Source organism: Erythrobacter sp. LQ02-29, from assembly GCF_022576075.2.
Taxonomy (GTDB): Bacteria; Pseudomonadota; Alphaproteobacteria; order Sphingomonadales; family Sphingomonadaceae; genus Alteriqipengyuania.
The window spans coordinates 2,820,492-2,868,620 of the sequence record NZ_JANCNT010000001.1; the positions used below are offsets into that span (position 1 = coordinate 2,820,492).

45 protein-coding genes and 1 pseudogene (1 of these 46 cut by a window edge) are annotated in these 48,129 nt (G+C 65.1%); 30 read left to right on the plus strand and 16 right to left on the minus strand.

Annotated elements, in window-relative coordinates:
* Positions 1-561 carry the 5' portion of a restriction endonuclease gene (locus MKP08_RS13760; RefSeq protein WP_241554317.1) on the minus strand. Its footprint begins 462 nt before the window's first position, so only the first 561 of its 1,023 coding nucleotides appear in the window; its start codon is at positions 559-561; the stop codon falls past the left edge of the window.
* 8 nt (positions 562-569) lie between these two features.
* The gene (cas1, locus tag MKP08_RS13765; protein WP_241554318.1) at positions 570-1,373 is read right to left on the minus strand and encodes a CRISPR-associated endonuclease Cas1; all 804 of its coding nucleotides are present in this window, start codon (positions 1,371-1,373) and stop codon (positions 570-572) included.
* A 7-nt stretch (positions 1,374-1,380) separates the two neighbouring features.
* On the opposite strand from cas1, the gene MKP08_RS13770 reads away from it, so the two are divergent.
* Complete coding sequence (locus MKP08_RS13770) at positions 1,381-2,868, plus strand: hypothetical protein (RefSeq protein WP_241554319.1); 1,488 nt, start codon at positions 1,381-1,383, stop codon at positions 2,866-2,868.
* Here the strand turns inward: MKP08_RS13770 and MKP08_RS14450 are convergent.
* Positions 2,842-3,081 carry a helix-turn-helix transcriptional regulator gene (locus MKP08_RS14450; RefSeq protein WP_373418092.1) on the minus strand — a complete coding sequence of 80 codons (240 nt, stop codon included), beginning with the start codon at positions 3,079-3,081 and terminating at the stop codon, positions 2,842-2,844. The two genes, MKP08_RS13770 and MKP08_RS14450, sit on opposite strands and share 27 nt — an antisense overlap.
* Positions 3,082-3,162: 81 nt before the next feature.
* Between MKP08_RS14450 and MKP08_RS13775 the strand changes: the two genes are divergently transcribed.
* The 5 genes from MKP08_RS13775 to MKP08_RS13795 all read left to right on the plus strand — a co-directional run bounded on the left by MKP08_RS13775 (position 3,163) and on the right by MKP08_RS13795 (position 8,134).
* Positions 3,163-4,287 carry a DNA cytosine methyltransferase gene (locus MKP08_RS13775; protein ID WP_241554320.1) on the plus strand — a complete coding sequence of 375 codons (1,125 nt, stop codon included), beginning with the start codon at positions 3,163-3,165 and terminating at the stop codon, positions 4,285-4,287.
* The gene (locus MKP08_RS13780; protein ID WP_241554321.1) at positions 4,284-5,429 is read left to right on the plus strand and encodes a DNA cytosine methyltransferase; all 1,146 of its coding nucleotides are present in this window, start codon (positions 4,284-4,286) and stop codon (positions 5,427-5,429) included. The genes MKP08_RS13775 and MKP08_RS13780 overlap by 4 nt, the downstream gene beginning before the upstream one ends.
* The gene (locus tag MKP08_RS13785; protein WP_241554322.1) at positions 5,426-6,580 is read left to right on the plus strand and encodes a hypothetical protein; all 1,155 of its coding nucleotides are present in this window, start codon (positions 5,426-5,428) and stop codon (positions 6,578-6,580) included. The genes MKP08_RS13780 and MKP08_RS13785 overlap by 4 nt, the downstream gene beginning before the upstream one ends.
* 559 nt (positions 6,581-7,139) lie before the next feature.
* Positions 7,140-7,439, plus strand: coding sequence for a GIY-YIG nuclease family protein (locus MKP08_RS13790; RefSeq protein ID WP_241554323.1), 300 nt, complete (start codon positions 7,140-7,142; stop codon positions 7,437-7,439).
* Between the two features lie 191 nt (positions 7,440-7,630).
* Entirely contained in the window at positions 7,631-8,134 is a 504-nt protein-coding gene (locus tag MKP08_RS13795) for a hypothetical protein (protein WP_241554324.1), read from the plus strand.
* A gap of 36 nt (positions 8,135-8,170) precedes the next feature.
* Here MKP08_RS13795 and uvrC read toward each other — a convergent pair whose 3' ends face one another.
* A complete protein-coding gene (gene uvrC, locus MKP08_RS13800; RefSeq protein WP_241554325.1) occupies positions 8,171-10,207 on the minus strand; it encodes an excinuclease ABC subunit UvrC in 2,037 nt (678 codons plus the stop codon).
* 63 nt (positions 10,208-10,270) lie between these two features.
* Positions 10,271-12,586 (minus strand): TonB-dependent siderophore receptor, encoded by a 2,316-nt coding sequence (locus MKP08_RS13805; protein ID WP_241555616.1) that lies wholly within the window; start codon positions 12,584-12,586, stop codon positions 10,271-10,273.
* Between the two features lie 206 nt (positions 12,587-12,792).
* On the opposite strand from MKP08_RS13805, the gene infA reads away from it, so the two are divergent.
* Genes infA through MKP08_RS13830 form a run of 5 tightly spaced genes read left to right on the plus strand, consistent with a single transcriptional unit; the run spans position 12,793 to position 16,194 of the window.
* The gene (infA, locus tag MKP08_RS13810) at positions 12,793-13,038 is read left to right on the plus strand and encodes a translation initiation factor IF-1 (protein ID WP_057883479.1); all 246 of its coding nucleotides are present in this window, start codon (positions 12,793-12,795) and stop codon (positions 13,036-13,038) included.
* 3 nt (positions 13,039-13,041) lie between these two features.
* Positions 13,042-13,620 carry a nucleoside triphosphate pyrophosphatase gene (locus MKP08_RS13815; RefSeq protein WP_241554326.1) on the plus strand — a complete coding sequence of 193 codons (579 nt, stop codon included), beginning with the start codon at positions 13,042-13,044 and terminating at the stop codon, positions 13,618-13,620.
* Positions 13,613-14,581, plus strand: a complete 969-nt coding sequence (locus MKP08_RS13820) for a ribonuclease (protein WP_241554327.1) — start codon at positions 13,613-13,615, stop codon at positions 14,579-14,581. The genes MKP08_RS13815 and MKP08_RS13820 overlap by 8 nt, the downstream gene beginning before the upstream one ends.
* Positions 14,578-14,766, plus strand: coding sequence for a DNA gyrase inhibitor YacG (locus tag MKP08_RS13825; RefSeq protein WP_241554328.1), 189 nt, complete (start codon positions 14,578-14,580; stop codon positions 14,764-14,766). Before MKP08_RS13820 ends, MKP08_RS13825 begins: the two co-directional genes overlap by 4 nt.
* A 42-nt stretch (positions 14,767-14,808) precedes the next feature.
* A complete protein-coding gene (locus MKP08_RS13830; RefSeq protein ID WP_241554329.1) occupies positions 14,809-16,194 on the plus strand; it encodes an MATE family efflux transporter in 1,386 nt (461 codons plus the stop codon).
* A 3-nt stretch (positions 16,195-16,197) separates the two neighbouring features.
* Here MKP08_RS13830 and MKP08_RS13835 read toward each other — a convergent pair whose 3' ends face one another.
* Positions 16,198-17,088: a CoA ester lyase gene (locus MKP08_RS13835; protein WP_241554330.1), complete on the minus strand. Its 891-nt coding sequence runs from the start codon at positions 17,086-17,088 to the stop codon at positions 16,198-16,200.
* A 122-nt stretch (positions 17,089-17,210) separates the two neighbouring features.
* Here MKP08_RS13835 and MKP08_RS13840 point away from each other — a divergent pair, with 122 nt between their 5' ends.
* From MKP08_RS13840 to MKP08_RS13855, 4 genes are read left to right on the plus strand one after another with little or no spacing between them, the layout of a single operon-like run.
* Entirely contained in the window at positions 17,211-17,831 is a 621-nt protein-coding gene (locus tag MKP08_RS13840; protein WP_241554331.1) for a CerR family C-terminal domain-containing protein, read from the plus strand.
* Complete coding sequence (locus MKP08_RS13845) at positions 17,828-19,000, plus strand: HlyD family secretion protein (RefSeq protein ID WP_241554332.1); 1,173 nt, start codon at positions 17,828-17,830, stop codon at positions 18,998-19,000. The genes MKP08_RS13840 and MKP08_RS13845 overlap by 4 nt, the downstream gene beginning before the upstream one ends.
* 3 nt (positions 19,001-19,003) lie before the next feature.
* The gene (locus tag MKP08_RS13850) at positions 19,004-20,593 is read left to right on the plus strand and encodes a DHA2 family efflux MFS transporter permease subunit (RefSeq protein WP_241554333.1); all 1,590 of its coding nucleotides are present in this window, start codon (positions 19,004-19,006) and stop codon (positions 20,591-20,593) included.
* Positions 20,593-22,143, plus strand: coding sequence for an efflux transporter outer membrane subunit (locus tag MKP08_RS13855; protein ID WP_241554334.1), 1,551 nt, complete (start codon positions 20,593-20,595; stop codon positions 22,141-22,143). The genes MKP08_RS13850 and MKP08_RS13855 overlap by 1 nt, the downstream gene beginning before the upstream one ends.
* Here MKP08_RS13855 and MKP08_RS13860 read toward each other — a convergent pair.
* From MKP08_RS13860 to MKP08_RS13880, 5 genes are all read right to left on the minus strand, one after another.
* Positions 22,140-23,387: a geranylgeranyl diphosphate reductase gene (locus MKP08_RS13860; RefSeq protein ID WP_241554335.1), complete on the minus strand. Its 1,248-nt coding sequence runs from the start codon at positions 23,385-23,387 to the stop codon at positions 22,140-22,142. The two genes, MKP08_RS13855 and MKP08_RS13860, sit on opposite strands and share 4 nt — an antisense overlap.
* Complete coding sequence (locus MKP08_RS13865; protein WP_241554336.1) at positions 23,380-24,678, minus strand: BCD family MFS transporter; 1,299 nt, start codon at positions 24,676-24,678, stop codon at positions 23,380-23,382. The genes MKP08_RS13860 and MKP08_RS13865 overlap by 8 nt, the downstream gene beginning before the upstream one ends.
* Positions 24,675-25,598 (minus strand): chlorophyll synthase ChlG, encoded by a 924-nt coding sequence (gene chlG, locus MKP08_RS13870; protein ID WP_241554337.1) that lies wholly within the window; start codon positions 25,596-25,598, stop codon positions 24,675-24,677. The genes MKP08_RS13865 and chlG overlap by 4 nt, the downstream gene beginning before the upstream one ends.
* An 80-nt stretch (positions 25,599-25,678) precedes the next feature.
* Complete coding sequence (locus tag MKP08_RS13875; protein ID WP_241554338.1) at positions 25,679-27,076, minus strand: helix-turn-helix domain-containing protein; 1,398 nt, start codon at positions 27,074-27,076, stop codon at positions 25,679-25,681.
* 3 nt (positions 27,077-27,079) lie between these two features.
* Complete coding sequence (locus tag MKP08_RS13880; protein WP_241554339.1) at positions 27,080-27,871, minus strand: cobalamin B12-binding domain-containing protein; 792 nt, start codon at positions 27,869-27,871, stop codon at positions 27,080-27,082.
* Positions 27,872-28,121: 250 nt separating this feature from the next.
* Here MKP08_RS13880 and bchF point away from each other — a divergent pair, with 250 nt between their 5' ends.
* The 15 genes and pseudogenes from bchF (at position 28,122) to MKP08_RS13955 (ending at position 44,294) form a co-directional block, all read left to right on the plus strand.
* Positions 28,122-28,586, plus strand: coding sequence for a 2-vinyl bacteriochlorophyllide hydratase (gene bchF / locus MKP08_RS13885; protein ID WP_241554340.1), 465 nt, complete (start codon positions 28,122-28,124; stop codon positions 28,584-28,586).
* A complete protein-coding gene (locus MKP08_RS13890; RefSeq protein WP_241554341.1) occupies positions 28,583-29,854 on the plus strand; it encodes a ferredoxin:protochlorophyllide reductase (ATP-dependent) subunit N in 1,272 nt (423 codons plus the stop codon). Before bchF ends, MKP08_RS13890 begins: the two co-directional genes overlap by 4 nt.
* Positions 29,854-31,386 (plus strand): ferredoxin:protochlorophyllide reductase (ATP-dependent) subunit B, encoded by a 1,533-nt coding sequence (gene bchB, locus MKP08_RS13895; RefSeq protein WP_241554342.1) that lies wholly within the window; start codon positions 29,854-29,856, stop codon positions 31,384-31,386. Before MKP08_RS13890 ends, bchB begins: the two co-directional genes overlap by 1 nt.
* Positions 31,376-34,906 (plus strand): cobaltochelatase subunit CobN, encoded by a 3,531-nt coding sequence (locus MKP08_RS13900; RefSeq protein ID WP_241554343.1) that lies wholly within the window; start codon positions 31,376-31,378, stop codon positions 34,904-34,906. Before bchB ends, MKP08_RS13900 begins: the two co-directional genes overlap by 11 nt.
* Positions 34,903-35,811 (plus strand): ferredoxin:protochlorophyllide reductase (ATP-dependent) iron-sulfur ATP-binding protein, encoded by a 909-nt coding sequence (gene bchL / locus MKP08_RS13905; protein ID WP_241554344.1) that lies wholly within the window; start codon positions 34,903-34,905, stop codon positions 35,809-35,811. The genes MKP08_RS13900 and bchL overlap by 4 nt, the downstream gene beginning before the upstream one ends.
* 13 nt (positions 35,812-35,824) lie before the next feature.
* Positions 35,825-36,541 carry a magnesium protoporphyrin IX methyltransferase gene (gene bchM, locus MKP08_RS13910; RefSeq protein WP_241554345.1) on the plus strand — a complete coding sequence of 239 codons (717 nt, stop codon included), beginning with the start codon at positions 35,825-35,827 and terminating at the stop codon, positions 36,539-36,541.
* Positions 36,538-37,935, plus strand: a complete 1,398-nt coding sequence (locus tag MKP08_RS13915; protein WP_241554346.1) for a BCD family MFS transporter — start codon at positions 36,538-36,540, stop codon at positions 37,933-37,935. The genes bchM and MKP08_RS13915 overlap by 4 nt, the downstream gene beginning before the upstream one ends.
* Before the next feature lie 28 nt (positions 37,936-37,963).
* The gene (puhA, locus tag MKP08_RS13920) at positions 37,964-39,052 is read left to right on the plus strand and encodes a photosynthetic reaction center subunit H (protein WP_241554347.1); all 1,089 of its coding nucleotides are present in this window, start codon (positions 37,964-37,966) and stop codon (positions 39,050-39,052) included.
* A gap of 14 nt (positions 39,053-39,066) precedes the next feature.
* On the plus strand, positions 39,067-39,759 hold the full coding sequence (gene puhB / locus MKP08_RS13925) for a photosynthetic complex putative assembly protein PuhB (protein WP_241554348.1): 693 nt from the start codon (positions 39,067-39,069) through the stop codon (positions 39,757-39,759).
* Positions 39,756-40,280, plus strand: a complete 525-nt coding sequence (gene puhC, locus MKP08_RS13930) for a photosynthetic complex assembly protein PuhC (protein ID WP_241554349.1) — start codon at positions 39,756-39,758, stop codon at positions 40,278-40,280. The genes puhB and puhC overlap by 4 nt, the downstream gene beginning before the upstream one ends.
* Positions 40,277-40,558, plus strand: a complete 282-nt coding sequence (locus MKP08_RS13935) for a hypothetical protein (protein WP_241554350.1) — start codon at positions 40,277-40,279, stop codon at positions 40,556-40,558. The genes puhC and MKP08_RS13935 overlap by 4 nt, the downstream gene beginning before the upstream one ends.
* Positions 40,555-41,634: a magnesium-protoporphyrin IX monomethyl ester (oxidative) cyclase gene (gene acsF / locus MKP08_RS13940; protein WP_241554351.1), complete on the plus strand. Its 1,080-nt coding sequence runs from the start codon at positions 40,555-40,557 to the stop codon at positions 41,632-41,634. Before MKP08_RS13935 ends, acsF begins: the two co-directional genes overlap by 4 nt.
* A 19-nt stretch (positions 41,635-41,653) precedes the next feature.
* A pseudogene (puhE, locus tag MKP08_RS13945) lies at positions 41,654-42,400 on the plus strand (putative photosynthetic complex assembly protein PuhE); the annotation flags it as partial.
* Positions 42,401-42,589: 189 nt separating this feature from the next.
* Positions 42,590-43,813: a 5-aminolevulinate synthase gene (gene hemA, locus MKP08_RS13950; RefSeq protein ID WP_241555617.1), complete on the plus strand. Its 1,224-nt coding sequence runs from the start codon at positions 42,590-42,592 to the stop codon at positions 43,811-43,813.
* 10 nt (positions 43,814-43,823) lie between these two features.
* Positions 43,824-44,294, plus strand: a complete 471-nt coding sequence (locus tag MKP08_RS13955; RefSeq protein ID WP_241554352.1) for a phosphate-starvation-inducible protein PsiE — start codon at positions 43,824-43,826, stop codon at positions 44,292-44,294.
* Positions 44,295-44,321: 27 nt separating this feature from the next.
* Here MKP08_RS13955 and MKP08_RS13960 read toward each other — a convergent pair whose 3' ends face one another.
* The 5 genes from MKP08_RS13960 to pufA all read right to left on the minus strand — a co-directional run bounded on the left by MKP08_RS13960 (position 44,322) and on the right by pufA (position 48,028).
* Positions 44,322-44,513, minus strand: a complete 192-nt coding sequence (locus MKP08_RS13960; RefSeq protein ID WP_241554353.1) for a hypothetical protein — start codon at positions 44,511-44,513, stop codon at positions 44,322-44,324.
* Between the two features lie 84 nt (positions 44,514-44,597).
* A complete protein-coding gene (pufC, locus tag MKP08_RS13965; protein WP_241554354.1) occupies positions 44,598-45,722 on the minus strand; it encodes a photosynthetic reaction center cytochrome PufC in 1,125 nt (374 codons plus the stop codon).
* A complete protein-coding gene (gene pufM / locus MKP08_RS13970; protein ID WP_241554355.1) occupies positions 45,719-46,729 on the minus strand; it encodes a photosynthetic reaction center subunit M in 1,011 nt (336 codons plus the stop codon). Before pufM ends, pufC begins: the two co-directional genes overlap by 4 nt.
* Before the next feature lie 10 nt (positions 46,730-46,739).
* A complete protein-coding gene (gene pufL / locus MKP08_RS13975; protein ID WP_241554356.1) occupies positions 46,740-47,582 on the minus strand; it encodes a photosynthetic reaction center subunit L in 843 nt (280 codons plus the stop codon).
* A gap of 134 nt (positions 47,583-47,716) precedes the next feature.
* Positions 47,717-48,028, minus strand: a complete 312-nt coding sequence (gene pufA / locus MKP08_RS13980) for a light-harvesting antenna LH1, alpha subunit (protein ID WP_255750286.1) — start codon at positions 48,026-48,028, stop codon at positions 47,717-47,719.
* Between the last annotated feature and the right edge of the window lie 101 nt (positions 48,029-48,129).

The window sequence follows — 48,129 nt, forward strand, 5'->3', positions numbered from 1 at the left end:
AACTGCCAGCTGCGATGCATTCTGAGTGGCAAGATCGTCCGGAAGCGCTTCGTCAGCCGCCGCATCCTCGGTATTAGTCTTTCCCCCAGGTTCCAGCTTGTTTTCAAATTGCTGACCGTGCTCCCGTACGCGAAACAGCGTGATAAACGAGCCGATCTCGTTAAGCGCGGTTTGACTGAAATCACTTCGTGGAAACTGATCGATCCAGTTTACACCAATGAAATTGGGATAATCCTCACCAGCGTTCGTGTTCCCAGGCCGATGCCACTTCTTACCGGTCGCTCGGCCAAGATTGACCATACGATTATGTTTTGAGGGATAGACTATAAGGTCGCCTTCTTGAACCTCGTGAGCAAACCGGAAAAGTGTCCCAGCATCCACCGGGATCGCGCCAGGCTTTTTCTCCGGATAAGCATTTTGTATGGCGGTTTTGTACGCTTCGCGATCAGCAGGGAATTCGAAGATATTTCCAACCTTTGCCCAACCTAAGCAGGCGTAGTTCCCTTCGATAGGATCATCACCGACCCATTCTGGCATGTGAATGCCCCATACCTTACCCATTGATCACCCTACGTCTGCATATTTGTTGCGATAGTTCGTGCCAGCTGAGGCGACAATCGGCAAACCCCATCCTTACGCAGAACGAAATCGGCTGCTGTGAAAGTCGTATCGCGCACGAATTGCAGAACCTTCGCATCCACACCGGACCGCTCAAGTTCTATCATATCTAACACCCATGCCGGACTACCTCGCTTGCTGTTGTGCATTATGCCAAGCGTAGGATCGTAGCCCTGAGCAATAGCATCGATTTTCAACTGTGCGAGCTTCACCGCATAAGCGTAATTGAGTATCGCGTTGACGGGATGCGAGGCATTGCGATTTTCTGGCTTTACCCCCGTCGCGCGTGAGCTGCGCCAGTTATAGGCGTGCCATTCTGTCGGAATGGGCCTGCGGTTCAGTCCTTTCCAACGCACTGGAAGCCCATGCCAGGCTCGGAAGTAGGACGATGCGCATTCGCCTTCGATTGCGAAAACAGTGTTGAGGTCGTCGAAGGTCTCGCGCGAGAGCCGTGCAATGCCCTCTGCAGCCTTCGCCAGCGCCATGTCGCGTGATCGGGACGCGGGGATATGATCAGCCAGCGTCGGAACGCTCGTTTCGATCTTACGTCGGATTAAGTCCGCCGAGAATGCCAAGCGTTTCGCAGCGTCGGCCTTAGTTGCCCGCTGCCAGTCCACCTTTTCGCTGTCAGCACAAAAGCCGGTGCCACTCGTGACGGTGACTATCTTGCCCGACGACCCGATGCGAGCGAGCGCGACGCCCTGATCTGCAAGCCATGATAGCACCTCGAATGAGAGCGTACCGCTCCCGTCCAAAAGGAGGATGCGTGTCGGCAGGTCAAGATCGCGAGGAAAGAAGCGACGGTTTGAGGCGACAATCTTTGGCCATGATGGTGAGCCCTTCGAGCGAGAGAGCGACAAGGCCGAAAAGCCGGGCGAGTATTTTCATCCGCTTCTCGGATCGCTCATTACCGGTGCAGCGCGCCTTATGTTGGCCATCACGGAAAGGCTGATCGCAGAGAAAGGCTTAGAATGGGCATTCTGCGATACGGATAGCATGGCGATTGCCAAGCCCCAGGGCATGGCCAACGATGACTTCAGCCGCTGGGTCCACGAAATCACAGACTGGTTTGCCGCACTCAATCCTTATGAGTTTTCCGGCTCGATCCTGAAAATCGAAGGCGAGAACTTTGGGCTGGAAACGGGTGAGCTTGAGCCGCTCTTTTGCTGGGCAGTGTCATCGAAGCGATATGCGCTTTTCAATCTTGCGAGCGATGGCAACCCGGTTTTGCGGAAGGTATCGGCGCACGGGCTGGGCCACCTTTTGCCGCCTTACCCGGCTGACAATTATCCTACCAACATTCCCGCGCCTCATGAAAGCGTGTTGCGAAGTGGCGTTGAACGCTGGCATTGCGATTTGTGGTTCGAGATTGTCAGAGCGGGGCTTGGGGCAAAGCCGGATATGCCCCGAATTGATTTCCACCCGGCGATGAATGCCCCGGCAGTCAGCCGTTACGGGGCCACAGCGCCGGAGCTGCTGCGCTGGTTCAATGGCCATAATGCGAACCGCTCCTATCGCGATCAGGTCAAGCCGTTCGGTTTCTTGCTAGCCCTCCGCGCCAAGCGGAATTGGCAATCGGGCGAGGCGGTGCTCTTTCAACCCCGGCAAGGCCGTCCGCCAAAGGTGGAGCTGCCCAAACCTGTTGCATTGTTCGACCGGGATTTGGCCAAGGTGGCAGCGACCGCCTTTGACCGTGCGAGCGGCAAGCCTGTTTCTGCCGATGCCTTGCAATCCTATGTGGAGGTCGTGGCTCAGTATCACTTACACCCGGAATCCAAATTCTTGGGCGGGGGTTTTGTCGACCGGGGGACGACGCGGCGACGGCACAACCGCGCCACTGGCATTCATCATATTGGCAAGGAAGCCAACGAGCTGGACAAGCAGCAAATGCTCGGGGTCGATAGTGAGCTAAACCCCGATTACGGTCTGGCTGCCGATGGCATTAAACAGCTCAAGTCTGACTTGGCGGAGCTTTCGAAAATTCTCGGTAACTCCGGGGCCGCGAAGGCCTTGCGGCTTACTCCTAGGCGGCTTCGCGCCATTCAATCTGGCGACGTAATTCTCAATGACGCGACCGTGCGGAGCCTCTTCAGGCGCATCCACACCGCTAAGCCAAAAGCGGAACTGGTCTGTGCTGATCGGCAGCGGGAGTTGCTCTGCCTCAGTCAAATGGTCAGAAGATTGGGATTGCGAGGAGCGGCGCGTGAGCTAGGAGTTGACGCATCAAATCTCCGGAGGAAGCTGAGTTGAGCCCCCCTTATCGCTAAGCTCAAGGCGACTCAAAGTTGCGGCAATTTTTTTCGCCGCAGTGCGCGATGAGCGCACCCCCCTTTCAACACGGCTAACTGTGGTTTGCGAAACTTCAGCTTCAAACGCCAATTCCTCTTGGCTCAGGTTCAGATGATTGCGTTTCGCACGGAGCTGGCTGCCCAAGCCATTTTCCACATTTCGCCATTGTTTCACGTTTGTTCTCAGCAGAAAAAATGCCCTATCACCTCTAGCCGAATCTGTCAGAGTTTGAAGAGAGTTGGCCAATTGAAACCAATGTGCATCGACCTTTTTGCAGGGGCAGGGGGACTTTCCGCTGGGTTTCAACGTAGGGGATTCGAGGTTGCGGCTGCCCTCGAGTCAGTTAGTCGATTCGCCCAGACGCATGAGCAGAATTTCCCTCAATGCAAAACCATAACGGCAGATGCTAGCGAGCTACCGCCCGACGTATTCGCAGAAAGGGTATCCTTGCCTCGCCGGCCAGAGGTGATCATTGGCGGTCCACCATGTCAGACATTTTCGACGATCGGTCGAGCCAAAATCCGGCATGTGAGAGGTTGTGACAAGAGCGACCCGAGAAACTACATGTTTCAAAGGTATCTGGATTACGTTAAATATTTCGAACCCGAAATATTCGTAATGGAGAATGTCCCGCAACTCAAATCTCGATTTGGGGGCGTGTTATTCGATAGGCTTATCGACCTTTCGTCGTCTTTTGGATACCAAGTCCAGTTTTCTGTCTTGAATGCGGCGGATTACGGGGTCCCTCAGAATCGTAAAAGGCTTTTTATTGTAGGTCATAAGGCTGGCGTAAAGTTTAGCTTTCCGAAGCCATTTGTTCAGGGAGGGCAGCTAGTTCCTTCCCAATACGATGACTCAAAAGTAAGGACTGTCGGGGAGGCACTGGAGGATCTTCCACTTATCTATGATGGATGTCGATTAGGTGAGTTGCCCTACAGCAAGGAGGCTCGAACTGAGTTTCAGTTTCAGGTCCGCTCGGATCGGGGAGTCGTGGGAAACAACGTTTGTCGAGTTTCAAATGACCGGGCGAAAAGAGTTTTCAAGCACATGCGACAAGGCGACCGATATATGGATCTTGATCCAGAAGTGCGGAAAATCCTGCCTTTCAGAGAGGACATATTTCAGGATAGATTGAAGCGCCTGAGGGAAGATGAGCCATCATGGACTGTGCTAGCTCACATAGGAATGGATGGATATATGTACATCCATCCTTGGGAAGATCGGACCCTTTCGGTGCGGGAGGCGGCGCGATTGCAGAGCTTTCATGACGACTTCACCTTCGTCGGGAATATGCGTGAGCAATATGTTCAGGTAGGCAATGCTGTGCCCCCCCTCCTGGCATCGGAGATCGCTGGAAGCGTGATGGCGGCTATCCAATGAGCCCGCTTGCAGTATCGGACGTCTTTTCAGGTTGTGGTGGCTTTTTCCTCGGTTTCGATCAGGAGGAGGGCTTTGAGGTTCGGACCGCTATCGACTCGTGGGATAAAGCGCTCGAAACTATCAGGCTGAACCGGCCATCCATTGGGGCAATCCAATCGGATCTATCCGACCCTGAAGGGTTGGATAGAATAGTAGATGAATTAAAAAGCAGCGACATTCTAATTGGCGGGCCGCCCTGCCAAGGCTTCAGTACACTGGGGAAGCGACGGGATGGCGATACACGAAGTTCGTTGGTCGAGGTATTTGCGGAAATCGTAACCCGCGCGAGGCCTAAAATTGCAATTGTTGAGAATGTTCGGGGTATACAGAGTAAAAAACACCCTGTGTATGGCACTTATGCCAACGCTCTGAAGCAGTGTCTCGAAACCGAAAATGGCGGCGGATACACTACGACATCTAGGATGCTCAACGCGTTGGAATTCGGAGCGCCCCAAAATCGAGTGCGATGGTTTATGGTCGCAGTTCGATCTGATCTGATGACGGATCCCCAAGCGATTGAGAGGTTTTGGGCATATTTAAGCAGAGCTTTCATCGGAAAGCCTAAGACGCTCAGAATGGCAATTGGTGACCTCCCCAAGCTTGGCAATGGCGAGGAATGCAGTACCGACGCTCGCGGGCTGCCCCTATCAAACCATAAGGCCATGCGTCATTCGCAGGCGCTGATTAGGCGCCTGAAATCGGTACCACCGTTGGGTGGCTTGCCGGATGTCCCACGTGAGCTTTTGACGCCCCATCTATGTAAAATGCTTGATGGAGCCTATGGTAGCGGCGGTCATGTTAAAAATATCTATGGGAGGATGGATTGGGAGGCTCCCTCCGGCACAATCGTGGCGGGTATAGATAAGATAACATGTGGACGCTTTGTTCATCCTGAGCAGGACCGCCTCCTTTCGCCTCGAGAGTGCGCACGAATTCAGACTTTCCCAGACGACTATAAGTTCGCTGGAGGGCAGGTTGCTCAATACTATCAAATTGGCAATGCAGTCCCACCTAAGCTTAGTGGTGCAATCGCGAGCGCCGTGAAGACATTCATCGATCGTGAAGGTCTTCTTAATTCAGATAGTTGGAAGATAGCCGCGTGATGGAAGTTATTGTTTATTTTGAGGGCGCCGATTCGACTCGCGATTGGGTATCGAAGCTACTAAACCGATCTGATATTACGTTTCGCAAAATTCCTTCGCAAAACAGCTCTTCTTCGTTTAGCGAGCTTCCGTCTTATATATCTGATATCCTTTATCTGGATAAGCCAGATATTATAATTGCCGGATCGAATGACGGAATTCATGAGAAGCCTATCTTCTCAATTGAATTGGCGGCCTGCACGCCCCAATTTCAACACGCGCTCCAGAGATTCCCGCGCCTTCTCGCTTCGGTTGCCTCTGGCTGTCCTACGGTTTTGATAATGCCATTGCGTAAACGCTCTAATGATGGGAAATCGACCTATCAGCGCAGTGTGGCGGCGGATTACGGCGCCGTGCGCCTTACGGATATTTTTCATGTACCGGCACTGGTGATCGATTGGCCGGATGATGATGGGATCCTGCTCTACGAAGGCTCGGATGGCTTGCCTCCGTTAAACTCAAAATCGATAGCGGATCTGGGGTCTTATCTGAGAGACTGCCTCACTTCGTTTGCTCAGGTGGACTATCTAGGTGCGCTCGCGAGGCTCCCGCAAACCCAGTTTCTCACTGATCAGACGCGAATGAACGCTTATAAAAACGGCAACATAACAATTGCCCGTCCCGGTGGAGGAGGGACGAATGCTCAGGTCAAGCTCGATCTATGCGCTACATCAGATGTAATCCATCGTTTGACGACCGAAGGGCGGGCAACGGCTACTTCGATCTCGCAGTTGCCCGACTACTTCCGCGCACGTGAGCAATCATTGCTTTTCTACCCTACGCGAATTTCCGATCATGCGGGCGACCCATATGTCGGGATGATGACCTACTACGATATCGCATTTTGTCGGACCGGGCCAAGCACTCGAGATCGGCGTTTTAATCTCATTGCCTACGCGCAGGGTGTCGAATTAAGCGAGACGACCGAGCGCATGAAAAAATTTAATGATAATACTTGCCTATTCAGCAAGGGTTATAAGCCCTCTAATGCTCGACATTATTCCTACTATCTGAGAGACGGATGTCGTAAGCTTAAATCCAAACCTATTCGTATTTACGGTGAAATTGCTGATCTCATCGCGTATGAAGATGCTATATTGATGAACGCATAATGCGGGAAATAGACATTTTCAATGCTGTCCGTTCTTACTTGACCGTTAGAGATTTCAAAGTGATACAGCTCGTGCCGCCGGGAGGACAGGCGCCGTATAGTCTAAGTTTCGTGGTCAAGGGGGCACTTAGAACTATATTTCCAGATATGCTCGCTTTACAAGATAAGAAAATATGGGTTGGAGAACTTAAACCTAATTTTGATAAGCGCGACCATGCAAAGCTCGCGAGCGTGCAATATTTTGGTGAGCAGGAGGTCAGAAACCTTCTCGCGCGAGTTTCTAAGAAAGACTTGGAGAATTCGCCGATTAATTACGTCCTTTGCCATTCTGAGACTTCATCCGAGGCTTGTCCTGTTGCGTATCAGTGGATTTTCCAAGAGCGATCTGAATGCCCGTTGATACTGTCCCCGTCTCCTCTGTGATCGGCGCCTGTATCTCCAATTCTACAGTTATTTAGGGAAGTTAGGGGCAACCGCTGTGGTCAGTTGTCGACCTTATAGGCTTCTTCACTATACCCCCCGGGCTTGACCCGGGGTCGGTGCTGCTTCCAACTCCGCCGATGGATCGCGAAACACAGGGCGGCTGGGTCTACATCCTGACCAACCGCTATCGCGGCGCACTCTATGTCGGCGTGACAAGCGATCTCGCACGCCGCGTCGCGCAACACCGCAGCGGCAGCGGCTCGAACTATTGCACCCGGCGCGGCCTCACCCGCCTGGTTTGGGCGGAGTTCGGCGAACCCATCGACGCGTGTATAGCCCACGAAAAACGCCTCAAGCGCTGGCGACGCGAATGGAAATTCGCCCTGGTCGAAAGGGCCAACCCGGACTGGAACGACCTCTACGACACGCTGACCTGATGGCACGTCGCCCCGGACCACGATCCGCGGCCGGTACTGGACTTGTGGCGGTATCCGTGATCTCAAAGTCGCGCCGCAAGAAGCACCGCCCCGGATCAAGTCCGGGGCGACGGCATGGCGGGAAAGCAGGTAGCGAGCGGACACAGAACAGGCTACCGCGTATCCGCAGTGAAGAGGCGGAGGCCAAGAGCTTGGAGGCGATTAAGATTATCGGGTTCGCCACTTTGGCTGCGGTGATTTACGGTATCTTACACGATCAAGTCACCGCGCATGTGTGTGTCGAATACTTCACTATCGCTCACCCTCCAGTGTTCCCAACAGAGTCCCCGTTTCTGCTTGCCTTGGGCTGGGGTATCATTGCGACTTGGTGGGTTGGCCTGCCACTCGGCGTCTTACTGGCTGCGGCCGCACGTATCGGGCGAAAGGCGAAGCTGGGACTCACGCAATTACGGCGACCGATCATGCTCCTGATGGCGCTGTCAGGCTGCGCGGCGTTGCTGTCAGGAATTGCGGGCGCGTCGCTTGTTGCTATGAAGGTAATAGAGCTGCCTGGCGATTCGGGCACCATCATTCCCAGCGACAAATGGTCCGCCTTTGCCTTCGCTCTGTGGGCGCATTCTGCGAGCTATTTCACGGGTGCTTTGGGTGGGTTGTTCTTGATAGCGACGACAATAAAGCGTCGAATGGAGGCCTAAAATTCTACGGTTCTCCACGGCGCCCCCCACGTCCCCTCACCCACTCGCGTGGTAGAAATCGTACACCTTCTGCGCCACGCCCGCGCTGATGCCCGGCGCGCGTTGCAGGTCTTCCAGAGCCGCCGCGCGGACCTTCCCCGCGGTGCCGAAATGCAGCAGTAGCGCGCGTTTGCGCGAGGGGCCGATGCCGGGGATTTCGTCCAGCGGGCTGGCGGTGATCGCGCGGCTGCGCTTGGCGCGATGGGCGCCGATGACGTAGCGGTGGACCTCGTCGCGCAGGCGCTGGAGGTGGAACAGCAGCGGCGAGTTCACCGGCAGCGTCTTCTCGCGCCCGTCGGGGAAGTGGAATACCTCGCGCCCCTCGCGCCCGTGATGCGGGCCTTTCGCGATGGCGATCAGCGGCACGTCCTCGATTCCGAGCTCCTCCAGCGTCTCGCGCACCGCGGTCATCTGGCCCTTGCCGCCGTCGATCAGGACGAGGTCGGGCCAGATCGCTTCGTGGCCGCGCCTGCCCACCCCGCTGCGGCTAGCCTCGCCTGGCGGCTCGTCAAGCCTCGCTCCCCTCCCGCTTGCGGGAGGGGCCGGGGGTGGGTCTGCATCGTCGCGATCGATTTCCGCCAACGCCCTGAACCGTCGCCCCATCACCTCGCGCATCATGCCGAAATCGTCGTTGGTCTGCGCGCTCTTGATGTTGAACTTGCGGTACTGGCCCTTCTCGAACCCCTCCGGCCCGGCGACGACCATCGCGCCGACCGCCTTCGACCCCTGAATATGGCTGTTGTCGTAGATCTCGATCCGCTGCGGCGGCTCGTCCAGTTCGAGGAATTCGGCCAGCTCGCGGTTGAGTCGCGCCTTCGTGCCGCTTTCGGCCAGCCGCCGGTCCAGCGCCTCGGTCGCATTGCGGCTCGCCTGTTCCATCAGACGCCGCCGGTCGCCGCGCTGGGGCACCGATATTTCGACCTTGTGCCCCGCCAGCTCGCAGAACGCCTCCACCAGCAGCTCCTGTTCGGGCAGTTCGCGATCGACCAGCACGGTGCGGGGGGGCGGCACCTCCTCGTAGAATTGCGCCAGCACGCGGGCGAGCACCTCGTCCGCCTCGACCTCCTGCGTGTGGGTGGGGAAGAAGGCGCGGTGGCCCCAGTTCTGCCCGCCGCGCACGAAGAAGGCCTGGACCGCGATCTGCCCGCCCTTCTCCGCAAGCGCGAACACATCCGCATCGCCCACGCCGCTGGCGTTGATCGCCTGGCTGCCCTGGATGAAGGTCGCGGCGCGCAACCGGTCGCGCAGGATCGCCGCGGTCTCGAAATCGAGGTCGGCCGCCGCCTTCGCCATCTGCTTTTCCAGGTCCTGCTGCACCGCGCTCGACCGGCCGCCGAGGAAATCCTTCGCCTGCTTCACCAGCGCGTCGTAGCCCGCCTCGTCGATGCGCCCGGTGCACGGGGCTGAGCAGCGCTTGATCTGGTAGAGCAGGCAGGGCCGGTCGCGATTGGCGAAGAAGCTGTCGGTGCAGCTCCTCAGCAGAAACAGCTTCTGCAGCGCGTTGATCGTGGTGTTGACCGACCCGGCGCTGGCGAAGGGGCCGTAATAATTGCCCTTCGCCCGGCGCGCGCCGCGGTGTTTCTGGATGCGGGGGAAGTCGTGGTCGGCGCGCAGCAGGATGAAGGGGAAGCTTTTGTCGTCGCGCAGCAGCACGTTGTAGGGCGGGCGATAGCGCTTGATCAGTTGCGCCTCCAGCAGCAGGGCCTCCGCCTCGCTGTTGGTGGTGACGATCTCCATCCGCCGGGTCTGGCTGACCATGCGCTGCAACCGGCTGGAAAGCGCGGGGACCTGCGTATAGTTCGCCACCCGCGCCTTCAGGCTGCGCGCCTTGCCGACATACAGCACGTCGCCGCGCGCATCGAGCATGCGGTAGACGCCCGGCTTGGGCTTCAGCGTCTTCACCGTCTCGCGGATCGCGGTGACGCCCGCCTCCAGGTCGGGCTGCGCGCTGGCGACGGTGTAGGCGGCGCGCTCCTCGTTGAAGCGTTCCTTGCCGCGCGGATCGTGGGGAGTGCCTGCCGGGGTGCGAGCCATGCCGCGCTAGATAGGGCGTCGGGGCGCGTTTGAAAACGCGTCCGCCCGCCGCTTATCCGCCGATCAGAACACCTTGCGCAGCTCTATCCCGAGATAGCGCCCGTTCGGATCGAGCCGCAGCGGCTGGTACCGCAGCGGGATCACGCCGGTCGAATCGCGCACCACGCGCTGCCCGTCGAACAGGTTGTCGGCGCGCAGGCTGACCCGCAAATTCTTCAGGAAGCCCTCGTCCTTGCCGGTGATCTCGCCCAGATTGGCGAACAGGCGCAGATCGACCGTCGCCAGATCGTCGATGAACAGATCGGTGCTGCCCGGCAGCGTGCTGCCGCCTACGAAGGCGCTGCCGGTGTACCGTCCCGATACGCGGACGCCGTAGCCCTGGAAGAACAGCCCCGCTTCCAGCTGGCTGGTGTTGCGCGGCAGGCCCAGCGAAGCGGTGGCGTCGCCGTCCAGCTGGTCCAGGATCGGCACGCCGGGCGCGATCAGGATCTCGTTGTTCAGCTCTATGTTGTGCGACAGGCTGAGAAAATAGCGCGGGCGCGGATCGTTGCCCCGGCCGAACGGATTGCCGCCGCCACGGCGACCGCCGCCTTCGCCCTCCGGCTGGTCCGGCTTGCTGCCGATCGCGCCGTTGATGAAAAACCCGATGCTCAGACGGTCGGCGCGCGTTTCCGCGAACGTCACCGGCCGGGCATCGATCGCGACCAGCGTGCCGTCGGCAGCGCGCGTGATGCGCCCGGGGAAGGCTGCCTCGATCGCGGGGGTAAGCTGGGGGAAGGATGCGGTCACATCGCTCGACCGGTTGCGCACGTAATCGACGTTGATGCGCGATTCGGCGATCGTCGGCAGGCGCCAGTTGACCGAGAATTTCCAGTCGTTCTGCGTTTCGGCCAGCAGGTTGGGATTGCCGCCGGTCAGCACGTCGACCAGCACCGTCTGGCCGGTGGTAACGTCGAAATAGGGCTGGCTGAACTCGGTGATCTGCGGCGCGCCGAGTTGCGTCAGGCTGGGCGCTTCCTGGTTGCGGATATAGGTCGCCTGCAACGACAATCGCTCGGTCGGATTCCAGTTCAGCCCCGCGCTCCATTCGGTCAGCGTGCCGAAATCCGACAGGCGGTCGACCCCGCCCTGCAGGTTGAGCGAGAAATCGCCCAGCCCATCGGCGAATTCCTCGCGGCGGCTGGTCAGCGGCACGACCAGTGTGGTGCTGGCGCTCAGGCGGCTGCGATCGAGCTCGGTATCGGTCTGGGTACGCGTGTCGGTGCTGTCGATCCGGTTGTACTTGTAACCCCCGTCCAGCGTCAGCCCGACCTCGCCGGCGGGCAGCAGCAGGACGTTGCCCTGCGCGGTCGCCTTGCTCACCAGCGCGAAGGTATCGCTGTCGGCGCGCGCGCGGCCGCCGCCCGGCAGATCGACGAAGGTGCGCGAATTGCCGAGCGTGGAATCGACCGTACCGGTGAACTGGAACGGGCCGAGCGGACTGGTATAGGTCGCAGCGGCGGAATAGCTGTCGCTGCGGCCATCGCGCTCCAGCGCCCTCAGCGTGCCGTCCGCCAGGTATCGCACCGCGTCGTAGCCCGCCAGCGCGCGCGTGTCGCTGCGTTCGAATGTGCCGTTGAGGCTGAGCGATGCGCCGTTGCTTTCGAACGGCTTGGTCCAGTTGAGCGTCGCCTCGTAATCGTCGCTGGCGCTGACCAGGCTGCGATAGAGCCCGGCACCCGCTGGCGTGCCCGCCTCCTGCACGATGTCGCGCTCGCTTTCGGTCAGCAGCGAGGTGCCGGTGTGTTCGAGATTGGCGTTCAGCCGGCTGTTTTCGAGAATCCTGAGATAGGTCAGTTCCTGTTCGTTGCGGGAATTGCCGCCGCGATCGGGCTGGTTGTATTCCAGCTCGACTTCCTTGCTGGAGAAATTCTCCTTCAGGATGAAATTGATCACCCGCTGGTCGGGGGAATAGCCGTAACGCTGGGCGACCTGTTCGGGCAGGACCTGCACCTTCTGGATCGCCTCGGGCGGGTAGGACCGGAACTCGCGGAAACTGGCGACGCGCACCCCGTTGATCAGGAACACCGGCTGGCCGCTGCCGCGCCCGCGCGCCGAATTGCTGGCCGGGGCGAGCGTGCTGACGAGGTCCGCGATCGAGCTCGCGCCCGTCGCCTTGATGTCGTTTTCGTCCAGTTCCGCGATCGGCGGAACATCGGTCTCGATCTCGCCGCGCAGGCGCCGGGCGGTGACCACGATGACGTTGGTGTCGTCCTCAGCCGCATCGTCCTGAGCCCCGCCCGGTGCGCCGCCATCGGTATCGGTCTGGGCGACCGGCGCGGTTTCCTGCGCCATGGCGGGGGCGGCAAGAACGATGGCGAGCGCGGAAAAAGTGAGCATGCGGGTCAAGACTGCATTTCCTTGGTAATTGTAGCCCTGCCCCTGACCCGCATCTGGCGGGGCGATCGGCGCGTGACAACCGGATGCCTTGTATCGGTTTGTCGTTACACCCATCTTTGCGATGCGTTCCCGAGGCTTCCCATTTGACGGTGGCGGCGCTAAGGGCGCGGCTCCGACTAGTGATCACAGGATGAACCGGGACTTACATGGCCAAAGAAGAACTCCTCGAAATGCGCGGCAAGGTGGTGGAGCTGCTGCCCAACGCGATGTTCCGGGTCGAGCTCGAAAACGGCCACGAGATCCTCGGCCATACCGCCGGCAAGATGCGCAAGAACCGCATTCGCGTGCTGACCGGGGACGAGGTGCTGGTCGAACTGACGCCGTACGACCTGACCAAGGGGCGGATCACCTATCGCTTCATGCCCGGCCGCGGCGGTCCGGGCCCGCAATAAGCCTTGGCGACGCAGCCCGGGCTCGTCCTCGCTTCCGCCAGTCCGCGCCGCCGCGACCTGCTCGCCCGGCTCGGCATTGCGCCGGACGCGGTCAATCCTGCCGATATCGACGAAACACCGCAGCGCACCGAGCTGCCGCGCCCCTATGCCCTGCGCATGGCGCATGAGAAGGCGCTCGCCTGCACCGATGGCACATCCTTCGTGCTGGCGGGTGACACCGTGGTCGCCGCCGGGCGTCGCATCCTGCCCAAGGCGGAGGACGAGGCGACCGCGCGCGACTGCCTGACGTTGCTGTCGGGCCGCCGCCACACCGTCTATTCCGCCATCGCCCTCGTCGCGCCCGACGGCTCGATCCGTGAGAGGGTGAGCGAGACGCAGGTCAAGTTCAAGCGCCTGAGCGACGAAGAACTAACCGCCTATCTCGCCACCGGCGAGTGGCATGGCAAGGCGGGCGGCTACGCGATCCAGGGCGCGGCGGAGGGTCTCGTCAGCTGGTTGCAGGGCAGCCATTCGGGCGTCGTCGGCCTGCCATTGTACGAAACGCGCGCTTTGCTGAAGGCCGCAGGGTTCGCCCTTGGCTGAGTGGTTGGTCGAGGAGGGGATCGGCGAGCACCGCGCGATCCGGGTGGAGAACGGCGAGATCGCCGCCGCCAGGCTCGACTGGCCGGGGCGGCTCGCGGCCGGGCAGGTGATCGAGGCAAAGCTGGTCCAGCGCAGCGTCGGTTCGGCGCGCGGCATGGCGCAGACCGATCGCGGCGATGACATCCTGCTCGACCGGTTGCCCCGCGACGCCAGCGAAGGGGCGAGCGTGCGCGTGGCGATAAGCCGCGCCGCGATCGCCGAGCGCGGACGGCTCAAGCGCGCTCAGGGCCGTTCGACGGACGAGCCTCTTCGCCCCGCTCCGACGCTCGCCGGGCGGCTGCGCGACGAAGGGCATTCCGTCACAACCGTCCGGCACTTTCCCGAAGGCGATTGGGACGCGCTGTTTGCTGACGCATGGAGCGGTGCGGTCGATTTCGCGGGCGGCTCTCTGTTGTTCGCCGATACGCCCGCGATGACCCTGATCGATATCGACGGGGACACGCGCGATCTCTCCCAGGCAGCCATACCCGCCATCGCCAGCGCGCTGCGCCGGTTCGACATGGGCGGCGTGATCGGCATCGATTTCCCGACGCCGGAGGGCAAACCGGCCCGGCAGGCGATCGACCGCGCGCTGGCCGAGGCGCTGGCCGACTGGCCGCACGAGCGCACCGCGATCAACGGCTTTGGCTTCGTCCAGCTGGTCGCGCGGCTGACCGGCCCCTCGCTGCTGCAGCGAATCGGCCGGGCGCGGATCGGGGCCGCCGCGCGCATCCTGCTGCGCCGGGCAGAGCGGCTGGAGGGCGCAGGGGCCACGCTGGTCACCTGCCACCCCGCGATAAAGGCCAAGCTGAAGCCCGAATGGCTCGCCGAACTCGCCCGCCGCACGGGCCGCGAGGTGCGGGTGCAGACCGCCCCCGCCCTTGCGATCGAGGCGGGTCATGCCCAGCTTGTCGAGCGATGAGTTCGCCCAAGCCCTGCCCCATCTGCCGCAAGCCGCGCTCCGACGAGCACGCGCCGTTCTGCTCCCCACGCTGTCGCGACCGCGACCTCGCGCAGTGGTTCAACGATGGTTACGCGGTGCCGGGCCGCCCGGCGATGCCCGAGGAAATCGCGCAGGAGAATCTCGACAGCGACCGCCGGGACTGACGGCGCTTTGCCCGCCGCCATCCCCGCGCTAGGGCCGCTCGCATGAGCGAGACGGCCAAGCTGACCCGCGGGAGCATTCCCGGCCATCTCGTCGGGCAGACCGCGCCGATGGTGATCGGGGTCGCGGCGCTCATGTCGGTCGGGCTGATCGACGCCTATTTCGTCGGCCAGCTCGGTGGGGCGGAGCTGGCGGCCATCTCCTTCATCTTCCCGATCACGGTCGCGCTCTCCAGCCTGGGCGTGGGGGTGATGGTCGGGATCAATTCGGTCGTCGCGCGTGCGCTGGGCGAAGGCGACAGCCGGAAGGCCGCGCGACTGGGCAATTTCGGCATTGCGCTGGCGCTGGGCATCGGGGTGGCGCTGGGCCTGAGCCTGTTCGCAATCCTCGACCCGCTGTTCCGGCTGATGAATGCGGACGCCACCACGCTGCCGCTGATCCGCGCTTATATGCGACCCTACGCGCTGGGCCTGCCGCTGCTCCTGCTGATGATGGGCTTCAACGGCGTGCTGCGCGGCCAGGGGGAGGCGCGCAAGACCAGCTATCTTTCGCTCACCTACGCGGTGGTGAACTGGGTGCTCGACCCGATCCTGATTTCGGGCGCGCTGGGCTTCGACGGCTTCGGTATCGCGGGCGCGACCTATGCGACGCTGATCGGCTGGGCCATCGCCATCGTCGTCGCGGCGTGGCTGGTGCATCGCACCCCGCTGAAGCTCGATCCCACCCTGCTGAAGAATTGCGACATCGGCGCGACGCTGGGTGCGATCGCGCGGGTGGCCGCGCCCGCCGCCTTCTCCAACGCGATCAATCCCATCGGCCTGTCGGTGCTGACCGCGCTGGTCGCGGTGGAGGGACAGGCCGCAGTCGCCGGGTTCGGCGCGGCGGGCCGGTTGCAGAGCTTCGCCGTGGTGCCCCTGCTCGGCCTCTCTGGCTCGATCGGCGCGATCGTCGGACAGAACTGGGGTGCCAATCAGCCCGACCGCGCGCGCAAGGCGGCGATTGGGGCGGGCGCGTTCTGCGTCGGCTACGGGCTCGCCATCGCTGTGCTGCTCTGGTCCTCCGCCCGCTGGTTCGCCGGGATCTTCACCGAAGAGCCTGCGGTGATCGCCCAATTCGCGCGCTATCTGACGATCGCCGCCTGGGGCTATGCCGGGTACGGGTTGCTGATCGTGGGCAACGGCGTGCTGAACGCGGTCGACCGCGCGGGGCTCGCGCTGGCGCAGAGCTTCGCGCGGGTGTTCCTGGTGATGATGCCGTTCGCCTGGTTGCTGCGCGGCAGCTGGGGCTCCGATGCGATCTATGCGGGCGAGCTGGCCGCGAACGTCGTCGGCGGAGCGGTCGCCACGGGCATCGTGTGGTGGGTGCTGCGCGGCCGCCCCGACCGCCGCTATCGCGACGATGGCGCGGAAGAGGCTCCGGCCGCCGCCTGAGCGCTAGTCCCGCTCGGCGCGTTGCAACAGCCGCTGCGCGCGCGACAGATGGGGGCGGTCGAGCATCCCGCCCTTCCAGCCGATCGCCCCGGCGTCGGGGTTGGCGGCGAACAGCTCCACGATCTCGCGCGCCTCGGCGATTTCCTCCTCGCTCGGCGAGAACGCCGCGTTGATCACGGAAACCTGTGCCGGGTGGATCGCCAGCATTCCGGAGAAGCCGCCCCGACGGACCTTCTCGGCCCGCGCCTTCAGCCCGTCGAGATCGCGAAAGTCGCCGTGGATCGTCTCGATCGCGGGCAGACCCGCCGCCGCGGCCCCCAACAATGTCATGCTGCGCGCGAGTTCGAAGGTGAAGGAATAGGACCCGTCGGGTTCGGTATTGCTCGCCGCCCCGACACTGTCGGCGAGGTCTTCCGCGCCCCAAGTCAGCCCGACGAGACGCGGCGCGCCCTTGTAGTCGCCGGTATGGAACATCGCCTCGGCGGTTTCGGTGATCAGCACCACGACGGGCGTGCTGCCCCGCTCGATCCCGTTCGCCGCCTCGAACGCGGTGAGGTATGCGTCGAACCGCTCCACGTCGGCGCGCCCGTTCACCTTGGGCAGCATGATGCCGCCCGGGCGGCCGGGCATGATCGCGACCAGATCGTCCAGCGTGTGCGGCCCGTCCAGCGGATTGACGCGCACCCACAGCCGCTCTGCCTGCGCCGCGTTGTCGGCCAGGAAATCGGCGACCAGCGCGCGGGCATCGGCCTTCGCGCCTTCCGCCACCGCGTCTTCGAGATCGAGCAGCACGATATCCGCCTCCCCGTCGCGCGCCTTGTTCATCTTCTTCTCGCTATCGCCGGGGGCGAAGAGCCAGGAACGGGCGGCGAGCGCGGGGGCGGAGCGGGTCATGTTCTATCCTCTCGATCTGCGTCGCACATCTCTAGGGCGGCGGTTACGCGGGGCCAAGGGGCGCGCAAAAATGCGCGGCCCCATCTTGACTGTTCGATCGAACGAACTACCTGCGCCGCGCAATGGTTCAGAATCGTCTTCTCGAGACCGCGATCCGCGAATTCGGCGCAAAAGGCCGCGATGGCGCGTCCACGCGCGACATCGCCGCGGCCGCCGGTACCGCCATGTCCTCGATCACCTACCACTTCGGGGGGAAGGACGGTCTCTATCTGGCCGCCGCCGACCACTTGGCCGAGCGAATGGGCGAACTGATCGAGGACCTCGCCATCGAGGATACGATCGCCGCCGCCGATCCGGATGCGGCGACCGATATGCTGTGCGAAATCCTTTGCCGTATGGTCGACAAGGTCACCCACTCCGATGCCGAGGGCATGTTCATCGTGCGCGAGCAGATGAACCCGACCGAGGCCTTCGACCGCATATACGAAACCCAGATGGGCCGGTTCTGGAGCCAGATGACCGAACTGGTGCGGATCGTGATCGATCGCCCGGCCAAACGCGAATGCCGCATCGTCGCACTGACCCTGTTCGGCCAGGCGATCGTCGTGCGGACCATGCGCGCCGGGTTCGAGCGGCTGATCGAGGCCCCCGTCTCCGACCCCGATGTCATCGAACAGATCAAATCCGAAATCGTGGCCAATGCAAAGGCCATTCTCACCAGTCGCCGGGAGCAGGCCGCATGAGTGAAGATACCCAGAACCAGACCGAAGATCAGCGCGAGCAGGATGCGCCGCAGTCGGAGCAGGACACATCCAGCTCCGAACAGGATTCGTCCAAGTCCGAAACCGGGAGCGACGAAGACAACGGCAAGCGTCCGCTGTTCAAGCGGCCGCTGTTCTGGATCGGCTTCGCGATCGTCGCGGTCGTCCTCATCGGCGGCGGGCTGCTCTACTGGCTCCACGCCCGGCAATACGAATCCACCGACGACGCCTATGTCGAGGCGCATATCGTCCAGATCGCGCCGGAGATCGGCGGCACGCTGGACAAGGTGATCGATGCCGACAACCGGCATGTGAAGGCGGGCACGCTCCTCGCCGTAATCAGCGCCGACAGCCAGCAGGCGATGGTCGGCGAACAGGAAGCCAATCTGCGCCAGGCGGAAGCGCAGCTGACCGAGGCGCGCGCGCAGGTCGAAAGCGCGATCGCCGCCCGCAACCAGCAGGCCGCGCAGGCGAACGCGCCGCAGGCGGATGCCGCGAAGGCCGCGGCCGATCTGCAGCGCTATCGCCAGTTGCAGAAGATCGATCCCGCAGCGGTCGCCGGGCAGCAGCTCGACCAGGCGCAGGCGCAGGCGCGCAGCACGGCGGCGCAGGCCGCCGCCGCCCGCCGCAACGTCACCTCCGCCGATGCACAGATCGCCGTCGCGCGCAAGCAGGTTACTGCCGCGCAGGCCGTGGTCGAGGCGCGGCGTCAGCAGATCAAGCAGGCGCAATCCACACTGGGCGATGCCGAACTGCGCGCGCCGATCGCGGGCCAGATCGCCAATCGCAGTGTCAATATCGGCTCCTACGTCTCGCCCGGCACCCCGCTGATGGCGATCATCCCGGACAAGATGTGGGTCACAGCGAACTTCAAGGAAACGCAGCTCGCCCTGATGCGGCCGGGTCAGCCGGTGTCGATCAAGGTCGACGCCTATCCGGACGTCGAATTTCACGGCTATGTCGATTCGATCCAGCGCGGTGCGGGCCAGGCCTTTGCCCTGCTGCCGCCGCAGAACGCGACCGGCAATTACGTGAAGGTAGTCCAGCGCGTTCCCGTGCGGATCGTGTTCGACACGAAGAACGGCCCCGATCCGCGCAACTATCCGATCGGCCCGGGCATGTCGGTAATTCCGACGGTCAAGGTGCGCTGAGCCGTGGCCGAGGCCGCCGCCAGCCAGGGGTGGGATCCGACACGGTCCGCCGCGGGGAAGATGAACCCGTGGCTGATCGTGGCGATCATCTCCATCCCCACCTTCATGGAGGTGCTCGACACCTCGATCGCCAATGTCAGCCTCGATCACATTGCGGGCGGGCTGTCGATCTCCACAGACCAGGCGACGTGGGTGCTGACCAGCTACCTCGTCGCCAACGCGGTCGTCATCCCGATTTCGGGCTGGCTGACCAACGCCGTGGGGCGAAAGCGCTATTTCCTCATCTCCATCGCGCTGTTCACCGCCGCATCGTTCCTTTGCGGGATCTCGCCCAATTTGCAGACGCTGGTCATCGCCCGCGTGTTGCAGGGCATAGGCGGCGGCGGACTGGCCCCGGTCGAACAGTCGATCCTGGCCGATACCTTCCCGCCCGAAAAACGCGGCATGGCCTTTGCCGCCTTCGCCATTGTGGTGGTGGTGGGGCCGGTGCTGGGCCCGACGCTGGGCGGGTACATCACCGAATATATCTCGTGGCACTGGATCTTCCTGATCAACGTGCCCGTCGGGATCACGTCGGTCATCCTCGTCTGGCTGTTCGTCGACGAACCGGAACAGGTGAAGGAAGATCGCCGCCAGATGCTGAAAGGCGGGCTGAAGATCGACTATGTCGGCGTGGCGCTGGTCGCCCTAGGCCTGGGCTTCCTCGAATATTTCGCCGACCGGGGCGAGCGGCTCGACTGGTTCTCCAGCCCGCTGATCACCGCCTCGGCGATCATCTCGGCGACCTCGCTGATCGCGCTGGTCATCTGGGAGCTGCGGGTGGACAACCCGGTGATCAATCTGCGCCTGCTGAAGAACCGCAATTTCACCATGACGCTGGTGGTCATGCTGATGACCGGCCTGGTGCTGTTCGCCACCACCCAGATCATCCCGCAAATGCTGCAACAGGTGATGGGCTACAGCGCGCTCGACGCCGGTTTGGCGCTGACCGCGGGCGGTTTCGCCACGCTGGTGGCGGTGCCTTTCGCGGGACGGCTGGTGGGCAAGGTCGACGTGCGGTTCCTGATCGGCGGTGCGCTGCTGGTGCAGGCCGGGGCGCTGTGGCACTTCTCCCACTTCTCGCCCGATATCAGCTTCTGGGATGCCGCGACCGGCCGCATGTACCAGGCGGTGGCGCTGCCCTTCCTGTTCGTGCCGATCAACGCCGTCGCCTATATCGGCCTGCCGCAACGCGCGACCGCCCAGGCATCCAGCCTGCTCAATGTGGCCCGCAACCTTGGCGGCACGCTGGGGATCGCGATCTCGCAGACGACGCTGGCGAACCATCTGCAGCTGCGCCAGGCGGAGCTGAGCTATTCGCTCAATCCACTCAACCCGGTCTATCGCGACTGGCTGGCCCAGGCGGAGCGGATGTTCGGCGATCGCACCACCGCGCTGGCCGTGATGTATCAGCAGATGCAGCGACAGGCGGCGATGCTGTCCTTCATCGACGTTTTCCAAACCCTCATGGTCATCGTGCTGGTGGTGACCCCGTTCGTCTGGCTGATGCGCCCGGCGACCTCCTCCACCGCACGGGAAGGAATGGGCCACTGATGCGCAAATTTCTCGCTCTCGCCGCCACCGCGCCGCTGGCGCTCGCCGCCTGTACGGTCGGCCCCGATTACGATCCGCCACGGCTCGACGTGCCCGCGAATTTTGCCGAGCCCGCGCCGGCGGTCGGCAGCGATGTCGACCCGGCGCATTGGTGGACCGCGTTCGGCGACCCCGAGCTCGACAGCCTGATCGACCGCGCGCTCGACGGTAGCCCCTCCATCGCCGTCGCCGCCTCGCGCATCCGGCAGGCCCGGACGGAGGAAATCAGGGCGCGCGCGGTGGGCAAGCCGACCGTCAACGCCACCGGCAATGTCAGCCATCTGGAATTCTCGAAAAATGCGGGCCTGTCTTCCCTCGCCCGCGCGTTCGGCGGGGGTTCGGGCGACCAGTCGGGTGGGAGCACCGGCAACGGATCGTCGCCGTCCACCGGGATCGCCCTGCCCGGCAGCGGTATCACCACCTATGCCGTCGGCTTCGACGCGCAGTGGGAACTCGACCTGTTCGGCGGCGGGCAGCGCGGCGCGGAAGCCGCTGTCGCGGCGACGGAGGCGCAGCTGTGGAACGCGCGCGACGCCGCCGTCACGCTGGTGGCCGAAGTCGCGGACGCATACTTCGCGCTCAGGATGGATCGCCAGCAGATCGCCATCCTGAACGAAGAGATTGCCAGCCAGGAACGCGCGATCGAGATCGCCAATCACAACGCGCAGGTCGGCCTCTCCCCCGAAATCGACGTCGTCCGCCAGCGCGAGAGCCTGACCCAGCTGCGCGCCCGCGTACCGCAGCTGGAGGCGGATGCGCGCGTGCGCGTCCATGCATTGGGTATCCTGATCGGCAAGGGGCCGAACGCGGTTTCGGGCGAGCTCGCCGGACCGCTACCCGAACTCGCACCCGTCCCCACCGTGCCCACCGGCCTGCCGTCCGACCTGTTGCGTCGTCGCCCCGATATCCGCGCGGCGGAGCGCAATCTCGCCGCATCGACCGCGCAGGTTGGCGTGGCGGTGGCCGACCTTTATCCCAAGTTCAGCCTGACCGGCATCGCCGAGCTGATCTCGACCAGCCTCTCATCTCTCTTCAGCACCGACAGCGTACAGTTGCAGGGCACCGCGGCGGCGATGTTCCCGGTGCTCGATTGGGGCACGCGCAAGGCGACCGTGGCTTCGCGAGAGGAAGACCGGACGCAGGCCTATTACCAGTACCAGATGACGGTGCTGCAAGGGCTGAAGGACGTCGAGGACGCCCTCGCCAACATCGCCGCAGAGCGCCAGCGTAACGCCGCGCTGCGCAGCGGGGTGGCCGACGCGATGCGCTCCGAAAGCGCGGTCGAGGCGCAGTATCGCACCGGGCTGGTGTCCCAGTCGCCGCTGCTCGATGCGCAGGCCCGCGTGCTGCAAGCGCGCGAGAACCTGGTCGCCAGCGACGCGCAGTTGCGCCAGCAGACCGCCGCGCTGTTCAAGGCGCTGGGAGGTGGCTGGTCGGAAGACACGATCGACGTGAACAGGGGCCGCGGCGAGCCGATGGCCGAGCCCTCGCAGCAAGCGAGCGAAGGCTAGGCCGCCCGGGCCGTAATATCGTTGTCCTGCTCGGCATCCGAAGAGCGCCAGCGTTTCCACCAGCCGGGCACGAGATTGGCGATATTGGTCAGCAGCAGGCGCGCATGCGCCGCGTGCTGTGCCTTCACCATCCGTTTCTGCGTATAGGCGATCCAGGTCAGCCGCTGCACGTCGGCATCCTTGCACAGCGCGACGAACCGCTCGCGCAGCCAGTCGCTGCGATACCAGCAGGCCTGCAGCAGGCCGAGCACGCGGAACACCTTGCCATGTTCGGCGAGGAAGGTTCGGCGCACGCCCGCCAGATGCCGCGCATCGCCGGTCGCCAGCGCAGTAGCGACTGCCGCCGCGCCCATGCGTCCGCAGGTGAGCGCATAGTAGATGCCCTCTCCCGAAGCAGGTGCGACCACGCCCGCCGCGTCGCCGACCAGCAGCACATTGCGGCCATTGTCCCAGTGCTTGAGCGGTTTCAACGGAATCGGTGCCCCTTCGCGGCGCACGGTCGTGACCACATCCTCGGTCAGCCCCAGCTCGTCGCGCAGCTGCGCCACCGCGCCTTTCAGCGAGAAGCCCTTGCGCGCGGTGCCGGTGCCGATGCTGACCGTGTCGCCATGGGGGAAGACCCAGCTGTAGAAATCGGGCGACAGGTCGCCGCGATAGATGACGTCGCAGCAATCGGGGGCGACCGCGTCAGGTCCCCTGGCGGAGACGATCTCGTGATAGGCGAAGACGTAGCGGCTGCGCTCCTTCGGCAGCGCCTGCCGCGCGACCTCCGACCGTGCGCCGTCGGCCCCGATCAGATAGCGCGCCTCGACGATCGTCGGTTCGGCGTCGCGTCCCGTGCGGTAGCTTACCGCAAGCGAGCCGTCGGCCAGCTCTTCCAGCTTCTCGAACCGCCCGTGTCGCAGGTCCGCCCCGGCCGAAGCGGCCCGCTCGCGCAGCCACGGATCGAACGCGGCGCGATCGACCATGCCGACATAGGCACCGGGCAGGCTGTCGGCGATGGTCATGGTCACCGTGCGTCCCGACGGCGCGACGCAGCGCGCGGCGTCGATATGGGCGCATAGCTGGTCGTCGGGAATCTCGAAATCGGCGATCGCGCGCGGGGGAATCGCGCCGCCGCACGGCTTGATCCGGTCGCCCCGGTCGAGCAGCAGCACCTTTGTGCCCTCGCGCGCCAGGTCCCACGCGGCGGTGGCTCCCGCCGGACCGCCCCCCACGACCACCACATCGAACCGCTCAGCCATTGCGCACCACCTTTCCGACCGGCCCGATCATCGCGCCGATCCGCCACACCAGCAGCGGCGCGGCGACGAACAGCACCGCCTCCAGCACGAACACCGCGCCGTAGGCGGCCACCGGCGTACCGATCCGCGACCCCACATCGAACAGGACCGCACCGGCGAACCCGCCGCCACCGAAGGCCACGGCCTGCGCCGCGCCCCATATGCCCATGCGCACGCCCGCGCCGTCCCCGCCCTTCGCCAGGGCCATCATCAGCGCGATCGCACTCGCGGCGAAAATACCGTTGCCGAGGCCCAGCGCGGCGAGCGCGGGCCGCAGCCCCGCTTCGATGCCCGCGAACCCGGTCGCGGCGAGCGAGGCCAGCGCGCAGGCCGACAGCACGCAGCCCGCGAAGGTCACGATCTTGAGCGCGCGGGCAGAACCGCCCGCCCGCCGGGCGAGCCAGGCGGCGATACCCATCCCGACCAGCGTCGCGCCGTTCTGAACCGATGTGAGAGCCGTGGTCGCAGCGGGTTCGAGGCCGAACACGCTGCCCGCGAACGGCTCCAGGATCAGGTCCTGCATGCTGTAGGCCAGCATCGAAGCGAAGATGAAACCGGTGAAGACGCGCGCCTCGCGGTCGGCCCAGACCGCCGCGAACGCCTCCCTGAAGGGTGGCTTCGCGGTCTGCGGCAGCGCGGCCCCGCGCGGCTCGAGGCCGCGCATCGCGAGCCATGCCGCCCCGAATGCCACCAGTGACACCGCCCCGCTCGCCAGCACGAGGCGACGGAAACTGAACGGATCGATCGCGATGCTGACAGCGACGGTCGTGACGACGAACCCGGCGATCATCATCGACCACACCAGCGCGGCGGCCGGGCCGCGACGGCGATCCTCCACCCGCTCGGCCAAAAGGGTCAGCAGCGCGGTGCCGCCCATCCCCACGCCGATGCCGATCAGGGTGAAGGCGAATATCGCGAGCGCGAGCCCGGTCCTGAACTGGGTCGCCGACAGGGCGGTCGCCAGCCCGGCGAGCGCGCCCCCCAGGGCGAGGATCGCCATGCCGCGCAGGACATGGGGCGTGCGCCGCGCTCCTCCGTCCGACGCATGGCCCCAGCGCGGGCGCAGGATCTGCAAGGCATAATGCAGCGCGATCAGCGCGCCGGGAATGCTGGCGGCCAGTGCCAGTTCGACTACCATGATCCGGTTGATAAGCGAGGTGGTGAGAACCACGATCGATCCGAGCGCGGCCTGCACCACGCCAATGCGCACGATCGCGCTCCAGCCGAATGTTGCGGGTGCGACCCCGCTCATCCGCCCGCCCCGTGGCGCAGCGCGACCGCCGCGACCATCATGCCGGCGACGAACAGCGTTACGCCGGTGCCGTTATACCAGGGTGCGAACCGCTGCGGATCGCGCAGCAGGCGGCGCATGAGCGCGAATTGGCCGATCACCAGCGCGCCGATGAGCGCTGCCGAGATCGGATGCCCGGCCAGCGCGAGCAGCGCCACCACCACCATTTGCGGTACGGCCATGACCGCGCAGGCGGTCAGCGCGGCACGGCGTACGCCCAACCTGACCGGCAGAGAGTTCACCCCCATCTGCCGGTCGCCCTCCACCGCCTTGAAATCGTTCAGCACCATGATGCCGAGCGCGCCAAGCGAATAGAGCGCGGCGAAGGGCACCATCAGCGGGCGCGACAGCACCGCTTCCCCACCCACGATCAGCGCTCCGGTGAGCCATGCGAGCCCCTCATACGCCACGCCGGTTACCGCAGCGCCCAGCCACCCTTCCGTCTTGAAGCGGAACGGCGGGGCGCTGTAGGACCAGCCAAGCGCCAGCGCGAGCACGGTCGCCACGAAGACGCCCCGCCCCAGGCCGAGCCCGAACAGGAGCGCCGCAATCGCCATGCCGATGGCGATCCACAACGCCCAGCGGCCCGGCACGCGGCCCGATGGAACCGGCCGGTCGGGCTGGTTGATTGCATCGACGTCCCGGTCGAACCAGTCGTTCGCCGCCTGCGAACCGCCGCACACCAGCGGTCCGGCCAGGATCGCCCCGCCCAGAACGGCCAGCCACGGATAGGATGACGAAGCTGAGCCCCCTGCCGCCACCGATCCGCACAGCAGCGCCCATACCGGCGCGAACCAGGTGATCGGCTTGATAAGTTCGAGGGCTGCGGCGGCGCCGGGATACGCAACGTCTGGGTGGCTCGGGAGTCGCGTCTGCGCCATGAGGAGAGACTACTCCCGCCCCACGGTCTGTCAACTTCGCTGTACGATTATCCGTGTCGGAAGATTGGACAGTAGCGACGTCAGCCGTCGTCCGAGGTCTCGCCGTTGTCGGAGCCGATCCCGTGACGATCGATCTTGTCGTAGAGGTTTTGCCGACTCACGCCCAGCATTTCGGCGGCGGCGGCGCGGTTGTTCGCAGTGAGTTCCAGCGCCCGCCCGATCGCCGCGCGTTCGATGATGTCGGTGGTCTGCCGCACGATTGCCTTCAGCGGCATCCGTCCGACGCTTTCCTGGATATCGACCGCCAGGGCATCCTCGTTGACCGGCTTCTTGCCTGCGGTCGAGCGGATCAGCCGGGGACGGATCAGGAAGGTAAAGACGGGCTCGCCGCCCGACATCACGCGCGCGCCGTCGACATCGACCTCGATCGGGTCGTGACCGTCGACCGGCACCAGGCTGGCGAAATTGTGGAACGCGCCGTGATCGCGCAGTTCGGCACCCATGATGGCGATGTCGAGCCCGCGCGAACCAAGCAGGTCGTCGAGCGGTCGACCGATCAGCGCCTCCGGCGAAGGAGCGGCCACGATATGGGCGAAGGGCGCGTTCGCCTGGGTGACGATGAATTCGCGGTCCGTGGTGACGACGCCGTAAGGTAGGCCGGAAAGGAATTCGAACGAGCCGGCCTCTTCGACTGCTCCGCTTCCTTCGGCGAAATGCAAGAGGATCTGACGGCCCGACCCGGCTTGATAGGGCGCGGCGCGGATCGTCTGCTCGCTGCCGTCGCGCATACGCACGGCCAGCGCGGCGGACCGATATCCCGCCCTGGTACGTTCGAACAGGCTGGCAAGCCGATCCCGGTCCTCTTCCGCGAAATAGTCGAGGATTTGCCGCCCATGCAGCTTGCGCGCGTCCCCATCGACGATCCCGGCTGCGCTATCGGAGATTTCCTCGATCCGGTTGAGCGGTCCGTCGAGCGTACACACCGCGATATCGAGCAGGTTGAGCAGCGAGCGGTAGCGCGTATCGGCGCGGCGCAGGCGGGCGAAGGTCAGTTCCAGTTCGCGCTGGGCGGCGGCGAAGCTGCGCTGCGCGTCGGCCAGCCGGCTATCCTCGCGCCCCGCTAGCAGCATCCGATCGTCGCTCAGTTCGATTGATCGCATGGAGACAGGCAGGTCCGCCCCACCCTCCACGGCGAAGTTGACCTGGCGCCACTTGCCCGGCGTGCGGTTGACCAGCAGGTCGCGGACCTTGGGCTGGGACTCCTTGGTCACCAGCTCGTAGATGGACCGCCCTTCGACCTGGTGGGCCACCACCCGATCGAAGCCGGGGAAGCCGCAGGCGATGTCGAGTACCTGGCCGCTTGCGGAATCGACCACGAACGCGAGATCGGAAATGAGCGCAAGGACGCGGCCGAAGAACTCTGCCCCTTCCCGTCCCATCAGCTCGTGCGGGTGGCTGAAGTCTCTTACTCTCGCCATAAGTCAATCTGACTGGGGCAGATGCGCCCGTTCGTCCACCACCTGCCGCGATTTATGCGCAGTCCCGATTTCGGATAACCAGCGCAGGAACGTGTCGGGATCCTCGGTCGCGAGGTCGGCGGATCGTCCGATCTCCACCGCTTCGCCATTGGTGACCGACGCGCCGCCCAGGGCGATGCGCAAACCGTCCGCCGGTGCACGACGGCGCAGTTCGGTGATCAAACGACCCGCGCTCGCCAAGGAACTGTCAGGCGCCGCCGAGATACCCACGGCGGTGAAGCGCCGATCCCGCAGACATGCGAACAGGGCGGCCGGATCTTCGGCCATTTCCACCTGCCATCCGGCGCGGCGCAAGTGAAATCCGACCACGAGCAGGCCGAAGCCGTGCTGATCGTCGGGTGCGTTGACCAGCAGCACCCGGCCGCGGCGGGTCGTGATGGAGCCCTCGTCCTCCTCCAGCCGCATCAGGGCAAGACTGATCCGGTGCGAAGCGAGCGTCACAGCGACGAAATCGGCATCGTCGTCGCACCACATCTGCCCCAGCAGGCGCACCGCCGGCACCAGCAGATCGTCCACGACGGCGGCGATATCCTGGTAGCGATCGCGATGGGCATCGACGTAGTGCAGCAGGTCGTCGCAGTCGCACTCGCCCGCCAGCGCCAGTTGCGTGAATTCGCCGACCAGTTGTTCGCGCACGTCGCACCCGCAGGTGTCGCTCGCGATCTCGAAAGTTCCGGTGTCCGGGTCCGACGCGCTTCGTGAAGCAGGGTCATCGACGATACGAAAGTCAGCCACCCTCCGCCTTTCCCGCCGCGCCGAGCCGGTACGCGCCGAGCGGCTCCCGTCGATGGGGCTGCGCGCGTAACCCTGACTGAGCGAGGCCATCGGGTTTCTCCAAATACGAGGGAATACCTCTCGCGGCGAGGAGTCAACGAAATACCGCCAGCCGCCGGTTTGTCAATTTTTGTTGTCGTCCATATTATTTGACATTGGTCATTGTGAGGCGCAGTTTCCGTTTCGCTCAATCGATTCAGGAGCAACCGCCTTGCAGCTTTACACCCCAGCCCAACGCCAACGCCGAGACGAATCCGCGTGGACGGTGGTGCAGGGGGTGCTCGCCCCGCTGCAGTTCCTCGTCTTCATCGTCAGCTGCGTGCTCGTCCTGCGGTTCCTGCTGACGGGCGAGGGTTACGCTCTCGCCACCGCCTCGGTCGTGTTGAAGACCGCGGTGCTGTACGCGATCATGGTCACGGGCTCGATCTGGGAGAAGGTCGTGTTCGACCGCTGGCTGTTCGCCCCCGCCTTCTATTGGGAAGACGTGGTGAGCATGGGCGTGATCGCCCTCCACACCGCTTATCTGGTCGCGCTGTTCGCCAACCTGCTCTCCCCCACCGGCCTCGCCCTGCTCGCGCTGGCGGCATATGCCAGCTATTGCATCAATGCGGGTCAGTTCCTGCTCAAGCTGCGCATGGCGCGGCGCGAGGGAGAGACTGCGGCGATGCCCGCATGAACGCCCCCACGACCTGCGCCGCCGAAGGCAATTCAACCGAGATCGTCCGCGATCCCGGCCAGCGCGCGGTGTTCTGCGGCCTGACCGGCATCGTCTGGTTGCATCGCAAGATCGAAGATGCGTTCTTCCTCGTCGTCGGTAGCCGCACTTGCGCGCACCTGATCCAGTCGGCGGCGGGCGTGATGATCTTCGCCGAACCGCGCTTCGCCACCGCGATCCTGGGCGAGCGCGACTTGGCGGGCATGGCCGATGCGAACGAGGAACTGGACCGCGTGGTCGCGCGGCTGCTGGAGCGGCGGCCGGAGATCAGGACGCTATTCCTGGTCGGGTCGTGCCCGTCCGAGGTCATCAAGCTCGACCTCGCCAAGGCGGCGCAGCGCCTCTCGCGCGACCATGTCGGGCGCACCCGTGTGCTGAGCTATTCGGGCAGCGGGATCGAGACCACCTTCACTCAGGGCGAGGACGCCTGCCTCGCCAGCATCGTGCACGAGCTTCCTGTCGCCGAAGTCGGCGCGGAACCCGAACTGCTCGTGGTAGGCGCGCTGGCCGACGTGGTGGAGGATCAGTTCGCCCGCCTGTTCGAGCAGCTCGGCATCCCCGTACAGTTCCTGCCCTCGCGCCGCGTGGTGCTCGATACGCCGGTCGGCCCGAACACGAAGGTGCTGCTCGCGCAACCGTTCCTGACCGACACGCTCGCGGCACTGGAGAAGCGCGGGGCGCGCCACATCGCCGCCCCCTTCCCGCTCGGCGCGGAAGGGACCGAGGGCTGGCTGCGCGCCCCCGCGCAGGCGTTCGGCGTTGATCCCGCGCGCCTTGAGGACACCATCGCCCTCCCCCGCGCCCGCGCCCGCCGCGCGCTGGAGCGCTATCGCCCCGCGCTCGGCGGACGGCGCATCGCTTTCTTCCCCGACAGCCAGCTCGAACCTGCCCTAGCCCGCTTTCTATCGCGCGAACTCGGCATGCGGGTGGGCGAGATCGGCACGCCCTATTGCAACCGGCGGATCATGGGGCCGGAACTGGAACTGCTCGGCGAGAGCACCGTGCACGAGGGCTGCGACGTCGAGCGCCAGCTCGACCGGGTGCGCGCCAGCCGCCCCGACCTGACCGTTTGCGGCCTCGGCCTTGCCAATCCGCTGGAAGCGGAAGGCCTCGCGACCAAGTGGTCGATCGAGCTGGTGTTCAGCCCCATCCAGGGGTTCGAGCAGGCGGGAGACCTCGCGGAACTGTTCGCCCGCCCGCTGGGTCGGCGCGAAAGGCTGGCGGTCTGATGGAACTCACGCTCTGGACCTACGAGGGGCCGCCCCATATCGGCGCGATGCGGATCGCCACCGCGATGCGCGACACCCATCTGGTGCTGCATGCACCGCAGGGCGACACCTATGCCGACCTGCTGTTCACCATGATCGAGCGGCGCGATGCCCGCCCGCCGGTGACCTACACCACATTCCAGGCGCGCGATCTCGGCAGCGATACGGCAGAGCTGTTCAAGAACGCCGCACGCCAGGCGGTCGAGCGTCACAGACCGGCCCTGCTGCTGGTCGGCGCGAGCTGCACGGCGGAGCTGCTGCAGGACGATCCGGGCGGCCTAGCGAAGACACTGGGGCTGAACGTGCCCGTGCTGCCGCTGGAACTGCCCGCTTATCAGAAGAAGGAAGACTGGGGCGCGGCGGAGACGCTCTACCGCCTCGTGCGCGGGCTGCACCGCCCGGTCGCGCCGGAGGATCGCGCGCCGAAAACCTGCAACATCCTGGGACCCTGCGCGCTCGGTTTCCGGCACCGCGACGACGTGGCCGAGGTGCGCGCGATACTGGCCCAGCTCGGCATCGCGGTGAACGTGGTCGCGCCAGAAGGGGCCTCCCCCGCCGACATCGCCCGGATCGGCGAGGCGAGCTTTAACGTCGTCCTCTATCCCGAGATCGCGGATACCGCCGCCGACTGGCTGGAGCGTACGCACAAGCAGCCGCGCACCCGCACCGTACCGATCGGCGTCGGCGCGACGCGCGACTTCATCGCCGAGGTCGCGGCGCTGGCGGGTGTCGATCCCGCGCCCGCGCTAGCACTGGAAAGCCAGTGCCGCATGCCGTGGTATTCGCGCAGCATCGACAGCACCTATCTCACCGGCAAGCGCGTCTTCATCTTCGGCGACGCGACCCACGCCGTCGCGGCCGCCCGCGTCGCGCGCGACGAGTTCGGCTTCGAGGTCGTGGGGCTCGGCACCTATTCGCGCACCCATGCCCGCGCCGTGCGCGCCGCGGCGAAGGAATACGGGCTCGAGGCGCTCGTCACCGACGACTACCTCGAAGTCGAGGAAGCGATCCGTGCCGCGCAGCCCGAGATGGTGCTGGGCACGCAGATGGAGCGGCATGTCGCGAAGCGCTTGGGCATGGCCTGCGCCGTGATCTCCGCCCCCGCGCACGTGCAGGACTATCCCGCGCGCCGATCCCCGCAAATGGGGTTCGAGGGCGCGAACGTGCTGTGGGACAGCTGGGTCCACCCGCTGACCATGGGGCTTGAGGAGCACCTCCTCGCCATGTTCCGCGAGGACAGCGAGTTCCACGACGCGGCCGGCCCGTCGCATCTGGGCAAGGCGACCGTCGCTGCGCCAGCCAATGACGAGCCGAAGACCGAGCCCGATGGCGCTCCGTGCTGGGATGCCGACGCGGAGGCGGAACTCAAGAAAATCCCGTTCTTCGTGCGCGGCAAGGCGCGGCGCAACACCGAGGCCTTCGCGGCGGAGCGCGGCGCGGCCTCGATTACGCTCGACACGCTGTACGAGGCGAAGGCGCATTATGGCCGGTAGCGCGCGCCAGACCGCCACCCGGATGGTCGTGCTGACGCTCGACGCGCATCTGCGCGCCGCGCTGGAGGAAGCGGCGATGGCGGTGCGCCGCGACCTCCCCGGTTTCCGGCTGGACGTGTTCGTCGCCAGTGGGTGGTCTGGCGATGCGACCCGCGCCCAAGCCGCCAACGAGGCGATCGCCCGCGCGGACATCGTGGTCGCGCACATGCTGTTCATGGAGGAGCATTACCTCCCCGTGATCGACGCCCTGCGCGCCCGGCGCGACGTCTGCGCCGCGCTGGTCGGCTGCCTGTCCGCCGGGCCGGTGGTCGAACTGACGAAGCTGGGCGGGTTCCGCGCCGGTCCGGGCGAAGCGAAAGGCCCGATGGCGTGGCTGAAGCGGCTCAAGGGCTCGCGCCGCCCCGGCAAAGCGACTTCGGGCGAGCGGCAGATGCGCATGTTGCGCCGGCTGCCGAAACTGCTGCGGCTGATCCCCGGCACTGCGCAGGATCTTCGGGCCTACCTCCTCACGTTGGGCTACCTGCTCGCCGGGTCGGCGATCAACATGGAGGGGCTGCTGCGCCACCTCCTGCACCGCTACGCGGGCGGCGTCGTGGGCGAACCGCCGCTGCCGCGCGAATATCCGGAAACAGCCCTCTACCACCCGCGCCTGCCCGAACGGATCGGGACCGAGGCGAAGAAGTTACCCCGGGCGAATAGAGCGCGCGGGCGGGTCGGGCTGCTGCTGATGCGGTCCTACGTGCTGTCGGGCGACACCGGGCATTACGACGGCGTGATCGCCGCGCTGGAAGCGGCCGGGCTGGACGTCGTCCCCGCTTTCGCCGCGGGGCTGGATTCGCGGCCCGCGGTCGAGCGTTTCTTCCAGGACGAAAACGGCGCGGCGAGCGTCGACGCGGTCGTTTCATTGACCGGTTTCTCGCTGGTCGGCGGCCCCGCCTACAACGATGCCGGGGCGGCGGTGGAGCTGCTGAAGCGGCTCGACGTGCCCTATGTCGCTGGCCAGGTGAGCGAATTCCAGACGCTGGGCGACTGGCGCGCCTCGCCCACCGGACTGACGCCGGTCGAGCAGGTGATGAGCCTCGCCATTCCGGAGCTCGACGGTGCGATCGCGCCGGTGGTGGTCGGGGGGCGCGACAGCGAAGGCGGCGCGATGGCCGTCGATCCGGAACGCACCGCGATGCTCGCCGCGCGGGTGGCGAAGATGATCGCGCTGCGTCGCACCCCGGTGGCCGATCGCAGGCTGGCGATCACGCTGTTCTCCTACCCGCCCAATGCCGGGGCGGTCGGGACGGCCGCGTTCCTGTCGGTGTTCGAAAGCCTTTGGAACGTGCTCGCCGGGCTGAAGGCGCGCGGCTACGCGGTCGACCTGCCCGAAGACCGCGCCGCGCTGGAAAAGGCGGTGCTGGAAGGCAATGCCGCGCAGCTGGGCACACCCGCCAATGTCTTCGCCCGCGTCCCCGCCGCCGATCACATCGCGCGCGAGCCGCATCTGGCACAGATCGAGAGCCAGTGGGGCCCCGCCCCCGGTCGCCAGCAATCGGACGGCAGTGCCATCCTGCTGACCGGCGCGCGCTTCGGCAACGTGCTGGTCGGCGTGCAGCCCGACATGGGCTACGAAGGCGATCCGATGCGGCTGCTGTTCGAAGGCGGTTTCGCCCCGACCCATGCCTTTTCCGCCTATTACCGCCATCTGCGTGAGGATTTCGGCGCCGACGCGCTGCTGCATTTCGGCACCCACGGCGCGCTGGAGTTCATGCCCGGCAAGCAGGCAGGCCTGACCGGCGAGTGCTGGCCCGACCGACTGATCGGCGACCTGCCGCATTACTACCTCTATGCGGCGAACAACCCGTCGGAGGCGAGCATCGCCAAGCGCCGCAGCGGCGCGGTCACGCTGAGCCACATGACCCCGCCGCTGGCGCAGGCCGGGCTCTACAACGAATGGCGCGAGCTGAAGGCGTCGCTGGAACGCTGGCACGAGCGGCCTTCGCCCGCGCTGGCCGAGGCGATCCAGGCGCAGGCCGCATCGCTCGATCTCGCGCCTGCAGAGCCGCAATGGACCGACCCCGACGCGGCGATTTGCGCACTCGGGCCGCAACTGGCCGAAATGGAAGCGACGGTGGTGCCCCGTGGCCTGCATGTGGTGGGCAGGTTCATGCCCGCCGACGCTGCCGCCGACCTCGCCGCGCTGATGGCCGAGGCACAGGGCGGTGAGGCGGATGCGATCACGCAGCGCCTGCTCGCCAACGACGAACTCGGTGCAGTGCTGACCGCGCTCGACGGTGGCTACGTCGCCCCGGTTGCGGGCGGCGACATGCTCGCCGATCCCGACATGCTGCCGACGGGCCGCAATATCCACGGCTTCGATCCCTTCCGCCTGCCTGCCACGCATGCGGCGGCGGAGGGCGCGGCACAGGCGCAATTGCTGCTCGACCGCGCGCTGGCCGACGATGGCAGGTTGCCCGAAAGCATCGGTATGGTGCTGTGGGGTACTGACACGCTCAAATCGGGTGGCGTACCGGTGGCGCAGGTGCTGGCGCTGATGGGCGCGCGGGCACGGTTCGACGGGTTCGGACGTCTCGCCGGGGCGGAGCTCATCCCGCTGGCCGATCTCGACCGGCCCCGCATCGACGTGATCGTCACCCTGTCGGGTATCTTCCGCGACCTGCTGCCGCTCCAGTCGAAGCTGATCGCCGAGGCCGCGTGGCTGGCCGCGCAGGCCGACGAGCCGGTGGAGCGCAATTTCATCCGCAAGCACGCGTTGGCGCAGGTGGCCGCTGGGGTCGATCCCGAAACCGCCGCTCTGCGTGTCTTCTCGAACGCCGAGGGGGCTTACGGCGCCAACGTCAATCATCTGGTCGAGAACAGCCTGTGGGAAGGGGAGGACGAGCTCGCCGCCACCTTCGCCGCGCGCAAGGGCTTCGCCTACGGCCGCGACGGGCGCGCACGGCAACACACCGAACTCCTCGGCACGCTGCTCCAGAACGTCGACTGCGCTTACCAGAACCTCGAAAGCGCCGAGCTCGGCATCACCACGATCGACCATTATTTCGACAGCCTGGGCGGTATGGCCCGGGCGGCTGGGCGTGGCCGGGCTCGCCCGGCCCGCGTCTATGTCGGCGACCGCACCGGGCGCGAGGCGAAGGTGCGCACCATGACCGAGCAGGTGGCGCTGGAAACCCGCACCCGCGCGCTCAACCCCGGCTGGTACGAGGCGATGCTGGAGCACGGCCGCGAAGGCGTGGCGCATATCGAGGCGTCGGTGACCAACACCTTCGGCTGGTCGGCCACCACCGGCCAAGTCGAACCGTGGGTCTATCAAAAGATCAGCCAGACTTTCGTGCTGGACGAGGCGATGCGCCGCCGTCTGGCGCAGCTCAATCCCACCGCGTCGGCCCGCATGGCCAACCGCCTGCTGGAAGCGAGCGATCGCCGCTTCTGGACGCCCGACGCCGCCACGCTCGCCGCGCTCGAAGAAGCGGGCGACGAACTGAACGACCGTATGGAAGGTATCGCCGCATGACCCTCGACACACTCGACCGCACGATCGACCGGCTCGATACCCCCGGAGATGGCGAAGGATCGGTCCAGGTCCAGCTCGACCCCGAGCTGGAGATCGAGGGCGCGCAGGTCTTCGCCATCTACGGCAAGGGCGGGATCGGCAAGTCCACCACCAGTTCCAACCTCTCGGTCGCCTTTTCCAAGCTCGGCAAGCGGGTGCTGCAGATCGGCTGCGATCCGAAGCACGACAGCACCTTCACCCTGACCAAGCAGCTGTGCCCGACCATCATCGACGTGCTCGAACAGGTCGATTTCCACTCGGAGGAGCTCAGGCCGGAAGACTACATGTTCGAAGGCTATAACGGCGTGATGTGCGTGGAGGCGGGCGGCCCTCCGGCGGGCACCGGCTGCGGCGGCTATGTGGTTGGGCAGACGGTGAAGCTGCTGAAGGAGCATCACCTGCTCGAAGACACCGACGTCGTGATCTTCGACGTGCTGGGCGACGTGGTTTGCGGCGGCTTCGCCGCGCCGTTGCAGCACGCCGACCGGGCGATGATCGTCACCGCCAACGATTTCGACAGCATCTTTGCGATGAACCGCATCATTTCGGCCATCAAGGCGAAGTCGAAGAACTACGACGTGCGGCTGGCCGGCGTGATCGCCAACCGCTCGGAAGACACGGACGAGATCGATCGGTTCAACGAAGCGACGGGCCTGAAGCGGCTGGCCCACTTCCCCAATCTCGACGCGATCCGCCGGTCCCGCCTGAAGAAGCGCACCATTTTCGAAATGGGCGATGAGCCGGAAATCGTGGCCGTGCAGAGCGAATATCTGCGGCTGGCGGAGCAGCTGGTCGCCGGGGTGGACATCCTGGAGCCGCGGCCGATGCGCGACCGCGACCTGTTCGATTTTCTCGGCTTCGATTGAGGGGGGCAGACCGATGGCAAGCCATGCTCTTTCCGACACCCGCTACGAAGCGAAGAAGGCGGACCTGACCACCTATTTCGATTCCACCGCCGCCGCGCAGTGGGAAGCGCTGACCAGCGACGCGCCGGTCGGTCGCATCCGCGCCACGGTGCGCGCGGGCCGCGACCGGATGCGCGCGCTGCTCCTTTCTCTCCTGCCTGACGAACTGACCGGCACGAGCCTGCTCGACGCGGGCTGCGGCACCGGCGCTCTGGCGATCGAGGCGGCGCAGCGCGGCGCGGCGGTGACCGCGATCGACGTCTCCCCGCGCCTGATCGAGGTCGCGCATGACCGCGCGCTCAAGGCGGGGGTGGCGAACCGGATCGAATATCTGGCGGGCGACATGCTCGATCCCGAGCTGGGCGAATTCACCCACGCCATCTTCATGGACAGCCTGATCCATTACGAGCGGGACGATATCGTCGCCGCGCTGGCCCGGCTCGCGCCGCGGATCGAACGCTCGATCCTCTTCACAATCGCGCCGCGCACCCGGCTGCTGGCGGCGATGCACGCGGCGGGGCAACTGTTCCCGCGCGGCAACCGCTCACCGGCCCTCTCGCCCATCGCGCCCGACCGGCTGGCCCAGGCGATCGCGCGCACGCCGCAGCTGGGCGATTGGCGGCAGGGCCATTGCGAGCGTGTCGCGAGCGGGTTCTACGCCAGCCAAATGCAGGAGCTGGTCCGGCGGTGAGCGGGCGGGCCCGCCTTCCCCTCGCGGTGCGCGCCTGGCGCGCCATCCCGCACGAATGGATGCCGTTCGCCGATGCCGCACGCGGCCTGCCCGGCGCGCGTCTGTTCCGCCTCTCGCTGATCCAGGTCAGCGTGGGACTGGCAATGGTGCTGCTGAACGGCACGCTCAACCGCGTGATGATCGTGGAGATCGGCATTCCCACCTGGCAGGTCGCGCTGTTCATCGCGCTGCCCCTGCTGCTGGCACCGCTGCGGGCACTGTTCGGGCTGAAGTCCGACCAGCACAGATCGGCCTTCGGCTGGCGGCGGGTGCCCTATATCTGGTTCGGCAGCATGGCGCTGTTCGGCGGGCTGGCGCTGACGCCGATCTCGCTGACCCTGCTGACCGGCACCGTGGCGCAGGCGATCGCCGGGCGGATCGGCGTGCTGCTCGCCTTCTTCCTGATCGGCATGGGCATTCATGTGACGCAGACCGCCGGTCTGGCGCTCGCCTGCGATCTGGCCCCGGCCAAGCAGCGCCCGCGCGTTGTCGCCCTGCTCTACGTGGTGCTTTTGTTGGCCATGGCGGCGGGATCTTTGCTCTTCGGGGCGACATTGTCGAACTTCACCTATGGAACGCTGTTCGCCACCGTCGGCTATTGCGCGATCTTCGTCGTCGCGCTGAACACGGTTGCCCTGTGGAAGCAGGAACAGCGCGGCAGCGCGCCGGAAGAGGCCCCTTCGGTCACTTTGCGAGAGGCATGGCGGGCCTTCGACCGCGGCGGACGGGCCCGGCGCCTGCTGGTCGGCGTGATGCTGGTGACCGCAGGCTTCAACATGCAGGACGTGCTGCTGGAGCCCTATGGCGGCGAGGTGCTGGGCCTCAGCGTGTCGCAGACGACGCTGCTTACCGCGATCTGGGCGCTGGCGACGCTGTGCGGCTTCGGCCTGGCCGCGCGCGCGATGAGCCGCGGGGTCGACAATTGTCTGCTGGCGACGCGCGGCGTGCTGATCGGAATTCCCGCCTTCAGCCTGGTGATCTTCGCCGGGCCGCTGGTCAGCACGCCGATCTTCGTCGCGGGCGTCGCGCTGATCGGGCTCGGCGGTGGACTGGCGAGCGTATCGCTGCTGGCCGCGGCGACCGCGCTGGCGGAAAGCGAGCGGTTTGGCTTTGCCATGGGCGCGTGGGGGACCGCGCAGGCGCTGGCGGTGGGCCTGGCGGTCGGGTTCGGCGGGGCGCTGCGCGATCTCGTCCATGCCTGGGCCCCGTTCGGCGGGCGCCCAGATCTGGCTTACGGCTTCGTCTACCACCTCGAAATCCTGCTGCTGTTCTGCGCTCTGGTGGCGCTCGGGCCACTGGTCAGCCGGACGCGCGGGGCACGGCGGGGCTTCGGAATAGAGGAATTCCCGGCATGACATTTCCAGTACGACAGAGGAGGCCGTGATGATGATAGCCACTGGCGGCGTCGGCGGTTTTACCGACGGCGGGTATTTTTCGGGGTTCGACCTGCCCTTGCTGCTGGTCATCCTGTTCTTCATCTTCTTTCTCGGGCTGGTGTTCTACCTGCGCCGCGAGGACAAGCGCGAGGGCTATCCGCTGGTCCAGGACCCGCGCGATCGCGCCCGGCCCCGGGTCGATATCGTCGGCTTCCCCGGCCTGCCCAAACCCAAGCTGTTCCGGATGCCGCACGGCTTGCCCGACAAGTACGCGCCCGGCCCCGACGCGCCAGACCCAGTGCACGGCGACTGGATCGGCGGCATGGGTGGCCCGCTGGTGCCGCGCGGCGACCCCCTGCTGTCGCGCACCGGCGCGGCGAGCTGGGTCGAACGCGCCGACCATCCCGACCTCAGCTATGACGGGCAACCGGTGTTCCGGCCCTTGCGCTGGCTCGAAAATTTCACCGTGGCACATCTGGATGCCGATCCGCGCGGGATGCCGATCCTGGGCTGCGACAAGCAGGTCGCGGGCGAAGTGGTCGATATCTGGGCCGACCGGGCGGAGCATCATGCCCGCTTCCTCGAGGTCGCACTGTCTCCGGCCATGAGCGAGACGCGCAGCGTGGCCGAACCAACCTACGACGATGTGGGGGAGACCGAGCTCGAACCGGTCGCCGCAATCGTGACCGAAGAGCATGTCGAGACCCCCACCCGGTCGATCGACATCACCGAAGTGGACGTGATCTACGCTGAAACCGAAACGCAACGCACCCCGACCGAATCCGATCGCATCGTCGCGGAAGCGGCGCGGCGCGCGGGCAGCGATCCAAGCCATTCGAAGGGTGGCGAACAGTACGAGGCCGAACGCGCCACCCCGCCCCCGCCATTCCGCGTGCTGGTCCCGATCGAATTCGTGGGCGTCAATCGCAAGGCGGGCGAGGTGCGCAGTGCCGCGATCACCGGTGCGCAATTCGCCAACATTCCCGGTCGCAAGTCCGACACCATGGTCACTTCGCAGGAAGAACAGCGAATCCGCGCCTATTTCGGCGGCGGCATCCGCTTCGCCACCCCCGAACGCTCGGAGCCGCTGATATGAAACCAGCCGATCGCATGAACCGCACCGACTTGGAACGCCAGGCGGGGCTCGATCGCCCGCTGCCGCCCGGCGAGAAGATCCTGTGGCAGGGCCACCCGTCGCCGCGCGCGATGGGCGCGGTCGTCTTCCGCTTCCGCTTCGTCTGGGCATATCTCGCGCTGCTGGTGCTGATGACCGTGTGGGGCCTGCGCGACAGCGGCTGGCCGATGGGTCAGTCGATCGGGCTGGCGATGCTCGCGATCCCGGTCGGGATGGTGGGGCTCGGCATCCTGGCGCTGATCGGCCTGCTGATGGCGAGGACCAGCACCTACACGCTGACCGACCGGCGTATCATCATGCATATCGGCATTGCCTACGACCGCACGATCTCGATCCCGCTTTCCGCCATCATCGATGCCTCGATCCGCCCGCGCGGACGCAAGGGGGTGGGCGATATCGCCTTCGTGGTAAAGGATGTGGGCGGGCTTCATTACATCAATCTGTGGCCGCATGCGCGCGCGTTCCGCCTGACTACGCCCCAGCCCGCGCTGCGCGCGCTGCCCGATGCGGCCATGGTGGCGGAGCGGATCGGCGATGCGCTGTTTGCCTTCAACACCGCGCCGCGCACGCCGCAGACCGCGGCGGAGCAGACCTCCGCGCCCGCTAGCGCACCGGTGCGCGAGCCGGCGATGCAGCCTCCGCGCAAGCTCGCCGGCGTCGGCGCATGAACGCGCAGTTCCCCCCTCTCCCGCGCGCGCCAGCGCCTGCGCCGGAGCATGGCGACCATCACGACCACGACAAGATCCGCGTGCCGCGCGAGGTCGTTTTCATGACCATCGGCTTCCTGGCGCTGTGCCTCGCGCTGATCATCGCCGGGCGCGCCACCGGAATGGGCATCACGCAGGAAGACGTCGCCGCGCTGCACCCCGTCACCAGCTTCACTGTGGCGGGGGCGGGCCATATCGGCGACGATCCGGTGCCTGCGCTGATCGCCACGCGTGCCGATGGCAAGCGCGTGGTGCTGGCGGGCGAAGGCAAGGAGCTGTTCCCGCGCCTGATCGTTCGCGGCCTTCTGACCATGCGCACCCGGCGCGGAGTCGATCTCGGCCTCCCGATCCGGATGGAAATGGGCGATGACGGTCAGCGGATGCTGGTCGATCCGGAAACCGGTTATACCATCCGCCTCTCCGCCTTCGGCGGGGAGAACGGGCATGCGTTCGACGCCTTGCTGCCGGCGGGCGCGCGATGAGCCGCCGCTTCGATATTGGCTGCACGGTGGAGGTGGAGAACCGCTTCGAAGCGTTAGGGGCGCATGTCGTGCTTGATGGCGAAACCGCTCTCAACCCCGGCGACCGGGTGCTGGTGCACGGCGCGCCGATCGTCGTGCCCTACGGCGAGAGCCACCGCGAGAGGCGCACCGCGACGATACGCCGCGCTGGGCCGCTGCGCGCCTTCTGGGCCCGCTACGTCCGCCAGTGGGAGCTTACCGAACTCTACGAAGTCGGTTTTGAGGGAGAACCCGCATGACCTATCAGTCGCGCATCGAGCCCAAGCATGCCAACGACACCACCCGCATGGCGCAGGTCGACACGCTGCTCAATCCGCGCTTCTACACCACCGATTTCGACAAGCTCGATGCGACCGACGTGTCGCTGGTGCGCGACGAATGGGACGCCCTGCTCGCCGAACTGGCCGAAGACGGCAACAAGCGCCATTTCAAGCGCGAGAACGGCATCGCCGACTGGGATGCCAAGGCGCTGGGCCAGCTCGACCCCGAACTGGCGAAAGAACTGGTCGATTTCCTCGTCAGCTCGCTGACCGCCGAATTCTCGGGCTGCGTGCTGTACGCCGAAATGAAGCGGCGCGGCTCCAACCCCGACATCTGCGCGCTGTTCCAGTACATGGCCCGCGACGAGAGCCGCCATGCCGGCTTCATCAACGATGCGCTGAAGGATTACGGCCTGGGCGTGAACCTCGGCTTCCTGACCCGCGAGAAGCAATACACGTTCTTCCAGCCGAAATTCATCTTCTACGCGACCTATCTCTCCGAGAAGATCGGATACGCACGCTACATTACCATATACCGCCATCTCCAGCGCCATCCGGAGCGGTGCTTCCACCCCATCTTCAACTGGTTCGAACAGTGGTGCAACGACGAGTTCCGGCATGGCGAGGCATTCGCGCTGCTGATGCGGTCCGACCCGAAGCTTACCAGCGGAATCAACGCCCGCTGGACGCGCTTCTTTCAGCTCGCGGTCTACGCGACCATGTATATCCGCGACCACAAGCGACCCGCCTTCTTCGCGGCGCTGGGCATCGATCCGAAGGATTACGCCAGGCGAGTCTTCGGGATCACCAGCGAAGTATCGAAACAGGTGTTCCCGAGCGTCCCGGACAGCGACGATCCGCGCTTCTGGCGCAAGCTCGAGGCGCTGCGGCTCACTTCGGAGGCCATGGACGAGGCGCGGGCCAAAGGCGGGCTTGCGAAAGCGAAGCTGCCGCTGCTCGCCGCGCGCGCCGCCGCGCAATTTGCGGGTCTTTATTTGATGCGCCCCGTGTCCAACACCCCGCCCGTCACCAGCCGGTTGCAGCCGGCGTGGTGATGCGCCGCGCCCCCCGCCCATGACGATCGCGATCGCCCTGCTGGTCTCGCTGGCACTGTGGTGGGTTTCCACGGCCGCGATTCTCTATCTGGACGGGCTGAAGCGGCACACGTTCAAATACAGCGCTTTCGGTGCCACCGTACTGCTGGGCGCGAGCCTGTGGGGCCTGCACGCGACGGCCGGGGAGACTTCGGTAACCACCGCCTATCTGGCGTTCCTGTGCGGGCTGCTGGCCTGGGCGTGGCAGACGATCACCTTCTACCTGGGCCTCATCACCGGTCCGCGCCAGACTGCCTGCACCGCGAAGGAGCGCGGGTGGCGGCATTTCGGCCAAGCGGTCGGCACCTGCCTGTGGCACGAACTCGCGATCCTCGCCTGCGCGGCCGTGATCGTCGCGCTCACCTGGGGACAGCCGAACCAGTTCGGGACATGGACCTTTCTGGTCCTGTGGTGGATGCACCTGTCAGCGAAGCTCAACGTCTATCTGGGCGTGCGCAATCTGAACCAGGAGCTGCTGCCCGATCACATGGCCTATCTGGGCAGCTATTTCGGCGATCGCGCGGTCAATCTGCTGTTCCCGGTATCCGTCACCGTATCGACTGTGATGACCGTCTATGTCGGCGAAATGGCATTCGCAGCGGACGCGACACCGTTCGAGCAGGCCGGCTACGCCGCGCTGAGCGCGATGATGGCATTGGCGGTGCTGGAACACTGGCTGATGGTGCTGCCCAATCCGCTGTTGGGCTTGTGGGCCGTGGCACTCAAAGCGCGCAAGCAGAGCGGCGCACCGCCGGAATTGTCGGGCGCGGATCGAACCGCGGGATCGGGCCTGCGCGTCCTTTCGGCCCGCGGACCGCCCCCGCCATGCGCCATGGCTAGAGCTGCGACCCAGCCGGCCATCACCCCCAACGCTGACGAGACCCGTTCGCCGCGACAGGCTTTCCCGGAGACACCCATGAATTTCGACGCCCTTTTCGACCAGCAGCTGGACCAGCTCCGCGAGGCGGGGAACTACCGCTATTTCGCCGATCTCGAGCGAGAGGCGGGGCATTTCCCCAAGGCGAGGCACCACGGTGCGTCCGGTGGGCCGAAGGACGTAACCGTCTGGTGCTCTAACGATTACCTGGGCCAGGGACAGAACCCGATGGTTCTGGAGGCGATGCAGGCCGCGCTGGCACATTACGGCGCGGGCGCGGGCGGCACGCGCAATATCAGCGGGACCACGCACGCCCATGTCGAACTGGAGCGCGAACTGGCCGACTGGCACGGCAAGGAAGCGGCGCTGCTGTTCAGTTCCGGATACGTGTCCAACTGGACGACGCTTTCGACGCTCGGCGCCCGTTTGCCCAATGCGGTGATCCTGTCGGACGAGATGAACCACGCCAGCATGATTGAGGGCGTGCGCCATAGCCGCGCCGAAAAGATCATCTGGAAGCACAACGACGCCGACGATCTCGACCGCAAGCTGGCCGCGCTCGATCCCACCCGCCCCAAGATCGTCGCCTTCGAGAGCGTCTATTCGATGGACGGCGACATCGCCCCAATCGACGAAATCTGCGACGTCGCTGAAAAACACGGCGCACTAACCTATCTGGACGAGGTGCACGCGGTGGGCCTCTACGGCCCGCGCGGCGGCGGTGTGGCGGAAGAACGCGGCCTGATGGAACGGTTGACCGTCATCGAAGGTACGCTGGGCAAGGCGGTGGGCGTGATGGGCGGCTATATCGCCGCCTCCGCGAGTCTGTGCGACTTCATCCGCAGCTTCGCCAGCGGGTTCATCTTCACCACCGCCCTGCCCCCGGTGCTCGCCGCCGGTGCGACCGCCAGCATCCGCTACCTGAAGGAAAGCGGTGCAGAGCGGCAGGGCCAGCGCGAACAGGTCGCCTATCTGCGCCGCAAGCTCGATCTCGCCGGAATTCCGCACATGGCGAACGAGAGCCATATCGTGCCGGTGATGATCGGCGATGCGGAAAAATGTCGCCGCCTGTCGGACTGGCTGCTGGAACACCACGGCATCTACGTCCAGCCGATCAATTACCCAACCGTGCCGCGGGGCACCGAGCGCCTGCGCTTCACTCCCTCGCCGTTCCACACCCGCGCCCATATCGATGCGCTGGTGGGCGCGCTGAGCGAGCTATGGAGCCAGTGTGCGCTCGCCCGGGTCGAGCAGGCCGCGTAGGTTCAGGGCGATGACCGGGGACCGTATCGATGCGCTGGCGAGCGAACGGTCGGAACACCAACCCGACCCGCATCCCGACAGCATGGAATATCGGCTGGTCACCGGGCTTTTCCGATGGACCGCCCGCATCCTTTTGCTCGCCACCGGCGCGATGACTTTCGTCGCGGCGGCGCAACTGATCCTCTATGTCGTGCGCAGCGGCGAGATCACGCTCGCGGACATCCTGCTGATGTTCCTGTTTACCGAAGTCATCGCGATGGTCGCGGTCTTCTATATCGGCCGCACCGCGACCTTCACCTATCCGATCCTGATCGCGATCACAGCGCTGGCCCGCCTGGTGGTCCTGCAAAGCAAGGACATGGCGCCCGAAAACATAGTCTTCGAGGCGTCGGCCATTCTGTTGCTGTCGATCGCCGCCTTCGTCCTGCATCGCGGCGGGGCAGCTGACGGCACCGCGCCGAGGGACCGCGAACGGCCCTGACCGCGCTGTAGGCGAAGGAGAATACGATCAGCCCCGCGCGATATCGCGCAGCTGATCCGCCCGCTTCTCGGCATTGGCGACCGCCGCCTCGTCGCAGTCCGCCTCCGCAAGCGTATCGAGTGCGTCGGCGGCGCGGCCGACGATGCTCTTGAGCGCGACGATCTGTTGCTCGGCATTCTTGAGCTCGTGTGAGAGCTCGCCCACGTTCTTAGTTGTCATCTTAGCCCCCAGCCACGGATGCTTTCCCATTGCACGGGCCGATAGCAAAGCAATGCCGGTACACGCAATGCGGCAGAAGCGGCGCTACCGCCGTGCTTCTTGCACGGGCCCCACCCGCGGATGACGCGCCAGTTGCCAGATCCCGGGGTTGGCCGCGGCGACGGGATTGGCCGGGGCGGGAACCGCGGGACCCACCAGCGCGGGATAATAGGTCGTGGTCATGCCACCTGCCGGTTTCTGGTGCTGATTATGGCATGAGGCGCAGTTTATCTTCGCCGGGTCGCCAAGCTGACCCTTCGCCTCGGTCGAGGCGATCGGCCCCAACTGCGAAAATACACGCTGGTTGAGATCGAGGGTCATCTTGATACCGGAATAACCGTTCAGGCGATTGGGGGGGCTTTGCGACCAGTCGAATAGCGCCCGGCTCTGGTGACAGAAGGTACAGTTCACCCCGATCCCCTGCGACATCTGCATCATGAGGATATAGACGTTCTCGCCGGCCTCAAGATTGTGATTTTGCGGCACCGGTCCGCCTACCAACGGCTGGCGCGCTTGCACCAGCTTGGCCGGTTCGCCCTTCAGCAGATACAGCTCCTCGGGGGTCGAGGGAAAGAAGTCGCGGATCGTCGTCGCCTTGGTGTGCCACTCCTGCGGCTTGCCGGCCATACCGCCCAGCGGCGGTGTGGGCTTGGGTGTAATGAACCACTTGTATTCGGGCACGTTCTTGCCTTGATGGCAGCTGAAGCAGGTGACGCCCTGGCTGCCGACATGGTTGGTCCACCGGCTGTTCACATCGCGAACCATGCGCAGCATCTGGCGCGCGACTTCCTTGCGCGGATAATCTGCCGCCCAGTTCGCGTTCGGCCCGCTCTGCCCGCCATGGCAGAAGCCGCAGCCCTGCTCTGGCGCGACCCAGGCGGTCAGCGCGCGCATGGTGCGGTCGATCTCGGCAGGTGCCTCTCCGTTCAGGACCTGCAGATTAGTGTAGCCACCCTGACCGCCGGAACTCGTTTCCAGGCTCGCGAGCATAAACTCGGGCTGCACCGCAGGCTTCGCCGATTCGCGCTCGTCGATATAGAGCCCCATGGCCGAAGCGTCGGGCCCGATCTGGGTCGTGCCGACATTGGCTGGGCTGATCCATGGCGGCACCAGCAGCACGAATGCTAGCACGGCAAGCGCCAGGGCGAAAATGACCGGCCCGTATTTCATTGCCCCACTCCCGGCGCTGGCACTGTCATGACCGGATCGACCGGCTGTGGCGTGGGCCCGTAGGGGTACTGGAAATCGGTAACCAGACCGTGCTTCATGCCCCACAAATACCAGTTGTCGACCACTGTGCCCGTCAGCAGCACGCCGATGCTGCCGGTGATCACGGTCAGCACCGCGAACCACCACGCCCAGCGGTGGATCGATTCCATCGTCGCGTTGAAACCCATGGTCCAGCGCCAGAACAGCGCCGCACGCTCGGCAGCGGTGCCGCGGTCCACGATCTCGCGGCTTTCGCGCTCGCTACCGTAGCGGGCCGTCGCCAGGATCGTGCCACCATGCATCGCGAACAGCAAGGTGGAACCATACAGGAACACGATCGAGAGCATGTGGAACGGGTTGTAGTACCAGTTGCCGTAGGTGACCGAGACCGTGGCGGTCCAGTTCAGGTGCGGGATGATCCCGAACGGCGGCGCTTCCGAAAAATCGCCCATCAGCACCGGGCGGATGATGCCCAGCGACAGATAGAGGAAGATCGCGCAGCCGAAGGCGAGCGACACGTGGCTGCCCATGCCGAGCGATTTCGCGCGGCGATAGATTCGCACCCACCACAGCAGGATCGAAACCGTCAGGCAGAACCCGGTGATCAGCCACCAGCCGCCCTCATTCAGCGCGGGAAAGAGGTGCAGCCCGTTCGAGGCGGCCGGCGGATCGACCGAATCCCAGATGATCCCCTTCGCGAACCGGATGGGGTTCCAGCCATTCGCCGCCGCGAAATTGAGCCCGATGATCTCGAACGCGGCGAACCCGAAAATGAGCGAGAAGATACCTTCCCAACCCAGATAGAACGGACCCAGCTGAGGGTCGCCGATCTTGCCCAGCCAATAGGAGAAGAAGTGCTTCTGAATGCGCGGTTCGTTGTCGCCCTGCATCGCCGGCTCTCCCGCGACCTCACCGCGCAGCTGGATCTGGCTGTAGAAGCTCTCGTAATAGGAATAGTTGAAACCCATCGTGCGCTCCTCAGCCGAAATGGCCCAGATTGTTCCAGATCGGCAGCTGCAGGTACCAGTCGAAGAAATACGGCCAGCCGCGGACCATGAACGGACCGCTGATGATCATGCACGCGGCGCTGAAGAACCCGGCGCTGAGCGCCAGCAGGTATCCGGCACGGTGGATGCCAATCTCGCCGACCGAATAGAAGATCGCATCGCGCGCCCAGGCGTTTTCATGCTCCGCGAACTTCACCTCCTGGTTCTTGCCCGGGTTGACGGCCGACAGCACCAGCCCGCCATGCATGGCCAGGAACAGCGTCGTCGTGAAGAAACAGGTCACCGCCACGATATGCAGCGGATTGTAGTGGAAGTGATAGAACTGGTAGCCCACGTTCGACACCCAATCGAGATGCGCGATGATCCCGTAGGGGAAGCCGTGCCACCATGCGCCCAGCAGCATCGGGCGGATCACGACTAGGCTGACATAGGCGAAAATTGCGAAGCCGAAGCCGATCGGCACATGATAGCCCATGCCCAGCTTGCGCGCGATCTCGGCCTGTCGCAGCGCCCAGGACACGAAGGCGCCGATCGCGCAAACGGTGATGAGCTGCCATAGCCCGCCTTCGCGCAGGGGCGCGATGCCCAGCCCGTATTTGAGCGGTGGCGGCGCGATGGTGATCTGCCAGATCGTATCCGCGTGGCCGATCGAGGCACCGTAGATGATCAGCAGCGTACCGAGCAGGGCGCAGAAGAGCGTCGTCACGCCGAAGAAGCCGACATAGAACGGCCCGACCCAGAAATCGAACAGGTCTCCGCCGATCAGCGTCCCCCCGCGGACACGATATTTCGGTTCGAAACTGAGCATGCTCATCGCATCCGACCTTTCACCCTCATTGCCGAAACGTCATCTGGTGCCGCACGCGGTTCGCGAGGCGGGCGGCATCTTGGAAATGTAACCGCCGGGGCCGGCAGCGACCGGCCCCGTGCGAAAGGAATTCGGCTGCGTTACTGCACCGCATCCGAAGGGGCCACGGCGGGAGCAGGTGCCGGAGAGGCCGCCATGCCGGGTGCCTGCTGCATCGGTTGCGCATCCGTTGCCGCGCCGGGGGCCATCGGGCCGGGCGCGGTCTGCATGCCCTGCGCCGGCATCACCGGAACCACCACATCGACCTGCTCGGTCCTGCCGAAATCGCCGTCGAGCCAGTTGTACTTGTCGGTGCCCAGCAGCACGAAATGGATCAGCAGCGCCAACACCAGTAGAAATGCAGCAAGACCGATCAGGGCCCGCCGCGGATCGAAAATGAGCCATATTTTCATGGCGAAATCTCCTTAATTTAAGAAAGCGACCGGAGGGCTCAGATGCCCCAGGGTGCCGCCATCCAGGTCAGGATATGCGCGACGATCGCGACGGCGAGGAA

Bases quoted from the DNA above. Each gene is read 5' to 3' on its own strand.
- MKP08_RS13770 (WP_241554319.1), top strand. From the start codon at position 1,381: ATGCGTGTCGGCAGGTCAAGATCGCGAGGAAAGAAGCGACGGTTTGAG.
- MKP08_RS13775 (WP_241554320.1), top strand. From the start codon at position 3,163: ATGTGCATCGACCTTTTTGCAGGGGCAGGGGGACTTTCCGCTGGGTTT.
- MKP08_RS13780 (WP_241554321.1), top strand. From the start codon at position 4,284: ATGAGCCCGCTTGCAGTATCGGACGTCTTTTCAGGTTGTGGTGGCTTT.
- MKP08_RS13790 (WP_241554323.1), top strand. From the start codon at position 7,140: ATGGATCGCGAAACACAGGGCGGCTGGGTCTACATCCTGACCAACCGC.
- uvrC (WP_241554325.1), bottom strand. From the start codon at position 10,207: ATGGCTCGCACCCCGGCAGGCACTCCCCACGATCCGCGCGGCAAGGAA.
- MKP08_RS13805 (WP_241555616.1), bottom strand. From the start codon at position 12,586: ATGCTCACTTTTTCCGCGCTCGCCATCGTTCTTGCCGCCCCCGCCATG.
- infA (WP_057883479.1), top strand. From the start codon at position 12,793: ATGGCCAAAGAAGAACTCCTCGAAATGCGCGGCAAGGTGGTGGAGCTG.
- MKP08_RS13825 (WP_241554328.1), top strand. From the start codon at position 14,578: ATGAGTTCGCCCAAGCCCTGCCCCATCTGCCGCAAGCCGCGCTCCGAC.
- MKP08_RS13830 (WP_241554329.1), top strand. From the start codon at position 14,809: ATGAGCGAGACGGCCAAGCTGACCCGCGGGAGCATTCCCGGCCATCTC.
- MKP08_RS13835 (WP_241554330.1), bottom strand. From the start codon at position 17,088: ATGACCCGCTCCGCCCCCGCGCTCGCCGCCCGTTCCTGGCTCTTCGCC.
- MKP08_RS13840 (WP_241554331.1), top strand. From the start codon at position 17,211: ATGGTTCAGAATCGTCTTCTCGAGACCGCGATCCGCGAATTCGGCGCA.
- MKP08_RS13845 (WP_241554332.1), top strand. From the start codon at position 17,828: ATGAGTGAAGATACCCAGAACCAGACCGAAGATCAGCGCGAGCAGGAT.
- MKP08_RS13855 (WP_241554334.1), top strand. From the start codon at position 20,593: ATGCGCAAATTTCTCGCTCTCGCCGCCACCGCGCCGCTGGCGCTCGCC.
- MKP08_RS13860 (WP_241554335.1), bottom strand. From the start codon at position 23,387: ATGGCTGAGCGGTTCGATGTGGTGGTCGTGGGGGGCGGTCCGGCGGGA.
- MKP08_RS13865 (WP_241554336.1), bottom strand. From the start codon at position 24,678: ATGAGCGGGGTCGCACCCGCAACATTCGGCTGGAGCGCGATCGTGCGC.
- chlG (WP_241554337.1), bottom strand. From the start codon at position 25,598: ATGGCGCAGACGCGACTCCCGAGCCACCCAGACGTTGCGTATCCCGGC.
- MKP08_RS13875 (WP_241554338.1), bottom strand. From the start codon at position 27,076: ATGGCGAGAGTAAGAGACTTCAGCCACCCGCACGAGCTGATGGGACGG.
- MKP08_RS13890 (WP_241554341.1), top strand. From the start codon at position 28,583: ATGAACGCCCCCACGACCTGCGCCGCCGAAGGCAATTCAACCGAGATC.
- bchB (WP_241554342.1), top strand. From the start codon at position 29,854: ATGGAACTCACGCTCTGGACCTACGAGGGGCCGCCCCATATCGGCGCG.
- MKP08_RS13900 (WP_241554343.1), top strand. From the start codon at position 31,376: ATGGCCGGTAGCGCGCGCCAGACCGCCACCCGGATGGTCGTGCTGACG.
- bchL (WP_241554344.1), top strand. From the start codon at position 34,903: ATGACCCTCGACACACTCGACCGCACGATCGACCGGCTCGATACCCCC.
- bchM (WP_241554345.1), top strand. From the start codon at position 35,825: ATGGCAAGCCATGCTCTTTCCGACACCCGCTACGAAGCGAAGAAGGCG.
- puhA (WP_241554347.1), top strand. From the start codon at position 37,964: ATGATGATAGCCACTGGCGGCGTCGGCGGTTTTACCGACGGCGGGTAT.
- puhB (WP_241554348.1), top strand. From the start codon at position 39,067: ATGAACCGCACCGACTTGGAACGCCAGGCGGGGCTCGATCGCCCGCTG.
- puhC (WP_241554349.1), top strand. From the start codon at position 39,756: ATGAACGCGCAGTTCCCCCCTCTCCCGCGCGCGCCAGCGCCTGCGCCG.
- MKP08_RS13935 (WP_241554350.1), top strand. From the start codon at position 40,277: ATGAGCCGCCGCTTCGATATTGGCTGCACGGTGGAGGTGGAGAACCGC.
- acsF (WP_241554351.1), top strand. From the start codon at position 40,555: ATGACCTATCAGTCGCGCATCGAGCCCAAGCATGCCAACGACACCACC.
- hemA (WP_241555617.1), top strand. From the start codon at position 42,590: ATGAATTTCGACGCCCTTTTCGACCAGCAGCTGGACCAGCTCCGCGAG.
- MKP08_RS13955 (WP_241554352.1), top strand. From the start codon at position 43,824: ATGACCGGGGACCGTATCGATGCGCTGGCGAGCGAACGGTCGGAACAC.
- MKP08_RS13960 (WP_241554353.1), bottom strand. From the start codon at position 44,513: ATGACAACTAAGAACGTGGGCGAGCTCTCACACGAGCTCAAGAATGCC.
- pufC (WP_241554354.1), bottom strand. From the start codon at position 45,722: ATGAAATACGGGCCGGTCATTTTCGCCCTGGCGCTTGCCGTGCTAGCA.
- pufM (WP_241554355.1), bottom strand. From the start codon at position 46,729: ATGGGTTTCAACTATTCCTATTACGAGAGCTTCTACAGCCAGATCCAG.
- pufL (WP_241554356.1), bottom strand. From the start codon at position 47,582: ATGAGCATGCTCAGTTTCGAACCGAAATATCGTGTCCGCGGGGGGACG.
- pufA (WP_255750286.1), bottom strand. From the start codon at position 48,028: ATGAAAATATGGCTCATTTTCGATCCGCGGCGGGCCCTGATCGGTCTT.